The 52,613-nt window shown below is 34.4% G+C and carries 62 protein-coding genes and 2 pseudogenes (1 of these 64 only partly in view); 36 read left to right on the top strand and 28 right to left on the bottom strand.

From position 1 onward, the window contains the following. Window positions 1–74, bottom strand: the beginning of a protein-coding gene (locus GH741_RS17765; protein ID WP_153738108.1) for a sensor domain-containing protein. The gene continues 2,014 nt to the left of window position 1, outside the view; only the first 74 of its 2,088 coding nucleotides appear in the window; the start codon lies at window positions 72–74; its stop codon lies beyond the left edge, outside the window. A gap of 432 nt (window positions 75–506) precedes the next feature. Between GH741_RS17765 and GH741_RS17770 the strand changes: the two genes are divergently transcribed. Both GH741_RS17770 and GH741_RS17775 read left to right on the top strand, forming a co-directional pair. Further along, entirely contained in the window at window positions 507–1,502 is a 996-nt protein-coding gene (locus GH741_RS17770; RefSeq protein WP_153738109.1) for a DUF6612 family protein, read from the top strand. Between the two features lie 500 nt (window positions 1,503–2,002). Further along, complete coding sequence (locus GH741_RS17775; protein WP_153738110.1) at window positions 2,003–2,410, top strand: DUF6508 domain-containing protein; 408 nt, start codon at window positions 2,003–2,005, stop codon at window positions 2,408–2,410. Between the two features lie 297 nt (window positions 2,411–2,707). On the opposite strand, the gene GH741_RS17780 is transcribed toward GH741_RS17775, so the two are convergent. From GH741_RS17780 to GH741_RS17800, 5 genes are read right to left on the bottom strand one after another with little or no spacing between them, the layout of a single operon-like run. Next, window positions 2,708–3,109, bottom strand: a complete 402-nt coding sequence (locus tag GH741_RS17780; protein WP_153738111.1) for a hypothetical protein — start codon at window positions 3,107–3,109, stop codon at window positions 2,708–2,710. A gap of 5 nt (window positions 3,110–3,114) precedes the next feature. Further along, window positions 3,115–3,468 carry a hypothetical protein gene (locus GH741_RS17785; RefSeq protein WP_153738112.1) on the bottom strand — a complete coding sequence of 118 codons (354 nt, stop codon included), beginning with the start codon at window positions 3,466–3,468 and terminating at the stop codon, window positions 3,115–3,117. After that, complete coding sequence (locus tag GH741_RS17790; protein ID WP_153738113.1) at window positions 3,455–3,649, bottom strand: hypothetical protein; 195 nt, start codon at window positions 3,647–3,649, stop codon at window positions 3,455–3,457. The genes GH741_RS17785 and GH741_RS17790 overlap by 14 nt, the downstream gene beginning before the upstream one ends. 39 nt (window positions 3,650–3,688) lie before the next feature. Continuing rightward, a complete protein-coding gene (locus tag GH741_RS17795; protein WP_153738114.1) occupies window positions 3,689–3,928 on the bottom strand; it encodes a hypothetical protein in 240 nt (79 codons plus the stop codon). Window positions 3,929–3,955: 27 nt separating this feature from the next. Further along, window positions 3,956–4,183, bottom strand: a complete 228-nt coding sequence (locus GH741_RS17800; RefSeq protein WP_153738115.1) for a hypothetical protein — start codon at window positions 4,181–4,183, stop codon at window positions 3,956–3,958. Window positions 4,184–4,313: 130 nt separating this feature from the next. Here GH741_RS17800 and GH741_RS17805 point away from each other — a divergent pair, with 130 nt between their 5' ends. Then, window positions 4,314–4,562: a hypothetical protein gene (locus GH741_RS17805; protein ID WP_153738116.1), complete on the top strand. Its 249-nt coding sequence runs from the start codon at window positions 4,314–4,316 to the stop codon at window positions 4,560–4,562. A 10-nt stretch (window positions 4,563–4,572) separates the two neighbouring features. Next, the gene (locus GH741_RS17810; protein WP_153738117.1) at window positions 4,573–4,875 is read left to right on the top strand and encodes a hypothetical protein; all 303 of its coding nucleotides are present in this window, start codon (window positions 4,573–4,575) and stop codon (window positions 4,873–4,875) included. Between the two features lie 106 nt (window positions 4,876–4,981). Here GH741_RS17810 and GH741_RS17815 read toward each other — a convergent pair whose 3' ends face one another. Further along, window positions 4,982–5,437, bottom strand: a complete 456-nt coding sequence (locus GH741_RS17815) for a DUF2269 family protein (RefSeq protein ID WP_153738118.1) — start codon at window positions 5,435–5,437, stop codon at window positions 4,982–4,984. Window positions 5,438–5,791: 354 nt separating this feature from the next. Between GH741_RS17815 and GH741_RS17820 the strand changes: the two genes are divergently transcribed. Then, entirely contained in the window at window positions 5,792–6,070 is a 279-nt protein-coding gene (locus tag GH741_RS17820) for a hypothetical protein (RefSeq protein ID WP_153738119.1), read from the top strand. A gap of 66 nt (window positions 6,071–6,136) precedes the next feature. Here GH741_RS17820 and GH741_RS17825 read toward each other — a convergent pair whose 3' ends face one another. Further along, entirely contained in the window at window positions 6,137–6,610 is a 474-nt protein-coding gene (locus GH741_RS17825) for a DinB family protein (RefSeq protein WP_153738120.1), read from the bottom strand. A gap of 161 nt (window positions 6,611–6,771) precedes the next feature. Between GH741_RS17825 and GH741_RS22180 the strand changes: the two genes are divergently transcribed. From GH741_RS22180 to GH741_RS17835, 3 genes and pseudogenes are all read left to right on the top strand, one after another. Then, window positions 6,772–6,897 carry a hypothetical protein gene (locus GH741_RS22180; protein ID WP_276608245.1) on the top strand — a complete coding sequence of 42 codons (126 nt, stop codon included), beginning with the start codon at window positions 6,772–6,774 and terminating at the stop codon, window positions 6,895–6,897. Then, complete coding sequence (locus GH741_RS17830; RefSeq protein ID WP_153738121.1) at window positions 6,894–7,364, top strand: GNAT family N-acetyltransferase; 471 nt, start codon at window positions 6,894–6,896, stop codon at window positions 7,362–7,364. The genes GH741_RS22180 and GH741_RS17830 overlap by 4 nt, the downstream gene beginning before the upstream one ends. A gap of 108 nt (window positions 7,365–7,472) precedes the next feature. Next, window positions 7,473–7,918: pseudogene (locus GH741_RS17835) on the top strand (HAD family hydrolase). Between the two features lie 21 nt (window positions 7,919–7,939). Here GH741_RS17835 and GH741_RS17840 read toward each other — a convergent pair. Together GH741_RS17840 and GH741_RS17845 are read right to left on the bottom strand one after the other, a co-directional pair. After that, window positions 7,940–8,251 (bottom strand): DMT family transporter, encoded by a 312-nt coding sequence (locus GH741_RS17840; RefSeq protein ID WP_153738122.1) that lies wholly within the window; start codon window positions 8,249–8,251, stop codon window positions 7,940–7,942. After that, window positions 8,251–8,592 carry a DMT family transporter gene (locus tag GH741_RS17845; protein ID WP_153738123.1) on the bottom strand — a complete coding sequence of 114 codons (342 nt, stop codon included), beginning with the start codon at window positions 8,590–8,592 and terminating at the stop codon, window positions 8,251–8,253. Before GH741_RS17845 ends, GH741_RS17840 begins: the two co-directional genes overlap by 1 nt. A 345-nt stretch (window positions 8,593–8,937) precedes the next feature. Here GH741_RS17845 and GH741_RS17850 point away from each other — a divergent pair, with 345 nt between their 5' ends. The 3 genes from GH741_RS17850 to GH741_RS17860 all read left to right on the top strand — a co-directional run bounded on the left by GH741_RS17850 (window position 8,938) and on the right by GH741_RS17860 (window position 10,459). Continuing rightward, a complete protein-coding gene (locus tag GH741_RS17850; RefSeq protein WP_153738124.1) occupies window positions 8,938–9,351 on the top strand; it encodes an RrF2 family transcriptional regulator in 414 nt (137 codons plus the stop codon). Window positions 9,352–9,503: 152 nt separating this feature from the next. Beyond that, window positions 9,504–10,001: a cyclic nucleotide-binding domain-containing protein gene (locus tag GH741_RS17855; RefSeq protein ID WP_153738125.1), complete on the top strand. Its 498-nt coding sequence runs from the start codon at window positions 9,504–9,506 to the stop codon at window positions 9,999–10,001. 71 nt (window positions 10,002–10,072) lie between these two features. Further along, the gene (locus GH741_RS17860) at window positions 10,073–10,459 is read left to right on the top strand and encodes an IDEAL domain-containing protein (RefSeq protein ID WP_153738126.1); all 387 of its coding nucleotides are present in this window, start codon (window positions 10,073–10,075) and stop codon (window positions 10,457–10,459) included. Between the two features lie 627 nt (window positions 10,460–11,086). Here GH741_RS17860 and GH741_RS17865 read toward each other — a convergent pair. Next, window positions 11,087–11,386, bottom strand: a complete 300-nt coding sequence (locus GH741_RS17865) for a hypothetical protein (protein WP_153738127.1) — start codon at window positions 11,384–11,386, stop codon at window positions 11,087–11,089. A 184-nt stretch (window positions 11,387–11,570) separates the two neighbouring features. Between GH741_RS17865 and GH741_RS17870 the strand changes: the two genes are divergently transcribed. Further along, the gene (locus GH741_RS17870) at window positions 11,571–12,236 is read left to right on the top strand and encodes a ribonuclease H family protein (protein ID WP_153738128.1); all 666 of its coding nucleotides are present in this window, start codon (window positions 11,571–11,573) and stop codon (window positions 12,234–12,236) included. An 86-nt stretch (window positions 12,237–12,322) separates the two neighbouring features. On the opposite strand, the gene GH741_RS17875 is transcribed toward GH741_RS17870, so the two are convergent. After that, window positions 12,323–12,511 carry a hypothetical protein gene (locus tag GH741_RS17875; protein WP_153738129.1) on the bottom strand — a complete coding sequence of 63 codons (189 nt, stop codon included), beginning with the start codon at window positions 12,509–12,511 and terminating at the stop codon, window positions 12,323–12,325. 39 nt (window positions 12,512–12,550) lie between these two features. Further along, window positions 12,551–12,760: a hypothetical protein gene (locus GH741_RS17880; RefSeq protein ID WP_153738130.1), complete on the bottom strand. Its 210-nt coding sequence runs from the start codon at window positions 12,758–12,760 to the stop codon at window positions 12,551–12,553. Window positions 12,761–12,955: 195 nt separating this feature from the next. Here GH741_RS17880 and GH741_RS17885 point away from each other — a divergent pair, with 195 nt between their 5' ends. The 3 genes from GH741_RS17885 to GH741_RS17895 all read left to right on the top strand — a co-directional run bounded on the left by GH741_RS17885 (window position 12,956) and on the right by GH741_RS17895 (window position 14,947). Further along, the gene (locus tag GH741_RS17885) at window positions 12,956–13,690 is read left to right on the top strand and encodes a toast rack family protein (RefSeq protein WP_153738131.1); all 735 of its coding nucleotides are present in this window, start codon (window positions 12,956–12,958) and stop codon (window positions 13,688–13,690) included. Between the two features lie 170 nt (window positions 13,691–13,860). Then, window positions 13,861–14,475 carry a PH domain-containing protein gene (locus GH741_RS17890; protein ID WP_153738132.1) on the top strand — a complete coding sequence of 205 codons (615 nt, stop codon included), beginning with the start codon at window positions 13,861–13,863 and terminating at the stop codon, window positions 14,473–14,475. Window positions 14,476–14,680: 205 nt separating this feature from the next. Continuing rightward, window positions 14,681–14,947: a phosphocarrier protein HPr gene (locus tag GH741_RS17895; RefSeq protein WP_153738133.1), complete on the top strand. Its 267-nt coding sequence runs from the start codon at window positions 14,681–14,683 to the stop codon at window positions 14,945–14,947. Between the two features lie 82 nt (window positions 14,948–15,029). Here the strand turns inward: GH741_RS17895 and guaC are convergent, their stop codons facing one another. From guaC to GH741_RS17915, 4 genes are all read right to left on the bottom strand, one after another. Next, window positions 15,030–16,013: a GMP reductase gene (gene guaC, locus GH741_RS17900; protein ID WP_153738134.1), complete on the bottom strand. Its 984-nt coding sequence runs from the start codon at window positions 16,011–16,013 to the stop codon at window positions 15,030–15,032. A 311-nt stretch (window positions 16,014–16,324) separates the two neighbouring features. Beyond that, window positions 16,325–17,476, bottom strand: a complete 1,152-nt coding sequence (locus GH741_RS17905; protein WP_240795557.1) for an ABC transporter substrate-binding protein — start codon at window positions 17,474–17,476, stop codon at window positions 16,325–16,327. A 199-nt stretch (window positions 17,477–17,675) separates the two neighbouring features. After that, window positions 17,676–18,458, bottom strand: coding sequence for an ABC transporter ATP-binding protein (locus GH741_RS17910; protein ID WP_153738135.1), 783 nt, complete (start codon window positions 18,456–18,458; stop codon window positions 17,676–17,678). Between the two features lie 28 nt (window positions 18,459–18,486). After that, window positions 18,487–19,302, bottom strand: a complete 816-nt coding sequence (locus GH741_RS17915) for an ABC transporter permease (RefSeq protein ID WP_153738136.1) — start codon at window positions 19,300–19,302, stop codon at window positions 18,487–18,489. 203 nt (window positions 19,303–19,505) lie between these two features. On the opposite strand from GH741_RS17915, the gene GH741_RS17920 reads away from it, so the two are divergent. The 3 genes from GH741_RS17920 to GH741_RS17930 all read left to right on the top strand — a co-directional run bounded on the left by GH741_RS17920 (window position 19,506) and on the right by GH741_RS17930 (window position 21,682). Continuing rightward, window positions 19,506–19,871: a hypothetical protein gene (locus tag GH741_RS17920; protein WP_153738137.1), complete on the top strand. Its 366-nt coding sequence runs from the start codon at window positions 19,506–19,508 to the stop codon at window positions 19,869–19,871. 113 nt (window positions 19,872–19,984) lie between these two features. Then, a complete protein-coding gene (locus GH741_RS17925; RefSeq protein WP_153738138.1) occupies window positions 19,985–20,917 on the top strand; it encodes a D-2-hydroxyacid dehydrogenase in 933 nt (310 codons plus the stop codon). Window positions 20,918–21,499: 582 nt separating this feature from the next. Further along, a complete protein-coding gene (locus tag GH741_RS17930; protein ID WP_153738139.1) occupies window positions 21,500–21,682 on the top strand; it encodes a small acid-soluble spore protein H in 183 nt (60 codons plus the stop codon). A 156-nt stretch (window positions 21,683–21,838) separates the two neighbouring features. Here the strand turns inward: GH741_RS17930 and GH741_RS17935 are convergent, their stop codons facing one another. After that, the gene (locus tag GH741_RS17935; RefSeq protein ID WP_153738140.1) at window positions 21,839–22,099 is read right to left on the bottom strand and encodes a hypothetical protein; all 261 of its coding nucleotides are present in this window, start codon (window positions 22,097–22,099) and stop codon (window positions 21,839–21,841) included. Window positions 22,100–22,351: 252 nt separating this feature from the next. On the opposite strand from GH741_RS17935, the gene GH741_RS17940 reads away from it, so the two are divergent. After that, on the top strand, window positions 22,352–23,308 hold the full coding sequence (locus tag GH741_RS17940) for an MBL fold metallo-hydrolase (protein WP_153738141.1): 957 nt from the start codon (window positions 22,352–22,354) through the stop codon (window positions 23,306–23,308). A 68-nt stretch (window positions 23,309–23,376) separates the two neighbouring features. Here the strand turns inward: GH741_RS17940 and GH741_RS17945 are convergent, their stop codons facing one another. Beyond that, entirely contained in the window at window positions 23,377–23,559 is a 183-nt protein-coding gene (locus GH741_RS17945) for a helix-turn-helix domain-containing protein (RefSeq protein WP_153738142.1), read from the bottom strand. A 306-nt stretch (window positions 23,560–23,865) separates the two neighbouring features. Between GH741_RS17945 and GH741_RS17950 the strand changes: the two genes are divergently transcribed. From GH741_RS17950 to GH741_RS21680, 6 genes are all read left to right on the top strand, one after another. Further along, window positions 23,866–25,326: a SulP family inorganic anion transporter gene (locus tag GH741_RS17950; RefSeq protein WP_153738143.1), complete on the top strand. Its 1,461-nt coding sequence runs from the start codon at window positions 23,866–23,868 to the stop codon at window positions 25,324–25,326. A 43-nt stretch (window positions 25,327–25,369) separates the two neighbouring features. Beyond that, window positions 25,370–25,786 (top strand): universal stress protein, encoded by a 417-nt coding sequence (locus tag GH741_RS17955; protein WP_153738144.1) that lies wholly within the window; start codon window positions 25,370–25,372, stop codon window positions 25,784–25,786. Window positions 25,787–26,050: 264 nt separating this feature from the next. Continuing rightward, window positions 26,051–26,470 carry a universal stress protein gene (locus GH741_RS17960; protein WP_153738145.1) on the top strand — a complete coding sequence of 140 codons (420 nt, stop codon included), beginning with the start codon at window positions 26,051–26,053 and terminating at the stop codon, window positions 26,468–26,470. Window positions 26,471–26,988: 518 nt separating this feature from the next. Continuing rightward, window positions 26,989–28,149, top strand: a complete 1,161-nt coding sequence (locus tag GH741_RS17965; RefSeq protein ID WP_153738146.1) for an HD-GYP domain-containing protein — start codon at window positions 26,989–26,991, stop codon at window positions 28,147–28,149. Between the two features lie 181 nt (window positions 28,150–28,330). After that, on the top strand, window positions 28,331–29,506 hold the full coding sequence (locus GH741_RS17970; protein WP_153738147.1) for a peptidase: 1,176 nt from the start codon (window positions 28,331–28,333) through the stop codon (window positions 29,504–29,506). 144 nt (window positions 29,507–29,650) lie between these two features. Then, window positions 29,651–29,821 carry a hypothetical protein gene (locus GH741_RS21680; RefSeq protein ID WP_170287662.1) on the top strand — a complete coding sequence of 57 codons (171 nt, stop codon included), beginning with the start codon at window positions 29,651–29,653 and terminating at the stop codon, window positions 29,819–29,821. A 143-nt stretch (window positions 29,822–29,964) separates the two neighbouring features. Here GH741_RS21680 and GH741_RS17975 read toward each other — a convergent pair whose 3' ends face one another. The 3 genes from GH741_RS17975 to GH741_RS17985 form a co-directional block, all read right to left on the bottom strand. Next, window positions 29,965–31,581, bottom strand: a complete 1,617-nt coding sequence (locus GH741_RS17975) for a diguanylate cyclase domain-containing protein (RefSeq protein WP_153738148.1) — start codon at window positions 31,579–31,581, stop codon at window positions 29,965–29,967. A gap of 134 nt (window positions 31,582–31,715) precedes the next feature. Beyond that, window positions 31,716–32,123 carry a hypothetical protein gene (locus GH741_RS17980; RefSeq protein WP_153738149.1) on the bottom strand — a complete coding sequence of 136 codons (408 nt, stop codon included), beginning with the start codon at window positions 32,121–32,123 and terminating at the stop codon, window positions 31,716–31,718. A 223-nt stretch (window positions 32,124–32,346) separates the two neighbouring features. Next, the gene (locus GH741_RS17985; protein WP_153738150.1) at window positions 32,347–33,315 is read right to left on the bottom strand and encodes a sugar phosphate isomerase/epimerase family protein; all 969 of its coding nucleotides are present in this window, start codon (window positions 33,313–33,315) and stop codon (window positions 32,347–32,349) included. A gap of 205 nt (window positions 33,316–33,520) precedes the next feature. Here GH741_RS17985 and GH741_RS17990 point away from each other — a divergent pair, with 205 nt between their 5' ends. The 5 genes from GH741_RS17990 to GH741_RS18010 all read left to right on the top strand — a co-directional run bounded on the left by GH741_RS17990 (window position 33,521) and on the right by GH741_RS18010 (window position 39,158). Then, window positions 33,521–34,510 carry a LacI family DNA-binding transcriptional regulator gene (locus tag GH741_RS17990; RefSeq protein ID WP_153738151.1) on the top strand — a complete coding sequence of 330 codons (990 nt, stop codon included), beginning with the start codon at window positions 33,521–33,523 and terminating at the stop codon, window positions 34,508–34,510. 116 nt (window positions 34,511–34,626) lie between these two features. Further along, window positions 34,627–35,574: a substrate-binding domain-containing protein gene (locus GH741_RS17995; RefSeq protein ID WP_153738152.1), complete on the top strand. Its 948-nt coding sequence runs from the start codon at window positions 34,627–34,629 to the stop codon at window positions 35,572–35,574. Between the two features lie 80 nt (window positions 35,575–35,654). Further along, complete coding sequence (locus tag GH741_RS18000; RefSeq protein WP_153738153.1) at window positions 35,655–37,175, top strand: sugar ABC transporter ATP-binding protein; 1,521 nt, start codon at window positions 35,655–35,657, stop codon at window positions 37,173–37,175. Next, window positions 37,168–38,139, top strand: a complete 972-nt coding sequence (locus GH741_RS18005; protein WP_240795558.1) for an ABC transporter permease — start codon at window positions 37,168–37,170, stop codon at window positions 38,137–38,139. The genes GH741_RS18000 and GH741_RS18005 overlap by 8 nt, the downstream gene beginning before the upstream one ends. Window positions 38,140–38,150: 11 nt before the next feature. After that, a complete protein-coding gene (locus GH741_RS18010) occupies window positions 38,151–39,158 on the top strand; it encodes a Gfo/Idh/MocA family protein (protein WP_153738155.1) in 1,008 nt (335 codons plus the stop codon). A 46-nt stretch (window positions 39,159–39,204) separates the two neighbouring features. Here the strand turns inward: GH741_RS18010 and GH741_RS18015 are convergent, their stop codons facing one another. Both GH741_RS18015 and GH741_RS18020 read right to left on the bottom strand, forming a co-directional pair. Further along, window positions 39,205–39,378, bottom strand: coding sequence for an asparagine synthase (locus GH741_RS18015; RefSeq protein ID WP_153738156.1), 174 nt, complete (start codon window positions 39,376–39,378; stop codon window positions 39,205–39,207). A gap of 98 nt (window positions 39,379–39,476) precedes the next feature. After that, window positions 39,477–41,162 carry a YndJ family protein gene (locus GH741_RS18020; RefSeq protein WP_153738157.1) on the bottom strand — a complete coding sequence of 562 codons (1,686 nt, stop codon included), beginning with the start codon at window positions 41,160–41,162 and terminating at the stop codon, window positions 39,477–39,479. Between the two features lie 182 nt (window positions 41,163–41,344). On the opposite strand from GH741_RS18020, the gene GH741_RS18025 reads away from it, so the two are divergent. After that, on the top strand, window positions 41,345–42,562 hold the full coding sequence (locus tag GH741_RS18025; protein ID WP_240795559.1) for a SpoIID/LytB domain-containing protein: 1,218 nt from the start codon (window positions 41,345–41,347) through the stop codon (window positions 42,560–42,562). Between the two features lie 104 nt (window positions 42,563–42,666). Here GH741_RS18025 and GH741_RS18030 read toward each other — a convergent pair whose 3' ends face one another. Beyond that, a complete protein-coding gene (locus tag GH741_RS18030) occupies window positions 42,667–43,767 on the bottom strand; it encodes a GGDEF domain-containing protein (RefSeq protein ID WP_153738159.1) in 1,101 nt (366 codons plus the stop codon). A gap of 407 nt (window positions 43,768–44,174) precedes the next feature. Between GH741_RS18030 and GH741_RS18035 the strand changes: the two genes are divergently transcribed. From GH741_RS18035 to GH741_RS18055, 5 genes are all read left to right on the top strand, one after another. Beyond that, a complete protein-coding gene (locus tag GH741_RS18035; RefSeq protein WP_153738160.1) occupies window positions 44,175–45,383 on the top strand; it encodes an EAL domain-containing protein in 1,209 nt (402 codons plus the stop codon). A 296-nt stretch (window positions 45,384–45,679) separates the two neighbouring features. Then, window positions 45,680–47,032 (top strand): TrkH family potassium uptake protein, encoded by a 1,353-nt coding sequence (locus GH741_RS18040; protein WP_153738161.1) that lies wholly within the window; start codon window positions 45,680–45,682, stop codon window positions 47,030–47,032. 152 nt (window positions 47,033–47,184) lie between these two features. Further along, on the top strand, window positions 47,185–47,712 hold the full coding sequence (locus tag GH741_RS18045) for a phosphatase PAP2 family protein (protein ID WP_153738162.1): 528 nt from the start codon (window positions 47,185–47,187) through the stop codon (window positions 47,710–47,712). 53 nt (window positions 47,713–47,765) lie between these two features. Further along, window positions 47,766–48,920 (top strand): glycosyltransferase family 4 protein, encoded by a 1,155-nt coding sequence (locus GH741_RS18050; protein ID WP_153738163.1) that lies wholly within the window; start codon window positions 47,766–47,768, stop codon window positions 48,918–48,920. A 121-nt stretch (window positions 48,921–49,041) separates the two neighbouring features. After that, window positions 49,042–49,461, top strand: coding sequence for a NusG domain II-containing protein (locus GH741_RS18055; protein WP_153738164.1), 420 nt, complete (start codon window positions 49,042–49,044; stop codon window positions 49,459–49,461). A 59-nt stretch (window positions 49,462–49,520) separates the two neighbouring features. Here the strand turns inward: GH741_RS18055 and GH741_RS18060 are convergent, their stop codons facing one another. The 3 genes and pseudogenes from GH741_RS18060 to GH741_RS18070 all read right to left on the bottom strand — a co-directional run. Beyond that, entirely contained in the window at window positions 49,521–51,119 is a 1,599-nt protein-coding gene (locus GH741_RS18060) for an aspartate:alanine exchanger family transporter (protein ID WP_338079551.1), read from the bottom strand. Between the two features lie 231 nt (window positions 51,120–51,350). Further along, entirely contained in the window at window positions 51,351–51,644 is a 294-nt protein-coding gene (locus tag GH741_RS18065; RefSeq protein WP_153738165.1) for a hypothetical protein, read from the bottom strand. Between the two features lie 775 nt (window positions 51,645–52,419). Further along, a pseudogene (locus GH741_RS18070) lies at window positions 52,420–52,613 on the bottom strand (transposase); the annotation flags it as partial.

Genomic DNA, 52,613 nt, shown 5'->3' on the forward strand with positions numbered 1-52,613 from the left:
AACATTTTGTGAAAAGGTAGATTCTTATTTTCAAGAAATGAATCTAATTTCTTTTTCTTTTCTAAATCTGTCATGGGGACCACCTTTATATGTAGTATTAGAAAAAAATATAATGTAATTTTAACAAAAATGAGATGAAAAATCGCAGATTATGATTCTTGAATTTCCATTTGGACCATCAGCTATTATAAGAAAAGTCAATTGGATAAAATGAGAGGGGCAGGCTCATTACTTTATTGTATTTTTTCTGATTTGTTTTGAGTTACTATTCCCCTTGATAACCAGTTTGAAACCAGTATTAATAAGATCCATATTAATGAGGAGGCTATTTAAACTACTATAAAAGAAGTATTAAGTACGGATTAGGTTTAAATTAAGCCTTAAATCTTCATTTCCAGGCTCTTTAGATGAAGTATATACCTAGGGATACATTACCTCTTTAATATTGTGTGATACCTTTAATAGTAAGATAAATTAGTTTTCTAATACTAGAAGAGGGTGTCCACATGAAAAAACTAATAGTGTTTTTATTAATGATAAGTATATTCTTGTTAGCTGCTTGTAACGAAGACAGTACAAGTAATGACGATGCTGAGAATGACTCGCAAATGGACGTAAGTCAATCTGAAGAAGCGTCCTTGGAAAGTGATGACGACGAAGTAGAAGCCGCAGAAGAAGATACTACTGAGGATGAAAAAGAAAGTTCAGATGATGAAGGGGATCTAGTAGATGCCCTTGATGTCAAGAGCATCCTAAAAAAATCTGCAGAAGCAATGGCGGAGGTTACAAGTTTTAAAGGAATAAGCAAATTTATAGACGACAGTACGTTTAATGGCGTGGAAGAAAAAAGTGAATCAACTTTCACGATGGAAATTATCCTATCTGATCCAGCAGTAATGTACGCGAAAGCTTCTTCTGTTCTAAGTGAAACAGAAGAAGGTGACATGGAAATGTATATGAAAGATGGAACTTTGTATATTAACTCTGAAGAAAATTGGTTTTCGATGCCAACTGATTCAGGGTATGGAAGTTTGTACGAACAATATAATATGTATGAAGAAGAGCAGATTGAAGCATATGTAAACCAAAGTGATAGTTTCGAAGTTATCGATAACGGTGATCATTATCTATTATCCTTTGCTGGTAATAATGAAGAGTATAAAAACGTTGTGATGGGTTCAAGCTTTGGAGCAACAAGTGAATTATTTAAAGAACATTATGAAAACATGAAAATTAATAGCGGTACCTATGAGGTAAGCATTGATAAAGAGACATTTTATATGACAGAATATAAGTATGAATACGATTCAGAAACGACAGGTGAATTAGGTGCAATTACACAATACAGTAAAGGAACTTATAGTCTTTCCGACTTCAATTCAATTGGTGAAATAACTGTACCTGAAGAGGTCATTGAAAACGCACAATCAATGGGAGAATCATTTGTAGACATGCAAATCTTAAGAGGGAAATCGATTAACATTACCCGGGAAATATTTTAAAAACTAAATCTGTATAATTACCAGGGTTAAGAATCCTAGATTCACAAATGTCATTTAAAGTATAAACCCCTTACTTAACTCGGACTTTCAATACTAATAAAAAAAAATTAATAAAAGAACTTTCAGTGATATCATTTGTTTATTTAAGATGCTTAAACTAATTGTTCACAAAAAAACAAGCTTCCTTTATAAAGGGAATTGGCTATCTGTGTTGAATTAAACTATATACAATAACCTGTTTTAAGTTTATGGATCAACAGAATCTGTATAACAAAGAATTTGACAAAGTATAAGATGTTCATTTGTGATGAATGTAATAAGAGCATATTTGAGTCTATTAACGGGATGGTTGTGTTTATAGCACCTACTCTTATCGAGTTATCCCTTCCAATTGCAACTGGCGTATAGAGAATAAAGAAGTTGAAACCATCTGGTACGCATTGAGTAATGCAAATGAAGAAATGAATCGATAAGAAGTTGGTTTGAGAGGAAGATATCATATGATTACCTATCAAAAACTATTTGATTATATTGATTACTTTAAAACTATTTCTGAAGATGAAGTATGTCGCTGGGAGGGTGGAAAAAAGAGGGAGAATGATAACTTTTCTCTAGGCTATCCAGTTTATAATCAAAAATTTAAAAACTTTATAGATGACGTGTATGAAACAGAAATAATGGATGCAAATTATATAGAAACGTTGGAAAGATATCAATTAGCAATGTCGGATGAATTAAGAGGAGTTATTGATTCGGCGAACTTGCAGTTAACTAGAGCAATTCTAACTGTTTACGTACGTCAAGAACGATTCAGTGATGGTTTATGGGCTACCGCTGTGAAAGATAAAGTTTTTTACAAAATTCTATTAAGATTAAAAAAAATATCAGATGATCGACTGTCAGGTTAACGCACTAGAATCAGAAACAAAACACGAATGCTGCAAATGACTCTAGAGCCAACTAAATTTCAAGAGGATGTAAACGGGAACGTGCTGAAGATCATCATTTTAATTACATGTCCTGTCGGGATAACACTTGAAAAAAGACATTAGATCTTAATGTGAAGGGAAAACAAGAACTATAAATGTACAAATCGCAACAAGCTTTTAGATGTGTCCGACTTAATGAAGCTATAATTGGAGTCTAAAGCCCAAAACCTGTATGGTTTGGGGCTTTGGTCGAATCTATTTAGCTTAATCAGTAACTCAATTGCTATCATCTGTTGAATTATGATTATCATTATGCTCTAAATGATGTTCATCAATCAAGTCTAATACCCAGTCAGGTAAGTTATCCTTATCTTCTAAGATCATGTCCATTAAATATTTCAAATTCATATGTGATTTTAGATCGTGTATGTCATTATTATTCCCATCAATTGTTCCTAACCCTTGATTATGTTTCTTGTAACCTTTGAAGTTTGTTGGATAGTTATTACCAAAATTGATTGTACTTGCGTTTTCTAGTGTACCTACTTTGAACTCCTTAAAATGGAAAACAGGAGAAAATGGTGAAGAAGCTGTTTTTTTTTCTTCTTCCTCTGAGTTTGAATTTTCTGTATCACTTTTGTCGTTTAAATTGTAATCGTTATATGGAATTTCGCTCATGAAGATCACTTCCTAAGGAAAGAATAGTCCACTATCTTGTTGTTTAGTTTAACTTGAATATCACTAATTTTTGATTGTTTCGGATCTGATTGCTTGATTTTATCTTTTTTCTCACTATCACTCTTGCTAGTTAAATTGTTACCGAAATTTACACTTCCGCTATTCTCTTTAATATCGACCTTTTCAAAATTAAAGGTCACTGGTATATCTTTTAAATCCGATAAGTTAATGTCTGCATTTTCAATATTTATATTTATAACAATTCCGTCCGACTTTCTATTTAATTCTTCAATAAGGGACTTAAGTTGACTGAAGTCATAATTAGCTTGGAAGTTGATATCATTTTTATGTTCTGTCATTATTGATAATCATATTTTTTAAATTAGTTATTGAATTGTGGTCCCCATCAACTTCTCCCAAGCCCTCATTTTTAATAGATATACCTTTAAATCCATGCAAATTGTTTTGACCATGAAATATTCCGCTACAGCTTGAAACAGTCTCTACGTTTAATTTTTTTAAGTTCATAAGTGGTTCCATTTAAAATCCTCCAATCAGAGACGTTTTACTTACAAAAACTTAATTAATTGATTTACTTAGTATATGATCATAAATGTCATAATCATATACTACATTCAAGTTATTTGATTGTGGTGATTTACCTCTTTGATTAGTTCTGCATTTCCCTGAACCAGTATTATACTTTTCTTTGACATTCCAACCTTTCGATTCTGTTCTACCTATGAATACACCAGTATTCGAATCTAGACTAGTTACGTTAATATTATTAAATGAAATAAAATTTTCTTCATGTACCATTTTTTAATCATACTCCCTTAAAAAATGTTATTTATACGACGGGGAATCAGTTGTGTCTGGATCGATAACAACATTACTGTTATTAGATGTTTGATTGTGGTTACCAGAAATTGTCCCAAGGCCATGATTTTGTTTACTAAAAGTCCTCCAAAATGACTGACTATTTGTTCCAATAAAAATGCCGGCATTTGATTCAATTACGTTCACATTTATTTCATCAAAGGATATAGGTGGATTTGTGTTGATAAAGATCACTCCCAAGTATCTACTAGTATAAAGTGTATGCGTTAAACACCCATAGGGTTCGTGCCCTAGAACGATAAAGTGTACTTTACATATTATATTAGTGTTTACTTTATTTATGAGGGAAGGGTGGAATATTAATATGACGGCACCAATTGTATTCAATATGATAAATGTTAACGGTGTAGAGAGTCTTGGCGGTGTTTTTATTGGCGACACGGCTGCAAATGGATGGGAAGTACATGAAAAACTAAATCAAAGTCAGGGGATGAACTTTGCTGGATTTGGGGGAGCCATTCCTGTGACTGGGAATTTTAATTATATTTATGATCCAGATGTTGTAGAAAATCCTCACAGTGAAATTGAAAACCAACCTGCAAGTGTAGTGTAGGTGAGTTTTAATGACAAATCAAAAGAAACCAAATTGGCAGGAATTTGAAAACTTCTTTTCTAACTTTAATCCGTTTTCCGAGGCGAAAAAAATTCCGAGTGAAGATCTAACAAGCTACATGGAACAGTTTAATTCAACTTATTCAAATCTTTATCCGAAAATTGAGGAAAAAGAAGAACAATATCATTTAAGTTTAGACTTACCTAATACTATAGCTATTGATAATATTAGCTATTCAATTAGTGAGAAACAAAAGCCTTCTGGCAAGAAGCAAAAAACTTTAGAAATAGTTATACCAAAAAACAAAGAGTAAGGCGCTATTTATTAGCATCTTACTTTTTTGTTTTGAATTAATTTCCACGACATTTACTAAAAGGATATTACTTTTCTAGTATTTTAAAGGTTTATTTAACAAACTCTTAAAAAGGTTTTAAAATCATCAGGATAATAATTATGATAAAGATTAAATTCTCCAAGTGCTCAAACCCAAATAACACTTTGGATAAGTGGTTATATTCTTTGGGTATCTTCTCTCCACTAGTGGACATCAATAATTCTTTTATGGGGTTGAAGTAACGTTTTAATACGAGTGGTCCCATCGCAAGGGCGATTAAGAATAAGATAAGACTGGTAACATACCATCCCATCTGAAATAAATATGGTCTAAGCACTCCCATTAATAGCCCTGTTACTAGAAGTAAAGTCCCCCCTATCATGACAAAAATGTGTAATTTATGTCTAATTGCGTATGCATGCTTTAATTCAGATAGGTTTGTAGCAGTTTTCGGGATCATTGTTAAGATAAACCCAGGCCCCATTCCTAAAATTGCTGAAAAGATATGTATAAATACTAAATAATAATAAAACTGATCCATTGTTCTCCTCCACTGATTCTAAAGATAATACTATTTTATAATACAGGGTCAATATATGATGTGATATTTATCAATGAAATAGAAAATTTAAATATTTCTCAATCCCTCACAATGACAAATATTATATATAGGAAAACTATAAGCTAACCACTTTATACTTGTGGGGATATGTGTAAAATTATGAAGATACAAAAAAAGAAGGTCACCACAGATGTTTGAATACTCGCTATACCTCTAAATGGATTGGCTTTATTTAAAAGGAAAATGTTCAAATTCGTTGAATTAAATATACTGTGACTTAAATTTGTTGTTACAGAAATAGTCGAACATACTTATTAGGGGAGGATTAATAGTATGACAAGAGAAAAGTTACGTGGTGTAATTTATTTAGGAACTTTTATCGGTATAATTGGCTTAATAGCGCTATTTTCAAGTGTTTATTTCGGATCTTCTCTTGCAAGTACGTGGTTGAGTAATCAAGGTTCGGCTGATACCTCTACTTATCTAGTCATCCTGGAAAGCTATATAAATATTTTTTTAGTTGTTGGAGGGATACTAATGGGCTTTGGTTTATTCTTAGTAGTTTTTACATATTTTAAATTACATAATTGCAATAAGGAAGATTTGTCTTAATGTTTATGACAATTTGATAGAGGAAATACTAAACACCCATATTGATGAGTTACGTTTCATTGTTATTTAATATGAATCGACAGATTTAAATTTTCTTCTAATAAAATCAGCAGATACTGGATTTAGTTCTAATTCTCTTGCTCTCACAGAAAGTTGTCCAATATGGTGAATCTCATGAGCAATTATATGATGAATTAGTTCATCCTTAGTAAATTCCTCACCCCAAGGTACTGAAACAAGTTCGTTTTTTGTTTGATTCATGTAGGTTTGTAAAAAATCAGCTATATCAATACGAAAAGTATCTGAAAGATAGTTGACTTTCTCAAGGGTATTATATTTAGTAAACTCAATGTCTATATTTTCTTTACCTTGGATATGACGAATCCAACTATGCTCCACATCAACAATATGAAAAAGTGTATATAAGATGCTTCCAACTCCACCGATACGGTCTTTAACTAACTCTTCGGCTGTTAGTTGGTTACACCAATTAAACCACTCATCTCTGACTTGCCAATTATACTCAAAAAATTTCAGCATTATTCTCCCCCTAATAATAGTTAGTATCATATAAATATTAGCTTTTTACATTGTTAATTCCTTCTTATTAGGAATTAAGATTAGATTATAATTTAAAATTTCGGAATATCGTGATATCTAATCAAGAGCTTGACTTAATCCAAAAGGAAGGAGTGGCTGATATGTGGATTAAAATATATGAGGTTATCAATCAATTAATTGGTTTAGTAGGAGTTATTGAAATTACAGTTAACAAATTAAAAATTGTATTTCCAAACACTGTAAATGTATTGGGGATTATTCTATGAGAAATTTGATAAGACTGGAAAAAGTTTCACTAGAGAATAGGTCAAGATATATCGATTATCTACTGCTAGCTGATGATAGTTTGGTTGAGGTTAATAAGTACATAAAAGATGGTGACATGTATCTAATTCACTTTGAAGATAATGTAACTGGTATCATGCTATTTACTTTTCATCCTGACCTTGTCGTTGAATTAAAGAATATTGCATTAGTTAGTAAGTATAGGTGTATAGGAATGGGCAAAACAGTGATAACTGAATCATTTGAGATCTATAATAGAAAGGGTTTTAATAAAATGGTTGTCGGAACAGCTAATTCTAGCATTGGTAATTTGATTTTCTATCAAAAGGCAGGTTTTAGAATGACTGAAATAAAGAGGGGTTTTTTCGAAAAATATGCTAATCCTATTTTCGAAAACGGTATTAAAGCTGTAGATATGATAATGTTCGAGAAAGATTTAACTTCTTGATAAGGGCTTGAAGAACAATCGTAGGTACTACTGATAGATTTCAAAATTACTAAGCCAAACATGCTATGCCCCTTTTAAAAAAACATCAATAGCATGGGAGTGAAGGTAATGATTAAGGCTGTCCTATTTGATTTAGATGGTACACTTTTAGATCGAGATGCTTCAGTGAAAATTTTTATTAGAAAACAGTATGAGCGATTTATCAAATGGTTTAGTAGAGGAGCTGAAGGGAAACAACCTTATTCTTGGTATTATTACAAATGGAAAATGTGAAAGCTTTAGGTATTGATAGATATTTCAAAACAATTCTTATATCTGAATGGGAAGGAATGAAAAATCCCGAACCGGAACTTTTTAAAAAGGCTTTAATAGAACTTAACGTTTCTCCTATAGAAAGTATATTTGTCGGCGACCATCCTGAAAACGATGTTGAAGCTGCACAAAATATAGGTATGATAGGGGTTTGGAAAAAAGAATCTCAGTGGGATGATATTGGAGCAGATTTTATTATTGATGATTTGAAAGAAATTCTCTTAATAGTAGATATCCTCTAACTATTATAAAGTTAGAGGTTGTCACGAGATTAGCTTAAGGCCCACTGCTGATGACAGTATTATAGAAATAAATAAAATTCTTTTCCATTCTTTTGGCTCGCCGTATAGTACCATTCCCATTATGGTGGAACCTACTGTGCCAATACCTGTCCAAATTCCGTAAACGGTACCCATGGGTAAAGTTTGCATAGCATAGGATAAAAGCGAAAGACTTGATCCAAATGTAATTATTAGATATAACAAGGCATCACGCTTGCCCATTGCCAATCTCTTTATATTTAGAACCCCTAGGACTTCTAAAATTCCCGCTATAATAATTGCTAACCAAGCCATTATGTAACTCCTTTACTTTTTGAAGGCTCACTCGATACCTGCTTTAATCCAATAACTCCAATAAGAAGCGTACCAATCAAAATAACTTTTAATAAATGGAATGGTTCCCCATATACAGTAATTTCCACAATGACCGTGCCTGCAGTACCAAGACCTGCAAAAACAGCATAAACAGTGCCAATGGGAAGATGCTTTGCAGTAACTGGTAAAAGAATGAAGGTTGCAACAATTGCAATAATAGTCAATCCCCATTCTGTTATACCTTCTGAATGTTTGAGACCAGCCACCCAGTACACTTCAAAAAGAGCTGCTAATACAACATATAACCAATATTTGTTCATATTTTTACTCCTTGTTAAAGACTTCTTTAAAAATACAAAAACGGATGGATCATAAATTTCCCACTCTGTTCAATGTTTTTTATCTTCTCACTAAATTTATTTTTTGTCCATTCGTAGAATTTGAGTGATAAATATTTAGTGGATTACCTATTGCCTTGCTAATCGGTATCGGATTATCTAAGAGCAGGAGGTTTGATATTTTAAACTGTAACTATTATTATTTCAGTTAATCGTTCAGTTTAAAACTTATTTTGCTATGTACTCTTCATTCGGATTTTTTCTAACTGGACTTAGAATGATGCTTGATACACTTTAGCATCTAGAACAACATAGGAGGGGCAATTGATGAATAGTGATTTTACATTAGCCGTTCATAGTTTAACGTTGCTCGCCACGCTACCAGACCGGATGTCTTCAAGTGATGCAATTGCAGCGAGTGCTTCCGTCCATCCCGTTCGGATCCGTAAGGTGTTAAGTTTGCTTCGTAAACATGGATTTATTGAATCAAAGGAAGGAACTGGCGGTGGATTTATATTTTCATCGAACCCAAAAGTAGTTACTCTTAGGGAAATTTATCAGCTTACATCAGAGGGAACATTACAGCCTAAATGTCCACAGGTAAATGACAGTTGTGTGGTAGGATCAAATTTAGAAAATGTCCTTTATTCTATCTTTACAGATGGTGAAGAACACCTTGGTCAATTTTTAGGTCAATATAGTATTGAGGATGTTGTAAACTCGGTTAAGCAAAAACAATAAATACAAGCCCATTTTTTGACTTAGGGTTTGTTATAGATGTAGTATACAAAGTCAAAGATATATAGTTCACCTTAGGTAAAGCAGTATCAATTAAAGCTAACAAGGGGTAATTTAAATGTAATAAAATATATTACAGATAAGGTGGGATGTAGATGAAGTCAATCGCTCTTGATTTGAAACAAAAGGGTAGAAAAAATGACATAATGAACTTAGAAGAATATGGCATTGCGGTTCAAAAAAACCAGAGTGAAAGAATCTATACACCTGAGCAATCTACGAATGCCGCATTCTACTTAACAGAAGGATTTGTAAGACTTGTTAATCAACAGAATTGTATCACGAAAGTTATTGGATCACGTGAGTTTTTCGGGGATCGTTCGATATTCTCCTCGGAGAATATATATGCGGAAGCACTGACAAATATTAAATATGTACGTATAGATGAATCTAGCTACAAGCGCCTAATGGATGATAATGTAGAGCTTACAATGGATATTACTTCAAGCATATCTAAACATTACGCCTATTTGCAAAAGGAGCAAACTTTACTGTCCCGTTCTAAAGAACTTTTTGGACATATGAAAAGAGGACATTCACTATTGCCGCTACTGATCAATTGGAAAAAGGATTGCTCTATCTGTTTGAATTAGGACGATTTTTGTGATTTGAAAGTACATTGTACTAATTAATTCAGTTCTAAAAATTAGAGGAGGGGAAATTAATGGAAGTCAATAAGAAGTTAAATCTATCTGTTGGAGATTGGGTCAAGGGCGTTTCAAAAAATGGAGAACTGGTACATGGGTACTTGGAGAGTTTCCAACCAAACAATTCAAAAGTAGTTTTAAAAGTTGTAGTTAGTGATAACGAGCGAATCATTGGCAATACTGTACGTTTTGATGAACAGGATATTGAGAAAATTGATACTACTTTTAAAAATACGGAAAAACAGCTTGAAGACTTAATTGATTTGGCCCTATCCACTAGGGATCATAGCTGGTTCATGGAGTTATCAACGGAATTAAAGGCTTATAAGCAAGATGATAACACTTCTTCTAAAACGAAAAAACGTTCTAAAAACAATGGAAAACTAAGAAATAAATCATTTTAACAGATTATGTCAGGCACGTTTTGTCGGAATATTCCTACAAAACGTGCCTGATGTTATTTGGTTTAAATATCAACGATTATATAGATAGCTAGTTTTTTATTCTAAAACATCAGAATGCTGCTTTTTTGTATCCGAATTAATTGGTGAAGAGACACCAGCGTTTCTTATTTCTTCATCACTAATACCTTTTATTAACATAGGATTGAAATTGTACCAGATTTTTTCAACTCTAGTTGTAACAGTTCCTGCTTGCTGCTTTTAATGATAACTGTTGGCCTATAATTTGATTCACAAATGAATTGAAGTGGTTTTGATTTAAAGGATATAGATAGTTCCTACTCTTTATTAATTTTTCCAAAATTGGATCTGTTTTGGATAAGGATTTAAGTCTTACATCTTCTGAAGTAAACTAGAGTTTATCCATTTTTATCTACTCCTGAGGTTAAAGATTTTATCTTTTATCTATATAATTATTTAAAGGGAATAATATTATCACATACAACAAAACACGGATCTACAGGTAGTGTAATCCGTGTTGAATGGGTCCATTTCTAATAGTAAATATCAGCCTTTTATTTTGATGTGGTGTGAATAGTAGTGTTAATAAAAATGGTTTTTGGGGGCTAATTAACTAAAGATTCTGATAAGGCTTGTAATAGCAGCAATCGAACTGAGGCCAGTACCAATCACCCATTTTATCATCATTACTTGTGTGTTTTTAACATAGACTTCCATTTTTTCATGATAATAATCTAAGTCTGCTTTTGTAACGAGTTGTTTGTCTTTAATCAACTGTTCAACAATATCCTTAACTTCTTCACTTCCAGTTTTGGTGTTTAGAAATTCTTCAATTTCATCTGCTGTTGATTCAAGATCCTCTAGCTTATCCTCTATCATTTTTTGTTTCGCATATAAATCCTTAATCATTATCACCCCTTTCACAGTTTCTATCTCTAATAGGGACCCCCATTAATAACATATTCATAATTAATGAGGCACGGAAAGGCACTTGTCCACTTGTTATTAAAATAGACATAGGGGTAAACTATGAGTGTGTATGAATCGTTTACGCAATTATAAATATAAATAAACTTATTAAGGATGGTTTGTTATGAATATTAGAATTGAACTAACATATAAAACTCCAAAGGGAACAGAAACAATATTTAGCTCAGATATAATGCGTGCGGAAAAAGCGATACTAATTGCGGAAGATTTGGAAAAAAACGGACGAGCAAAAAACCTGATGTTTGTGGATGGTCATGAAACAACATGGTCGATGAAAGATTTAAAGAAATATATGAAGGGAATTGAAACTGAACCACATAATGCAACTGTGTATTTTGATGGTGGTTTTGATTTAGGAACAAAAAGATCTGGCTTAGGTTGTGTTATTTATTATGAACAGAATGGAAAGTCTTTTCGCCTTCGGAAAAATGCTTTAGTAGGAGAGTTGAACACAAATAATGAGGCTGAATACGCGGCATTTTATTTAGGGTTACAGGAACTTGAGCTCTTAGGTGTTCACCATCTACCTGTGACATTTATTGGGGATTCTCAGGTAGTTATTAACCAGTTACTTGGGGAATGGCCATGTGTAGAAGATGAGTTAAACAGATGGGCAGATCGAATTGAGGTAAAACTCGAGCAGTTAGGAATTACCCCAGAATACAACACCGTTTCAAGAAAGAAAAACCGGGAAGCCGACCAACTAGCAACACAGGCTCTAAAAGAAATTGAGATAACTAGTACAATGGAGCTAGGACACGAACAATAGCTGGATTGGTTGTCTTATAAAAAATGCAAGGTACTTTCCTAGAGAAAGTACCTTGCATAATTAAAATATTTTTTATTTTTCAAACTCTATTTTAGTGTTCGATTGAATTTTTCCATTTCGGGATCCTTCTTTAATGATTTCACATGAAAAGGATTAGCTGAATTGTTCTTTACATCCTTGATACCAATTTCTTTGCCAACTGGATCAGAAATTATTCCCTCTTGTTCCCCATCAAAGTGTGGGTCCTGTTCGACATTTTCGCTTCTTTTGGTCAACACATTCACCCCCTAAGGTTTAGGATGCTAAAAAAGGTCCTAACTTTCATCAAAAAATTCATTGAATAATCGTTGTTCCGTATCATCAGTAACGTTGTCAGTTGCATAGGGATTTTCGTCTTTATTTGTTTTCACATCTAAGTTGGTCTTTGCAACTATTCGTGGACTATTGGAAGGTTCCACAATTATTCGATCGTCTAAAGAATCGAAATCGGGCATGTCATTTTTTCTGTTTTCATTTTTCTCCATTTAAATTCCTCCACTTGATAATAAGATTTAGTTTGAGCTTTCTAACTAAAAAGTATTCCACTATTTCAACTGGTAATGAAAGGCTAAAGATATATACGTCTTAAGTCTTAGACATAATTACTCCTGGAGTACGTTTTGAAAGGTTAATTATTCCTCTATGATAGGAATATAAAGAAGTGATTTGGAGGAGTTAAAATGAAAAAGCAATTATTGTTAGGTTGTATCGTAGGATTTGGATTGTTAACAGTAGTGGGTTGTGGTTCTTTGAATCCAATTAACGCTGTTGTTGGTGACATAGAAAAAGACGAGATTGTTGTCAAAAAAGATCAAGCCACTGAACTTGAAATGGAATTAGATTTAGGTGCAGGTGAAATGCATGTTACAGGTGGTGCAAATGATTGGATCACAGGTGAAATTGAATACAATAGTAGTAAGTTAAAGCCAAAGGTTTCCTATGATTTGGATGGTAAAACGGGTAAAGCTTCTATTAAACAAAAGAAAAATGTAAATCTAAACGTAGAATTTGGAGAACACAAGAACAGATGGTATCTTCAGTTAACAGATGATATCCCAATGGATTTACAAGTAGATGTAGGTGCTTCAGATACAAAATTGGACTTAAGAGGTATTCAGTTAACAGAACTTAATTTAGATGCAGGAGTAGGGGACATTGAGGTTGATCTAAGTGGAGATTGGCAAGAAAGTTTCGACGCTACTATTCATACTGGTATAGGAGAAACAACCGTTATTCTTCCAAAAGATGTTGGCGTAAAGGTTGTGTCTGAAAAAGGCATAGGGACAGCTGATTTTACAGGATTCATTTCTCAAGGTGATAACGTCTATGTGAATGAAGCTTATGAAACAGCAGATGTTGTCATTATGGTCGAAGCAGAAATGGGTATTGGAGAAGCTAATTTCAAGTTGAAATGATATTGGTCTTAAAAATTTAGGCCAGACCACCACTCATTGGAGGTCTGACCTAAGTGCGTTCTTATATAGATGTAAATTAATTACATTTTAACTGTAAAAATAACCGAATATTCTAACATATATGATAAAATGAATAGGGTTATAACATTAAAATTTAAGGGGAGATGCACATGCTTAAGAAGTTTGCTTCCGATGCTTTAGGACTTTCCGATATTGGCAAAATTATTGAACCTGTCGACTTTGATAAAACAGATGCAGATGATTACGTAAGACATGAAGATAACGAAAAGATCTATTTTTTAATTAAGACAAAAGCAGATGAGTACTGTTTTACTAACTTAGCTTTTGTCCATGTGGATGGAGAAAATGCGATTTCTTCTAAGCGTACACTAAAGCGTTACCCGTATTCACAGCACAAGATTTCTAACGTTCTTTTAGAAACAGCAGGTAAAGTGGATTTAGATATTGAAATCAAATTTTCACTTGGAAACGAAGGCTTTAGTATCGATGTTGATAAGAAACAGATAGAAAAATTAAATGATCTTTATAAGGCGTTAGTCTTTATTTCTGAAATTACCCACGAAAATAATGTGATGCTAGAAATGGCTGGGCAAAGTCTGGATAAGGCTGTCACAGTTTTACAGAACTCTAGAACGAGTGAAACCCAACTGGCAGATCAATACAAACAATTAACAGAGTATGGATTTTCATGGTTGAAATCAGTTCGGGAGCAATACCATAAAAAGGATTTTGGAGATGTTTTTGAGAAATATATTAATAATTAACGAAATACTACCGAGTGGAATATTCCACTCGGTAGTATTTCGTTAAAGGCTTCCAATGACACTTAGAGAGCTCCTTTCGAACTTCTTGCTTCTAGTATTTGTTTTTGTACTCCACCCAAACTTGCTAAACAGATTACTTAGAGATTGTGGATGTTTTGGGTATAATGAAAAATGAAAACACCTATGAAGGAGCATTATTTATAATATGGTAGAAAAAACGTTTAAAGTTATTGATCCATTAGGCATTCATGCTAGACCTGCAACAGTCTTAATTCAACAAGCAAATAGGTTTAATTCCGAAATTAAATTAGAATATGGTAAAAAGGTAGCCAACTTAAAATCAATTATGGGTGTCATGTCCCTAGCAATAGAACATGGTGCTTCCTTTAAACTTAGCGTTAATGGTCATGATGAGGAAGAGGCATTAAACAATTTAGTAGACTTTTTACATACACAAGGATTAGCAGAATAATTAATGTGTGGACAAAAATAACAAAGTGCCTTCGTAGTTAACTACAAAGGCACTTTGTTATTTTTATTAACTTTATAATTTCCTAATATACCTTGTCCCCGTTAAAAATTGAATTCTTAACAATGACATAATCAACCGTGCGGATTGCTTCAAGCTTGTCTCCGCCAGCATAAGAAATGGCAGATTGAAGATCCTGTTCCATCTCTATCAGGGTTTCTTTTAAAGATCCTTTATGCTCGACAAACATTTTCTTACCTTCTACATTTTTCTTTTCACCTTTTTGATACTCTGAAGCCGAACCAAAATACTCTTTAAAAAGCTTTCCATCTTTCTCAAAGGTTTCCCCAGGAGATTCTTCATGACCAGCAAATAGTGACCCGATCATAACCATTGTTGCACCAAATCTTACTGATTTAGCTATATCCCCATGTGTGCGAATACCACCATCAGCAATAATTGGTTTACTTGCTGCTTTGGCACACCAACGTAGGGCTGCTAATTGCCAACCACCAGTACCAAAGCCAGTTTTTATTTTAGTGATACAAACCTTACCAGGTCCAATTCCAACTTTTGTCGCATCGGCACCAGCATGCTCTAATTCTCTTACTGCTTCTGGAGTACCAACATTACCTGCGATAAGAAAGCTTAGAGGTAAGTGTTTCTTAATGTGCTTGATCATTTCAATCACTGCATTGGAATGGCCATGAGCAATGTCAATCGTGATGTATTCAGGTGAAAGGTGTAACTCCGCCAATTGTTCTATGAATTTATACTCTTCTTCTTTCACTCCGACACTAATCGATGAGATTAATCCGCGTGATTTCATATCTTGAATAAATGTAATTCTTTTTTCAGGTTGAAAGCGATGCATTACATAAAAATAATTATTTTCAGCTAAATATAATGCGATTTTTTCATCTATAATCGTTTGCATATTTGCAGGAACAACAGGTAGTTTAAATGAATGTCCACCTAACCTTACAGTTGTATCACACTCTGAACGGCTGTTTACTACACATTTTGCAGGAATCAATTGAATATCTTCGTAATCAAATGCATTTTCCATTATATACACTCCTAAACACGAATAATAAAAGTTGGGTTAAATATAATTGTTCGTCCATTTGATAATTTACAGTATTTTTTGCAATATGTCAAAGGTTTTTGTGTTGTGGGGGGACTATGATTGTTCCAATTGTATGTAGTGACTGAAAAATAAAAGCCCTGAATTAGAATGTACTAAGGACATTCTAATTCAGGGCTTTTGAGTTCAAAAAACAAGTTGATAACAATCCCCTCGATTCAAACAAAGAGAAAAGTAAGTTATGGAGAGAGATGTTGTCAACAGAGATTGCTCAATCAGATTCCCTACTACTTTTATTCATATTCCCCAATAATTTCAACGACTTCTTCGACTAAGGAGGTATCTAAAACTTTATCAAAATCAAGTTCCTCAGTAATTGCTCCATTTTCTTTATAGAATTCATATTGATTTTTAATATCGTCGGTAAACATTTCACCGTTTGGATTTAATCCAGTTACACCAATACTTTTCCATACTTCTGGATCCTTTGTTGCAGTATGCATTGTCATGATATCTATGATCTCATCTTTATTGCCTGTTTCTTTGACAAATGCATCATTATAATCACGGACACCTTTTAGATAAGCTGCCATGAAGCGTTTAGCGACTTCTCTTTTTTCCCCTAGGAATTTTGGAGATCCAAGTACCATTGCAATCTGTGCATTTGGTGCAAAATCAGTTGCATCACCAAAGCGAACGTGAATATCATTTGAGATTCCTTGGGCAATCAATGGCTCAATTTGTAATGCAGCATCAATCTGGTTATTACCTAAAGCTGACATCATATTACCGAAATCTGACAATAATACAAACTCTACATCATCTCTTGTTAACCCAGCGTGCTCTAACATCAATTGATAAATATAGTCATCTACAGCATTTTTGGTAGAAACAGCAACCTTCTTACCTTTAAGATCTTCGTAGCTTGTAATTTCATCCTGTAAATCTTTTCTTAATACAAAGGTGAAATAAGAACTGCCCTCAACATTATGTCCTTTATCAGCGATAAATCGAACATCTATGCCCTGTGCAATTGCGTTGAAGAACGATGCGGAGGAAATACCACCTGCAACATCTACCTCTCCTGCAGCAACTGCGGGTAACATTTCATCACTGTTACCAAAAGTAGCAAATTCTATTTCGATGTTATAGTCCTCAAAATAGCCTTTTTCCTTTGCTATATAAAATCCAGCACCTGATGCTGATCCATCCTCAGCAATAACAACTTTGGCCGTTTCTTCCAAAGGTGCTAATGGATCCTCCTCTGAACTGGAACTGTCCTCCGTTTCGTCAGTTTCAGAACTTTGCTCCTCTGGTTCTTCAGTGGAGGTATCACCAGTATCAGGCTCTTCTTGTTCCGTGGTGGTGTTAGAGCTACAAGCAGTTAATGCTAATAGTAAAACAAGAAACGGAATGGTTAACCACTTCATTACATTATTTTTCATTTTTCAATCTCCCCTTCATAAATGTATATATCTATTTAAATAGATTCACGTATTAACTCGCTTTTCGAAGTAGTAGGATTCCCCCTTTCAGAAGTATTAGGTTAAAATTAGAACAAATTGGCAGGAGTACTAGCCAAATAACAATTCGTTTAACTTTCATTTTTGGGTATAAATCTTCCGCTGATTGTAGTTTCACTCTTTATTGTGTACGTGAACCTTGAACTTCTGTTTGGAGATGCTGCCATATATCAACAAACTCTTTGGCCATTTCTTCATTGGAACGAACATCCTCCATCGTTCGGGGGCGAGGCAAATTAATCTTTTTCTCTTTGATTATTTGCCCAGGTTGGGCACTCATCAATAGTATTCGATCACTTAAGAGCATAGCTTCATCGATGCTATGTGTAATAAATAACACTGTTTTTTTCGTTTCTTGCCATATATTTAATAGTTCCTCTTGGAGGATAAATTTGTTCTGTTCATCTAGAGCGGCAAATGGTTCATCCATCAACAATATTTCTGGGTCATTAGCAAAAGCTCTTGCGATACTTACCCGCTGTTTCATCCCCCCAGACAGTTCTTTGGGATAGAGATTGGCGAAGTTCTCCAAGCCAACCTTTTTCAAATAGTATGCCGTACGCTCTTTGATCACTCTAGTTGGCAAGTGTCTCATCCTTAAACCAAAAGCTACATTATCCTTCACTGTCATCCACGGAATCACACCCCGTTCTTGAAAGACCATTGATTGCAAAGGATTGTCTGCATTCTCCTGATTGATTTGGAAATTGCCGGTGCTAGGTGTTTCGAGTCCAGCAAGAATTCTCAGTAATGTCGTTTTTCCGCAGCCACTAGGACCGAGAAGACAGACGAATTCTCCCTCATCTATGGTTAAAGAAATGTTTTTGATCGCTTCTACGCTTTCGTTTCGTTTAAAAAATACTTTCGTTAATTGATTTAGTTCAATTTTTGCTTGACTGGTCAAACCTAAACACTCCCTTCCTTCAGACTCATTACTTCCAAGGTATTAACTTACTTTGTAGTCCACGGATTATCAGAGAAAAGAGATAACCAAAGAACGAAATCAACACGAGTCCTACATACATTTGTGGAAGTAAAAAGGCTTTATAGTTCATCCAAATAACATAACCAATACCTGAGTTAGCACCGATCATTTCAGCTGCAACGATGGTCAATAATGCAATCGCCTGCCCCATTTGAATACCCTCTAACATAACCGGAAGCGAGCCAGGTAAGGCAATTTTAAAAAAGAAATCCTTGGCATTGGCTCCGTAATTTTTAGCTACATCAATATAGATATTATCAATATTAATAACACCCGCAGCAGTATTAATTACTACTGGGAAAAAGACACTAATCGCAATGGTTACCATTTTTGAAAACTCACCAATCCCAAATATGATTAAAATAATTGGTAACATGGCAAGTGTTGGTATTGGCATAAACGCCATTACTAGTGGTGAAAAGAAATGGCGAATAGGAGAATACATTCCCATAAGTAGACCGACAATAATGGCTGGTATCACTCCTAATAAGAAGCCCGCAAAGATCCGAAGTAAACTGATTTCTATATGAGTAAATATTTCACCAGATAAACCCATTTGATATAGTGTTGCTAAAATTTTGGTTGGAGGTGGAAAAAAACGAGGATCAATTAGTGCTGTTCGTGATAACAACTCCCACAACATTAATACTAGAATTGGAGATGAAATAGTAAGTAATTGCTTAAATTTGGCTTTGCGCTGACGCTTTTTAAATTCCTCTTTTTCCACCTGGACTGCATATTCAGTCAACCGCTGTTTTTCCATGCTGTCACCACCTCTCACGTTGTTATACTATGCATTCGCCCAGAAAGTGTTCTTTAATAATTTTGCCTTTTTTGATGTTAATGAGTGCCCTATATCAGCTAGAGAATTCTAATAAGCTTAGAACTAGATGAAGGAGATAAGGTCTATTTGTCGAAGTTAACCGAGTAAAGAAAATAATCGAGATGTAGCAGGGGGGAGTTCTGTTGAGTAATAAACCTACTGAATTGGGTATCTTGTTAAGGGGAGAAAGGACCAATAATCGAAATGGTGAAATGGATAAAGCTAGCATTGAAAAAGTCATTCTTAATGAAATCCCTAAAGAAGAGGTCAGTACTTGGGAATTAATAAAAAATTTGCCGACTCCCCAGAAAAAACTGCTATGGTATTTAATAATTGAGTCTAATAAAGATGGAACGACAATTTACTCTCACGACAAAAACAACCTATTATTCCTCATGGATAAGGGTTTAATAAGATTGAACACTTTTTTTAAGTCTACAACTAAAGTTAGTGTATTTGTGCTTCGGGATACTCCATATCTGATGCGAGCCCTATCCAGGAAAAGGTAAAAATTTGTGTAGATTAATACTATAATGCTAGTCTTAAAATGGCTGCAATAATAGATAGTAAACTACTAGTGCATGATTTAGTTATTCAAGAATTAAATTAGGTGGGATACATGATGGATATAAAAAATATTTTAGTAACTGGAAAACTATACAATGAGTTTAAAAAAGCGATCAATATTGATTCGCACCGACAATCATTTCGTTTTATTGATGAAGAAATCGTTTCATCAGATGATTTGAAATGGGCGGATGCATATGTGAATTTTAAGCCAACAGCAAACTTTGAGTTTCACAATATTAAATGGGTTCATTCATTAGGAGCTGGAGTAGATAGTTTCCTCTATGAGAAGAAGTGGAAAGATGATGTATTACTAACCAGGACAATTTGTTCATTTGGCCAACGTATTAGTCAATACTGCTTAAGCTATTACCTCAAGGATCTACAGAAACATGATCTTTTTCAAAAACAACAAAAAGCTAATAAGTGGCAACCGATTACTCCACAACTAATTGATGGTCAAAAAACAGTAGTATACGGGACTGGAGAAATTGGTCAGGAGATTGCGAAATTATTCTCATCACTAGGCATGGAGGTCTTCGGCGTTTCATTAAGTGGAAGAAACAAACCTTATTTTAGTAAAGTTTATTCTACTACCACTGAATTTGACCTGTTTAGTGAGACAGATTTATTAATTAACACACTGCCATTAACAGAAAGCACGGATGGGCTGTTTGGAAAAAAAATCTTTGATCAATTAAATAATGCTGTTTTTATAAATGTTGGTAGAGGAGCTTCATTGATTGAATCTGATTTACTTAACTCCTTAGAGAAACAAAATATAAGATTGGCAGTTTTGGATGTCTTCAAAGAGGAACCCCTGCCCAAAGATAACCTGTTATGGCAACACAATAATGTAGTGATAACACCTCATATTTCAGCAGTTACAACAGTTGAAGAGGCTGTCAGTTGTTTTTTAGATACTCTTGATAGAATTGAAAAAAATAGTGAATTGAAAAATGATGTGGATCCTTTGAGAGGATATTAAACGGAAAAGGTGCTAGCCTTCCTATGAATGATTATCCATATTGGTCTAGCACCCGTTATTTCCTTTTCGTTTTGTAAACTTTGTTAAGTTCAACTTTGAGTTTTGCCGAGCATGTAACCTTAAGTAGGAGTTCCAGTAAGGGGATTCGCCATTAATAGATGGAATCGTTAATGGGCCAAATCCTTGAAGGTCGCTGGGCATGTACTTGAAATTTACAATCGTCAATTCACCAACTTATTGATTTTCTTATTTCTAAGGTTTATCTGCTTACATTAGCATTTATGGCAATACTCCTTCAGTATAGGGACTGAAATTTACATATATTAGAAAAAACATCCATTTATGGTTATTTTCAATAGAAAGGAATTAAAATCCTTTTATATTTTGAAGTCAACACACTCGTTATACCAACAATCTAAATAGCAAATAAATGGAATCAAGTTATATTAAAAAATTAGAACAATTTTTAAAAAAGGTTAAGATTGAGAAACATTATATTTATGAACATCTATAAAACATTATTTTTTTCTTGTATATTTGTTAATTTAAGGCAAAAAATATGGTCAAAAGGAGGTCTTGACCATGGATGCTAAAAGAGCACAAGAGATTGCTTCTTCACCAGCAATGGCTAATGTAACTTATAATGGTGGGAAAATGTATATTGAGCATGTCGATCAAGAAACTGGAAATGCAACTGTCCATCCACTTGATAATCCAGAAATGAAGCAAAGTATTTCAGTTAACAACCTGATGGAAGAACAATAATTTAACCATTAAGAAACACCGCCACAACAAGCGGTGTTTCTTAATGGCTAAATTATTTACATGAGCTAAAAGTTTTTACGATTTTTTAAAATGGAATTGGACTTCTAAATTTAAGTAAAAGTCGAATATGAAATTATTAGCTTTAAATTTTGTTTATTACCATTGTTCAAAATGAGCGTTGTTATTTTCTGCTTCTTGTTCTGCTATAGTTCGAATAGGATTTGCTCCTTGCCCACCAACTTGATTGGCTCCGACATCTTGAAAGGGTTGTTCACTTTGTGAATTGTCCAGTGCATTACTAATTGTTTGAGGTAATCGCTGAAAAGTCCCATTTTGCACACCTCTAGTAATGCCGTAAGCAGCTGCACCGGCTGCGCCTATAGTTAACACTGAATTCATTATTCCTCGTCTGTTCATTCTAAACATCATCCTTCCAATTTAGTTAGACCCTAATTTTATTTAGGATATCTGTAGTTTTTATAAAAAAATAATAAATATACAAAAGTCTTTTTTAATTGTTAGAAATCTTAATGCAAAATTATAGATATCAGAGGTTAGTCGGTGAAAATGGATATTTACTTCGAAATGGATGGATAAACATTTGGAATATTAATGTGCAACTAAACGTTTATTGATAAAATAAAACTAAAAGAATTGAGGTGAAACTTTATGCCAAAACCAACAGATTTAGGACGAAGTATTTCGTTAATTGAACTTTACGATTTGGGTATGGAAAAAAGAACTGGCTCTTATATCCTTCATGAAAATGAATTAGCGATCATAGAAACAAGTGCAAGTCCATCTATTCCTTACTTGTTAAAAGGTTTAGATGTCTTGAAAATTGACCTGAAAGAAATCAAGTACATAATCGTTACCCACATACACTTAGATCATGCTGGAGGAGTAGGACTCTTGCTTGAAAAGTGTCCAAACGCAAAAGTGATTGTCCATCCAAAAGGTAAACGTCATCTTGCTAATCCGACAAAGTTAATTCAAGGGGCAAGAGCTGTTTATGGTAATTCCTTTGACAAACTATTTGATCCCATTTTAGCAGTACCAGAAAATCGTTTAATTTCAAAAGAAGATGGAGAAACAATAACAATTGGAGAAAATCGCACCCTAACGTTCTTTGACACACCGGGTCATGCTAAACATCATTTTTCTATTTATGATTCCTATAGTAATGGTATTTTTACAGGCGATACAATCGGAGTGTTCTATCCACAAACAAAAGATTACGGATTTGAATTTGTTTTACCTTCTACTTCACCGAATCAGTTCAATCCCGATGCTATGTTAAAATCATTGGACCGAATTGAACAATTAGGGGTAGATATAATTTATTTTGGTCACTTCGGAAAGTCTGAGAATCCTGAATCTATTTATGAGCAAATCAGATATTGGTTACCTAAATTTGTTGATGCTGGTGAAAAAGTGATTGAAGAATACCCAGATGCTCAGGTAGAGAAAAAGATTGCAGTTATCACAGAACGTTTGCTCCTCGTGGTGTCTACCTTCTTGAGTGATAAAGGGATTGAAGCGAGTAATGAAGTGTACAAGCATATAAAATTAGATATGCAAATATGTTCAATGGGAATCGTGGATTATTTGGAAAAGCAAAAATAGGACTTATCATGGATAATCAAAAGCCCTAAAGAGAACGAGCTCTTTAGGGCTTTTGTGTGTTAATAAAGCTATATTTTTTCACCGTTTTTAAGTCGTTCGATAAACTCGTTTAAATCCTCTTTTTTTACTCTCCAGTGTCTTCCAATTTTGAAGGCTGGAATTTTAGCATCCTGTACCAATTTATATGTTGTCATTTCACTAAGTTGTAAATATTCAGCAACTTGCGAAACTGTCATTATCTCTTTTTCCATTAAGAACGCCCCCAAACTGATAACCTTAGCTAAATCATACCACAATCATATCACTTTAATAAAAAAACAAAAGATAAACTTACTCAATTATACTCAACTATACTCAAATATAACTTATTGTCCATTTTGTGAAATCAAGTACTTTTACGGAGAAAGATAGAGTATTTAAGAGAATGTGCTCAATGATTACGTTTTCTTGTAGTTTTGGTTGTTCAAATTAATATGGTATGATTCGTCTTGTTGAAAACGGAATTAACTTTTGTGAGAGACGAAAGTTACTATACTACAAACAGAAGAGGTGCAAAATTGAATTTACAAACAATAAAACAAGAATGGTTTGGCAACATTAGAGGAGATGTATTGGCAGGAATAGTCGTGGCATTGGCTTTAATTCCTGAAGCAATAGCTTTCTCTATTATAGCTGGTGTAGATCCTATGGTTGGTCTTTATGCTTCATTTTGTATCGCAATTATCATTGCATTTGTTGGCGGAAGACCTGGCATGATATCAGCAGCAACAGGAGCAATGGCTTTATTAATGATTACACTAATTGCTGATCATGGATTGCAGTATTTATTTGCTGCAACGATCCTAACTGGTATCATACAAATTTTATTTGGGGTTTTTAAACTAGCTAGTGTTATGAAGTTCGTTCCAAGATCTGTAATGGTAGGCTTCGTTAATGCGCTTGCTATTTTAATTTTTACATCACAGCTCCAGCATTTTGTCGGTGAAGGTTGGGTAATGTATGCCCTTGTAGGTTTAACTCTTGCTATTATTTATTTATTACCTAGAATTACAAAGGCGATTCCTTCCACATTAGTTGCCATCATTGTAGTAACAGCAATAGCTGTCTTTGGTAACATTGGAATTAGAACGGTTGGTGATTTAGGAAATCTGACTCAACAGCTACCAGTTTTTCTAATCCCATCAATTCCTTTCAATCTCGAAACATTAATAATTATTTTCCCTTATTCATTAGCATTAGCAATTGTTGGTTTGTTGGAATCTTTATTAACAGCTAATATTGTTGATGATATGACAGATACAGAGAGTAATAAAAATAGAGAAAGTCGTGGCCAAGGGATTGCAAACGTAGTTACAGGATTTTTTGGAGGGATGGCAGGCTGTGCAATGATTGGACAGTCAGTTATTAACGTGAAATCGGGCGGAAGAGGCAGACTGTCTTCGCTTGTTGCGGGTTTATTCCTTATGTTTTTGATTATCGTCTTAGGTGGTATAGTAGTTCAAATTCCTATGGCGGCCTTAGCTGGTGTGATGATCATGGTTGCAATAGGTACATTTGATTGGTCGTCGTTAACGAACCTCCATAGGCTACCTAGAACAGATGCAGTAGTTATGGTGGTTACAGTAGTTACTGTTGTAGTAACACACGACTTATCTAAGGGTGTTCTAGCAGGTGTACTACTTAGCGCGATTTTCTTCGCATCTAAGATATCTAAAGTGAAGGTTACTCAAATTGTTGCTTTGGAAGGATCTAAAAAAGTTTACAAGGTTAACGGTCAAATCTTCTTCGCATCTGTAAATGATCTTTTAGACAAGTTTGACTTCAGTGATTCAGTCAAAGAGGTTGAAATTGATTTATCCTACGCGCATTTATGGGATGACTCAGCAATTGGTGCACTAGATAAAATTGAAATGAAGTTTGAACAGAATAATATTCATGTAACGTATTCTGGATTGAATGAGGAAAGTAAGCACTTGAAAAAACAGATTGGTGGATTTTCAAAAGCTTCTGGCCACTAAATGAACTGGATCTTAAAGTAGAACATTATAAGAGGTGAAGCACTTGTTTAAAAAAATCCTATTAGCAACTGACGGATCGGAACATTCGCTCCGTTCAGCTGAACATGCAATAAAGCTTGCTATTCAATTTAATGGAACAGTGGATGTTGTTTATGTAGTAGATGCTAGAACATCAAAATCAGATGTTTTACACTACGTTGACAAATATGAGGTTAAAAGGGAAAGGCAAGAAAAGATAAAGCCAGTTCTCACTCTACTAGAAAGTTCAGAGATTGATTATAAAGTTCAAATCCTACATGGAGAACCAGGACCAAGTATAGTAGATTATGCAAATAAACATGACTTTAATTGTGTTGTTGTAGGGAGTAGAGGTTTAAACAACTTACAAACGATGGTGTTAGGCAGTGTTAGCCATAAATTGGCCAAGAGAGTGAAATGTCCGGTTTTAATTACTAAATAAAAAAAGGAACGATGGATTATTTTTTATCCATCGTTCTTTTTTGTATATAGTTTAGATTAAACTGTTAGATAAAACTTCTACTAGTTAATAGGGAGGACAATTTAGAGTTTTCGTAATTAATAAATTACATATATTTGTTAGATAAACTGGCAGGGTCCTTGTTCCAATGTGTAAAATTCTATTCTTTGTGGAAGAATTGTAGGATGATATATGTTTTTTAAATGGTCTTTATGAATAAGGATTTAATAATTGGGGGTTTATCATATGTATAAAAAAATTATACTAGCAACAGATGGTTCGGAACATTCTAAACGAGCAGCCGAAAACGCTATTCATATCGCCACATGTAGTCCTGAATCAACCATTGATGTTGTTTACGTCGCTGATACAGGTCACGCGAAATCAGATGCGCTCAGTAACTGGAACTCCGTTGATGTCAACGATTCACGCAAAAGAAGAATTAGGGAAGTTGAAGGTAGAGCAAAGGAAGCAGGAGTATCCTATCAAATTAAAATTTTACACGGAGATCCTGGGCCGTCGATAATAGAATATGCAAATAAAAACGCAGCGGATATTTTAATTATTGGTAGTAGGGGACTTAATGGTGTGCAAGAATTTGTTCTTGGAAGTGTAAGCCACAAGGTTGCAAAACGTGCTAACTGTCCGGTACTGATTGTAAAATAATATGAGTTTGAAAAGGCTAAATTCCTTAATTAGATGAGGAGTGTGGCCTTTTTTATTTCCTTACTTAAATTATAAAAAGTTTATTACTGCCCAATGATTTCTATGAAGTAGAGTAATACAATCTGCGAAAAATTACAGCCTTCCATATCTTAATCTTATAATGATGAGTGTAAATTTTGAGAGTTTGTTTTTCAAGAATTTAGTTTGGTTTTGGTATTTCGCTTTTGGTAACTTAAATAACAGGAAACTGATAGTATAACATCATATTTGACAATAATTCTTGAATTTACCATTTACTTTCTGACTGTTTCGACAATTTCCCTTGTTTTTTATAACGAATCTGTGTAGAATTATATTATAAATTATGTTAAAAGAGGAAAATACGGATTTTTATGTTAAAATATGCATATATGTGAGGATTATTACATAATTACTAAATGTTAAACAGTAATAAAACAGAGAAAACAAGTAATCTATTATTATTGTGTAATAAGAATACTAGAAAATAGGAGTTATATATGCAGAAAAGACTTAGAACATCTACCTTATTAAATGAAGAAAAAAGAACAACAATATGGTTTTTATGGTTATTTTATTCGGTTTATCTAATATATGATATTTTCTATAAATACATTTTACCTGAAACCCCTTGGCTTTCAGATCCTGGTCCTGTAAATAATAGTTTGGATTATATAATGTATATTGTAATATTGGCACTTTTACCAATATCTTTTTATTTAATTAAGAATAAAAATCCTTGGTTAATAAAATATATTTATTTTATATCTTTTACATTAATTAATATTTTAAATGAAATTTGGTTCTATTTAGGTAATGAAGTTCCTTATAGTAATGGCAATATAGTTGAAATTGTAATTGTATTATTTTCTCCAATATTTGTAAGTAAAAGGTTTTTTTACTTAGTGTCCCTCGGCACGATAGTAAAGTTTGTGATTGTAGGAATAGTTATTAAAGACTCATTAGTTGTGCTGCCATTACTTATAGTAGTTGTTTTAGCAATGATAGCTTATATTCTACTATTTCGTTTTATTAGTTATGTTATGGCAGTAAGAGACTCCTATGATAAACAGTTGGAAGGTATTGTAAAAGGGATTATTACTACTCTTGAGCTTAAGGATTCATACACTCGAGGTCATAGTGAACGTGTTGCTGAGTACTCGATGACTCTAGCAAAAGCCACTGGGAGCTTTAAAGATAGCCAGTTAAAGTCTTTTTATTACACCTGTTTATTACACGATATCGGAAAAATACAGATTCCCGACTCTATTTTGACGAAACCAGGAAAATTGACTTCCGAGGAATACGAAGTTATTAAAACTCATCCAATTGTAGGGGCAAAAGCAGTTCAAGAAGTCGAGGGGATATCAGAGAATATTGATGTTATTCGTAATCATCATGAACGTTGGGACGGCAAAGGTTATCCAGATGCTTTAAAAGGAGAAGAGACAGCTCTACTGCCAAGGGTTACTGCTATTGCAGATGCATTTGATGCAATGACTTCTTCTAGATCTTACCGAAAAGCATTGGATTTAGATGAGGCCTATAAACAAATTGTAGAAGGAAGCGGGAGTCAGTTCGACCCACACTTGGTAGATATATTCCAAAAAATATATCCAGAGTGGGTTGACTACCATAAACAATATCATAGCCAAGATTAACCTAAATCACTGAATGAAGGAGGTGAAATGCCATGAAAATTCGTAGACTCAATAAAATAAAAGTAACTTGCTGGTGGTGTATATTTTTTGGAGATCGTTAATAATCAATATAAGGATTAGATAGGATGCTAGAAATCTAGCATCCTATTTTTATATAAATTTTAATTCGGTGGTGTAAACTATGAATCTATCCATAAACTCTCAACTTAATTTATATCCTCTAACTATTCGTCAAGACAAAAAGCATTATATTGTCGAAGACTCTCTTTCTGGAGATTTTTTTGAAATGCCTAAAATTTGTATTGATGCTATCAATATGATCAATAACGGGGAGTCCCTGGTAAGTATACAACAGGAGTTAAAATTAAAAAATCCTGATGAGGATGTAGATCTAGTAGAGTTTGCTGAACAGCTACTAGATCTTGGATTGATAAAAGAAATTGATGGTGAAGCAATTCAAGTTACAAAAAAAAATCAGACGCCAACAGGTTTTAAGTGGATTTCACCTCAGGTAGGACGTCTGTTCTTTAATAGGGTGACGATTAAGCTCTATATTGCTATTATCTTTATTAATATTTTTCTTATTGTCTTGAATCCGAAACTCTTACCTGGATATCGGGATATATTTTTATTTGAAGCGATGACGCTTAACATTCTAACTTACATGGGAATTTCATTATTGTTTATTATTATTCATGAATTCGGACATATTTTAGCAGTTCGTGCTCATAATATGCCTGCAAAATTGGAAATAGGACACCGGTTACTGTTTATCGTTTTTGAAACGGATTTAACGACAGCGTGGAAACTTAAGCCAAAACAAAGGAATGTGCTTTATCTTGCTGGGATTTGTTTTGACCAATTAATATTATTTTCTGCACTAAGTCTTAAGTTACTGTACCCTGAAAATTCAATCCTTACTGGTTTCCTAGCAATCGTCATACTAGATCTATTTATTAAATTCATTTATCAATGCTGTTTCTATATGAAAACAGATTTATATTATGTTCTCGAAAATATGACAGGGTGTTATAACTTGATGGAGAACGGCAGAGATTATCTAAGTAACTGGATACCTTTTATGAAAAAGGACTCAACAACGGAGGCATTTGAGGGAGAAGGAAGTGTCATTCGTATTTACAGTCTGTTCTATATCTTAGGTTTACTGTTTACTTTTTGTTTGTTTGGATTTTATTTCGTACCACAGGCATTTTATGCTTATGCACAAACATTACCTGAATTACTGCATCCTGGTGGGAACCCATACTTTTGGGACGCAGTTGTTTTTCTTGGACAATCGATTCTAATGGTAGGTTTATTACTTTATTCTTGGATCAAAAATCGTATGGAAGCATAACTAAAAATTTTTTTTTAACAGCTCATCCCTTGTTGAAGCAGGGGATGGGCTGTATTTTTAATTCGCTTTGAAATGAATAAATAATTAGAATAATTAATTTGTTACTGGAGAATATAAGCTTAACTTAACGAGGGAGGTTTTCGAATGTATGTAGATATGACTATGGAAGAGGTAATGGAGGGAATTCGCAGATTAGAGAAGTTAGAAGATAATTTAAGCAAGAAAAAAGTAAAAAAGTCACATCCTCAATTAATGAAAAATGCCCTTTATTACTTTTCTGATTGGGAAAAAGCAAAGGATAAAAGTATATCCTAAATAATGAATCAATATGTGTCTTTTAACTCCTCTATATAGAGGAGATTTTTTTGTTCTGAAAAAGAAAAGTATCTTGGATTTTCGATTATGATTCCATTACCGAAAAAGACATTGGGAGTAGAAAATCCCAATGCCGTAAACTTCTATCTATAATAGGAAATTTGATTTTTTCCCTTCGCTTTTGAATTATATAACGCCATGTCTGCATACCGAATTACTTGATACAAGCTGTTATCATCGATTGGCCAAAATGCTACTCCTATGCTACATCCAATTTGTAAGGTATTTCCCTCTATGGTTATCGGTTGGTTAATTGACTCAATTATTCGCTGTCCAATCTTGTCAACTTCATTGGAGCTACTTTGTTTTGTTATATCTAGAATGATCACAAATTCATCTCCACCCATTCGACATAAGAATTCACTATTTCTTATATTAGCCTTTAGTCTAGAAGCTATTTCTTTTAGAAGTTTATCGCCATGATGATGACCGAACTGATCATTAACCTTTTTAAATTGATCCAAATCTAAAAATAAAAAGGCGTACTTATTATCATTTGAAGAATCAAGTTTTTTGAGAAATTCCTCTAAAGCAAACCTGTTAGGAAGCCCAGTTAAATTATCATGTTGTGCTTTTTGCTCCATTTTCCCTAGATCTGACTCTGTTTTTGTTAGTGCAAAAATTAATTCCCTTAGAGAAATGGCGAGAGTTTTTATGTCCCGTATCCCTTCTTTTACTGGGATTTCAACTTTTTCATTATTTCTTAATTTTTCTGCAGTTACGGCTAATTGTCTCAGAGGTCTTGAAATAATCGTAGCGATACACCAACCTAATAACCCAAATAGAATGGACGATATTAATCCAATTGTTATTACTTTGTTTCTTAAGTTGTTAACACTACTGAAAGCCACTTGTTCCGGCTGACGTACAAGAATTGTCCAATTTAGCCCAGGATAGTTTAAAAATCCATTTGCTAATGCATAACCTGTCAAGTATTGATTACCATCTGGCCATTCTTCCAATGACCAATAATTTTCTCCGGTCTGTGCTTGTGTAATCGCTCTTAATTGCAATTGTTGACCTATCATATCTTGAGGACCTAAAAGAACAGTGTTGTCTTTTTTACTGATGATAAACATATCTAGATTCTTTTCATTCTTTTGAAGTGGTTGAATAACAGCTTTTCTTACTTCAGATGCCCATGCCCAGCTTAAATGAGCAGCTAGGACACCGGCGAACTCATTGTCTTCATCAAAAACAGGAGAACTAATATCGACAAATTGCAAAAGCTCTCCATTGGGATTAGGGAGTAATTCTGCTAGTAGGACTGCCTCATGGACATCCCCAACAAATGTTTGTTGTTTAGCTTCTTTAAATACTGGTCGTTTAGAGATATCACTTCCAACTAGAATATTGTCTGTTGCTGCTTGTACATTACCAGAAGCATCGGTAAATCCAATCCAAGAGAACGATGGGAAATTTGACTTTAGTCCATCTAACAAATTTTGAATTTCCTCTTGGTTATTTGGTTGTTTAAGGGTTTGTAATTGTGTCAAAATTTTTATTTCACCATAACGAGTCCACATAAAGGAATCAAGTTGATCAGCCATCTGATAGGCTTTCTCTGTAAGTGAATCGCTAATTTGTTTTTCAACACTTTCACTAGACTCTTTGGTTACAACAAAACTGACTATAGCTGTGAAAATAATCACGAAAGCAGAAAAAATTAAAACAAAGTAAGTGCGCAGGCTTAATGACATAGTTTATCTCCTAGACATTTAGTTGTAAAAAGTATTCTTGTAGTTACAAGAATACCAGAAAGATGTCAGTTTTTGTAGAATACACAATAAATACCGGGCACCATTTAGAAAATATAATGGAATCCCGGTATTAATTACCCTTTATAGGTATTGGTGGCACTTATTTTATCATTGCTACTCCTGTTATCTTTTGATACAGGAATCTTGGTATTGGTTGTTTTACTATTAAGGTTTGAATCTAGTGTTTCATTTGTTTTTTTACTATTTTTTCCGTTATTTAGCTTTTCAATATTATTTAACATTTTCAAAGGTTTAACTTGGCTATAGACACCGCTTGCTGTTAAACCAATAATTAGAGCAGTAAGAACCTTGTTAAGAAGAAAGCTTGGTATAAATACTAATACGAACGCAATTCCTATCGCTAAGAGAGAACGATAACGTGTCTGGAGCTTAAATGCATTACCAAGAACAGTTACCAAGGCTGCCACAATAGCTGATATAGTAGCTAAATGGGCAGGATCTAATTGATTAACGTCAATCATTTGTCACGCTCCTTTGCCCTAGGGGCGTTATAATTCTACCAGTTAAAGTGTCACTAATATCAGAATATGATTTGGACAAAGGATGTGGAATATCTAGACAAGCCTCTTTAGCTAGAAAAATAAAAATTCCGCATTTGAAAACATCAATAGTAAAGCCCACCTAAAATGAAAGTGGGCTTTGAAATTTAAATTTATTTGTAATTAGTATGCTTACTAAAAAAAGTTAAGCCCACCACATATCGCCAACAGACTCTTTGACCATCACTGGTTTTAGGTTTTCAACAGCTTTAGTAAAACCCTCATCAGTCGACATTAAGCCGTCCTCATGTTCGATACTAACAACATAATCATAGTCATATAGACGTAAAGCACTAATCATATCTGCCCATACCTTTGTGTCATGGCCAAATCCTACTGTACGGAAATACCAGGCACGGTCTTTCATATTGGTATAAGGTGTCATATCAGTTAAACCATTCCGGTTCATATTTGGTTGATCAATGATTGTATCTTTGGCATGGAAATGATGAATTGCATTTTCACGACCCAAAATTTTTATCGACTCTACAGGGTCAATTCCTTGCCACCACATGTGGCTTGGATCCAAGTTTGCTCCTATCACAGGACCACATGCTTCTCTTAAACGAAGTAGGTTCGCAGGTGTGTGGACGGAGAATCCGCCGTGTAATTCAAGACCAATTTTCACATTATGCTTTTCAGCGAAAGCAGCTTTTTCTTTCCAATAAGGAATTATCTTTTCTTCCCACTGCCACTTTAGTATGTCTTGGAAGTCATTTGGCCAAGGTGCGACTGGCCAGTTTGGATATTTTGCATCTTCATGATCACCAGGGCAACCAGAAAATGTATTCACTACTGGAATACCAAGTTTACTTGCTAGCCGAACCGTTTTCTCATATAAAGCATCTGCTTCCTCAGATATTTGTTTTTGTGGATGAAGAGGATTTGAATGACAACTTAATGCACTAATAATCAAACCTCGGTTCGAAATTTTTTCCATAAATTCTTTCTGCTTGGTTTCATCTTCTAGTAACTCATCCACTTTGCAATGAGCATCTCCTGGATAACCACCTGTGCCTAGCTCAATAGCTTCAATTCCTTTTGAAACAACATGATCTAACATATCTTCTAAATTTTTATCTGAAAATAAAACAGTAAAAACACCTAACTTCATAACTATTCCTCCCTATGTAATGGAAACGCTTTATGTAATCCGTTACATTTTATTATAAACGTAAAAATAACCATAATCAAACAATAAAACGCTTTCATTATGATTTTTTTAAAATAAATTAGTAGTTGACAAACAAAACAGATAATTTTATAATCGTATTTGTAATCGATTACAAAAAATAAAAAGATTGAAAGTAGGAAGCATCATGGCAAATATTCAACATGTAGCTAAACAAGCTGGTGTTTCCGTTGCGACGGTTTCCAGAGTATTAAATAACATTACAACCGTATCACCAAAGACTAGACTTAAAGTTGAAAGCGCCATCAAGGATCTTAACTATGAACCTAGTATGCTTGGAAGAAATCTTAGAAATTCTGAAAGTCGACTTTTACTAGTACTCATCCCAAGTATATCCAATCCCTTTTATACTGAGATCATAAATGGAATTGAAAATACTGCGATTGCTAACAATTACAATATTCTTCTTTGTGAGACAGATTCGAATCCACAACGAGAAAATATTTACTTTAATATGATAAAAAATAAATTAGCTGATGGTGTTATTTCAATGGATCCGGCTGTAAATATGCAAAAACTAAACGAGTTAGCTGAGCAATATCCTATTATTCAATGTAGTGAGTATGAAGAAGGTGGTTCTATTCCATATGTAACCATTGATAACGAGTTAGCCGCCTATCGTGCCGTGAAGCATTTAATTAAATTGGGAAATAAAAGAATTGCGTTAATTAATTCTGATGAAAAGTTCTTATATGCTCGTCAACGTCGAAATGGGTATGAAAGAGCATTAAAAGAATTTGATCTCCCTATCAGGGAAGAATGGATATGCAACACCAATCAATTAGACTTTGAAAATGGGATTCAAGCAATGAGAAAACTGCTTCAGCAACCGGAGAAACCATCTGCTGTATTTGCTGTATCGGATACTCTGGCTATTGGAGCTTTGAAAGAAATTAATGCAAGTCAATTAAAAGTCCCAGATGACATTGCGTTAATAGGTTTTGATAAAATAAGTTTTTCCAACATGACCAATCCAACGCTTACTACTGTTTCTCAACCGATGTATAAAATGGGTTCTACAGCGGCTAATATGCTGATAGGCAGTATTAAGGGTAACAAGGTGGAAAGTATTATTTTAGATCATGAATTGGTTATTCGCGAGTCAACAATGGGTTAGTATCTATGAGACTAGCGAACCGGCATTAAATATGTTTTAATGCCGGTCAGTTAGCCTCGTATGAAACGTTCGAAGTGTAATGTGTCATTAAAATAACAAAGGGGAGAGGTTTTAGTATGAAACGTTTTTTGTCTTTACTTTTAGTTGTGTTAACTATTGGAATTGTAGGTTGTTCAAGTAGTTCAGGTGCCGATGATGAAGTAGTACTTGGTCTAGCTTTACCATCAGCTACTCATGGTTGGATGGGGGCACTAATCCAGAACGCAGAAGATCAAGCAAAAGCACTTGTTGAAGATGGTACGATCGACGCTTATGAATTTACAACAGCTGATAACCCGGCTGACCAAACAAGTAATGTGGAGGATTTAATTGCTCAAGGGGTAGATGCGATTGTTATGTTACCAATCGAGTCAGAAGCATTATCACCAGTTGCAGCAACGGTGAAAGATGCAGGCATACCACTAGTGATTGTCGATCGTGAACTTACTAATGATGCAGCAACTGTTATTGTAAAAGGCGATAACACAGGTATTGGTATTAATGCAGGTGAATACTTTGTCGAGCAATTAGGTGGAAGTGGAAAAGTTGTTGAAATCGCAGGACCATCAAGCTCTGTTACGAATCAACGTAGCGAGGGATTTCGCCAGTCAATTGAAGGTTCTGATATTGAAATTATAGCTTCTCAAAATGGTGAATTCTCTACAGAAACATCATTGCAAGTAATGGAAAATGTACTTACAGCACAATCTGAAATTGATGCCGTTTACACACAAGATGATGGAATGGCGTTAGGTGTAATTCAAGCAATTAAAGAAGCAAACCGTACAGACATTCAGTTTGTTACTGGAGCTGGAGGAGCTAAGGAAGTTTACGAAATTATTCAAGAGGACGGTTTAGTTAAAGCAACATTCCTATACTCTCCTTTAATGGTTAAAGATGCTGTAGTAATTGGTGCTGATCTTGCCAATGGTGAAGAGGCTGAAAGTGCTGAAGTTGTTATTCCAGCTACTCAAATAAGTGAGGATAATGTTGAAGAACATTATGATGCAGAGGCGAATTTTTAAGAGTTAAGCATTTGTGATTGGAAATACGATAAGTGCTTGGCATTTATCGTATTTCTGTTTTAAAAAGGGGGGAGAATCTAATGGAACAAAGCAGTATCTTAGAAATGATTGGAATAAAAAAGTCCTTTAATCAAGTAGAGGTTTTACATGGAGTGGACTTGACGTTACATAAAGGTGAAATACACGCATTACTTGGAGAAAATGGGGCGGGAAAATCGACCCTTATGAACATACTAGGTGGCGTACATCAGCCTGATGATGGACAAATCAAGCTAGATGGACAATCATCTAAAATGGAAAATCCGCGAATTTCACAGGAACATGGAGTTAGTTTTATCCACCAAGAACTTAATGTTGTAACAGACCTTACAATTTATGAAAATATGTTTCTTGGGTCCGAGCTTCGAAATAAATGGGGAATGCTCGATGTGAAAGAAATGAGTAGACAAACAAATGAAGTCTTATCCAAGCTGGGAGTTCATATTAGTCCCAAAACATACGTTAGAGAATTAGAAACTTCTTATAAACAGATGATTGAGATTGCAAAAGCACTTTTACGTGATTCTAAAATTATAATAATGGATGAACCAACAACTTCATTAACTGACAATGAAGTGAACCAACTATTTGAATTGATGCGTTCATTAAAAAAATCAGGTGTTTCTATTATATACATCTCTCACAAGTTAAAGGAGATAAAATCCGTTTGTGATAGATATACTGTTTTGCGAGATGGTGACCTTGTAGGTGATGGAAGAATGCAGGATACGAATTTGGAAGAAATTACACAGTTAATGGTTGGTAAATCTGTTTCAACAGACGCTTTTCATCATAGGAAGAGCACTAGTGAAGGAAACGTGTTAAAGGTAAAGAATCTGACGAGTAGTGAAGGTCTTTATAGAAATATTAATTTTTCAATAGCAAAAGGTGAAGTAGTTGGTTTTACAGGTCTTGCAGGAGACGGTAGAACTGAGTTATTCGAAAGCATCTTTGGATTCAGAAAAAAATATAGTGGAGCCATCGAAGTAAATGGTCACCCTGTCCATATAAATCATCCGAAGAAAGCAGTTCAAGCGGGTATTGGGTTTGTTCCAAAAAACCGGAAAGAAAATGCCATTATTAAGGATTTAAGTGTTATTCAAAATATGAGTCTATCATCAATGGGTAACTTTGAAAAAAATGGATTTATTCACTCTAAAAGTGAACGGGATAAGTTCCAACACTACAAGGACCAACTAAATATAAAAGTACATGATCCTAACGTAACAATTGATTCCTTAAGTGGGGGAAATCAACAAAAAGTAGTAATTGCAAAATGGTTGGAAGTAGATGCCGATATTATCATTTTTGATAACCCGACACAAGGGATTGATGTGGGAGCAAAAAATGAAATCTATCAACATATTATGAATTTAGCTGATCAAGGTAAATCAATCATAATATTATCTTCGGAGGCACCTGAAATATTAAGGGTCTGTGATCGTGTAAATATTATGTTCCATGGGGAAATAACCGGTCGATTTAATCGTGAAGAACTAAACGAAGAAATAATTATGGAATATGCAACCGGCTCAAAAAGGGAGGCAGAAAACGTTGACTAATTTACAGGTGAACGAAAAACAAACGAGCAGTAAAGGATTGAAAAATTTTAATTGGTTATGGAGTGAGTATAGTGTTATTTTTGCCTTCATTGTTATTTTCATAGTGGCGGCTATTATGAATGACCGGTTTCTCTACATCCAAAATCAAATGAACATTTTAATGCAAGTCTCTACCATAGGGATCATTGCACTTGGGATGACAGTTGTCATGCTATCAGGGGGAATTGATCTTTCCGTAGGTTCCGTCCTTGCAATGGTTGGTGTTTTTTCGGTACTCTCTTTAAATGCTTCTGGTAGTATTTTTGTAGCGTTATTAACTGCTTTAGCAGTAGGTGCATTTGCAGGATTTTTAAATGGATTGTTAGTTGCAAAAGGAAAAATTGCCTCCTTTATTGCCACGCTTGGTATGATGGCCGCTGCACGCTCAATTGCACTCTACACAGCAGATGGGGGCAGTATAGCAGGAGATGTCGAAGGATTTTCAAGCATTGCGAATGCAAATTTGGGAATTGTTCGTTTTCCGGTTATTGTTTTCTTAATTCTTACTGTAGCTGTGTACATTTTAATGACCAAAACTCGATTTGGTCGTTACGTCTATGCATTAGGTAGTAATGAGAAAGCCGCTCTACTATCGGCAATCCGGGTTGATCGGATTAAAATCGGGGTTTATACATTTAGTGGTTTAATGGTCGGGATAGCAGCATTAATTGAGACTTCACGTTTAAATTCAATTTCATCTTCAAGCTCTGGTAATTTATATGAGCTTGATGCGATCGCAGCAGTTATCATCGGTGGTACTCGAATGACAGGTGGTAAAGGAAAAGTTATCGGTACATTCTTTGGGGTGTTATTGTTAGGTGTTTTAAATAATATGATGAATTTACTAAATATTTCTCCTCACTTGCAAGGTTTGGTGAAAGGTTTAATCATTATTGTAGCAGTACTTTTCCAAAAAAGAGATTAGGAGGAATTTAAATGAAGCGCATCAATGTCGGTATCATCGGGTGTGGTTCGATTACCAAATTCCGTCACGCGCCAGAGTATAAAGCAAATCCATACGTAGATGAGATTGTCTTTTACGACCGGAATCCGGAAAGGGCAAAGGCTCTTGCCGAGGAATTTGGCGGTAGAACAGTTACAAGTGTTGAGGAATTATATAATGATCCAACGATTGTAGCTATTAGTGACTGTTCATCGAATGAATCACATCATATCAATTCAACGAATGCTTTATTAAATGGTAAGCATGTTCTATGTGAAAAACCATTATCTGTAAGCATTAAATATGCCGAGAAAATCCTTGAGGCACAACAAAAGTCAGGTAAAAATTTAATGGTTGATCATAACCAACGATTTACTAAAGCACATCAAAAAGCAAAGGAACTATTAGAAAAAAATGAATTAGGTGAAATTTTAACTTTCAAGACGTCATTTGGTCACCAAGGACCTGAAAGCTGGGGTGTAGATAAATCAAATGCTACTTGGTTTTTTAAAAAAGAACGCTCACACTCAGGTGTAGCAGGGGATCTTGGAATTCATAAAATTGATTTAATTCATTACTTATTGGATGATGAAATAGAGGATGTCCACGCTTTCCACGGTGCTCTAGATAAAGTTGATGAAAATGGTAACCCAATTGAAGTTTGTGACAATGTTGTTTGTGCAATGAAAACGAAAAAAGGACGTCTAGGTACTGCTTCGTTTTCATGGACATATTATGGTTCTGAAGATAATTCAACGACAATTTATTGTCAAAAAGGGATTATTAAGATCTATCATCACCCTGATGATCAACTAATTGTTGAAATGAAGGATGGGGAAGTTATCAAATACCAACTGGAGCAAATCCAGACAAATGATAATCAAACAAGTACAGGCGTAATTGATTCATTTATTGAATCAATTATTAATGATCAAGAGCCAATTGTAACAGGAAAAGAAGCACTTACTTCTTTAAAAGTAATTGAGAAAATACTTAGTTAAAATAAAATGCAAGAAAAAATGCGAGACCAATTGGTCCCGCATTTTTTTAGTTTCGGTGCTCTACAAGGTCAATTACACCTAGTACTACGTGTGCTAAACCGAATCCGAAAACAGTATTTGCAATCATTTTGTTACTACCACGTCGTTGCTTTAGAATATAACCTGTAGCAGTTACAGCAGTACCTAATGCAGTTGGGATTAAGCCTTCACGAGTATCCATAGTAATTTCCCTCCACATCGAAATTATTGGTGTTTAAACACCAATTTTATTGTTGCCTTGATATAAAATACTATCCCGTTCTCAAGATATCAAGATAACTACTTTTCCAAGTAAATATGATAGTCTAGCGTCAAGAACTTAATGCCAAAAAGCCACATATCATGCTTGGCCTCAATTTGACCTTTTGGTGTTTTTTGTTCTTTCCAAACAGTTATTGTTTCATTAATTGGCAGACGAAGTCCTTTTTGTTTTATAACAAGATAGACACCCTGATCTTGTCTGATATCTTTTTTAGTTGGCCACGAGGTAAGTGTTAAACAATTGTTTTCACCATGCTCTAAGTATAGAATACTTGTCATTTGTGAATAGGGTAGTGGAAAAGCAATATTCATGTAACGTATAGCGTTAGTGACATGGGTCGAATACAATGCCACATAAATTGCTTTTTTTGTTTGAATATAAGTTCGTACCCAAGCACGCACGTTTTTTCTTCCGTCTATCCTATCTTTAATCGGTAAAATTTCGCTTATAACTTGTTGTTCTTTAGTTTCGGCTTCTAGGGGGAAGTTCATTTGTTCTACCCGTTGACTGATCCACTTATATAGTTTTGCTATATATCGAAAAGATCGATTCCAATGAGGTGTTAGAAGTAGTTCGTAATTACTAGTATTTTCATAAAAGTCGGTTATATCAGGATGTAGTTTACTTGGGTTAAATTCCTCGGTTTGGTAGTCATCCATGTGATCTACTAATCCGGTGGGGTACTCACTTGGTTTATCATCTTCAATCTTGTTTATTTTTATAAAGTCCGACCCTATTTTCCCTTTTCCTTTAACTTTGCTATATGGAATTTTAACCAATCCTTGATCCATCATACTTGTATGCCACGCTAATAATCCTAGAAGTGAAAAAAAGATGGCATTACCCCATCCATGGAACAAAATCATTTGTGAAATCGGTATTGTTGGTTGTCCTATCCATTGTCCAAAACCGTATAAAAGTGCAAGTATCATCGTCATCCAAACGACACCACTTGATAGAATATGTAACCCTTTCGTCCATTTAGTTGCTTTTGGTATAACAAAAGTAAAAACAAGCCAGCTATATAGAAGAATAGCAAATCCAAAAACTAATACTGAAATCCACTCTAGTTTTGGAGAATAAGTCATTCCAAGGGCAATCAGTATTGGGGCGATAACTCCTAGAATCACCAATAGACCAGTGAAGAAGGATCTTTGGTACCTGTGAAAAAAACCAAATAATATCGGTACGACAAAACCAGCATAGTGAAAATGATTGACGGTTAATAGCATCATTTGCCCTTCGAATCCTAAAAGTGGAAGTGAGAATTGGTGAGTAATAAACCAAATGCCAGCTACACTAATATATATGAATCCAACTGCGATTGACATATGTGCTAATTGGAAGGGGGTTTCCCGCAATAGTAATAATCCCCAAATCGCGATAAGCCCCGTCACGATAGTCCACGGAATTGCAAGTAAACCAGCAACAATCCCTGGTGAAAGACTAAAAGAACCAGCAGCTGTTATAGCGCCAATTGGTAAGAGTACGATAAAAAAACTCAAAAGGATACTGCTGCGGTGAACATTATCTTCCCAATATTCCATCACAATGAATATAGCTAAAGGAACAATGACAAAAGTGGCCAGTAAAATGATTCGTTCTGTATTTAGGTAGTTTGAATTGAACCAAGTGAATAGCCACAAGAATAATCCAATCGGAACATAGGAATGAATGACTTGTATTAAGCGGTTTTGCATCATAAATTCTCCCCCCTATCGATGACTGTTACAAAAGTGTAAAATGCTATTTATCTATAATTAATTTTAACTTTCATTTACTATTTTTAACAGGAAAATACAAATATCAATGTATAAACGTAGCTTGCATAGGTATTATAACTAACATGAAATACTACTTAATCACTTTGTTCGCAATATTAGTCATGTCAATGTATCCAAACCTATATGAAGCGGAAGAAATGGTCCGTGTTCGATTGGTTAATCATGTCGGAGATACTTCAAAAATTGAATTTGATCTTAAAGGGAGCTACTTCACACTAGATCCAACACTAAAACTTGAAGAAGGTGTTTCATATACCTTAACTGCATCTAAGGATTCTTTTCTATTAAAAGGAGGAGATGAAAGTTTCGAGATAAATCACTCTCTAATTCTTATCCCGGAATCCTATGACTATCAACATGTTGTCACTATTGATGAACGTCCGTATTTAGGCGCGGTTGAAATGACCATCGAAGAAAAGGAGTTTATTCGTCCGATAAATCAATTACCACTTGAAGATTATTTGAAGGGTGTTGTTCCATTCGAAGTATTTCCCGAATGGGGTATTGAAACATTGAAGGCACAGGCAATGGCTGCAAGGACCTACGCTGCCTCACATCTCCATCAAGAAATGGATGATACAATAAGCTTTCAGGTTTACGGAGGTTATACCTGGAGTGACGCAACAACTGAAGCTGTTAATCAAACAAAAGATGAAGTTATTATGTATAAAAATAAACTGATCGATGCTTTTTATTCTGCAAGTAACGGTGGATTAACCGAAAGTAATGCTAACGTCTGGGGCGGAAAGGCGATGCCTTATTTCCCGATAAAAGAAGATCCTTATGATCCAACCCATCCGTGGGAATTCAAATTAAATCAAACGCAAATAAATTTAGATGATATCAATTGGGACGATCCTGATTGGTGGGATAGCTTAAAAGAAAAGGATCAAGCAATCACTTTATCGATGAAGAAGTCGCTACAAAAAAATGGTTACCCTGGTGAGATCAAAATTCTTTCCGTACCTAAATTTGCGGTGGTAAATCAACAACTAGCCTCTGAACGAAGTATCAAAGGTTCAATCACAATAGATTTTTTACAAAAATTACTGGATGGAACTGTTTTGTTTCAACAAATTAAGCTTAATGAAGTTAATATCAACCAAATTCGTCCAATGATTGGTGGAAATACGTTCAAAAGTTATTTTATAGAAGAACTAGAAAACAATAATCAAGTATATACGATGAAGGGACGAGGATATGGTCATGGAGTAGGAATGAGTCAATGGGGTGCTCATATAATGGGAGAAGAGGGGAAGTCTTACAAGGAGATTATAGAATTTTATTATCCAGGTACAAGTATATCTAAGCTAGAATAGACGGTTTCAAGTAGATACAAGATTAATGGAATCTGTATTAAAAAAACAAGAGTTCGGTAAAACCGATACCATTGAGCTCTTGTTTACTTTTTCTGAAATTTAGTCTAATTTTCTGATAATATATTATTTTTACCACTTGATTTTACCTCATATAGTAGTTGATCTGCATTCTTTAATACTTCATCAATGCTATTTTCACCATCGAATAAAGCAATACCTCCACTTACTGTGATCTTAAAACCTTGGTCAAAATGTAAATTATTTGTTTTTTGTAAAAGTTTGTTTGCAACTTGTTTTCCTTCATCCAAATTAGTATTACTTAATAAGACCATGAATTCATCTCCGCCATATCTGCCAACAACACCATTTTCTCCAACTACTTCTACGATATTATTTACTAGCTTTCTAAGAACGGAATCTCCCACTGCATGTCCATAGTTATCATTAACATACTTAAAGTTATCAACATCTAAAATAATAACGACTAATTGGGTTCTTTCTTTTTCTAATTTTTCCAAGGAGTTAATCATAAATCGTCTATTGTATTGACCTGTCAAATCATCAGTTACAGCTATCTTCTCTAATTCAATATTTTTTTGGTTTAATAAAATAGTGTATTTTTCGAGTGTCTCTTTTTCGTGTCGATAGGCATCGGAAAATAATTTTAGTAAGAGTGAAGCCAAGATAAGAGTAAACGGAATTTGCAGAAGCATATCTTTAAAATAGACTTCTGGATCATGAACAGCAAATACACTAGAATATTTTTTTTCTACATAGATAAGGGTGAAAAACAGGAAAATAATTGAAAAATTACAGAAAAGTCTAAATTTCCCTTGAAATAAAAAATTGATGGTTATGCAAATAAGAAATAAATAGGCAATCGAAAGGCTATTAGACCCTCCTGAAGTTATCCAAGCAATTGGTACAAATAAATAGATAATAATGATAAAGGTTACTTTGGTGATTTTGTTTATGTATTTTTCATGAAAACTGTACTTAATTACGATACCTGCTAATATTGCCGCTACAATCCACTTGTAATTCACATAAAAGTCAAATCCAACTAATGTATTACCAATGATGTTCACTATTGAGATAAAAATGATGGTTAATAATACAAAGATAAACACCTTTCTTCGTAGTTCAAATCTTTGGATGCTTGCTATTAATTTTTTAAATTTATCAGCTAGTGATTTAGTCTTCATACTAATCTCCACCAATTCTATTACTTTTTCTTATTTCTTAAAAATAGAAATTTTAGTTGGATATGGTTGTGTCAAGTGTTTAGGGGAGCGGTTAGAGTTAAAAAGAATTTACAGTTATATTATACTATAAATAGATAAACTATTCTATGTATTTAGGTAATAATACCTAATTGTATGGATTTGGAAAAATTAATAGTTGTAATTTCTTAAACTAGAGCAACGATAGACTAACATGAACAAATGTTAGGTTTCATTTTATCTGGTTACAATTCCGAAGGCTTAAAAACTTAAGGAATACCATTATGGTTTAAAAGGTTTTCTGAAAAACCTTTTAAACCAACAGACCTCAGTAAGCAACTTTTTGTGTTTATATGATACAATTAAATTCTCATGGAGGAGGTAGACTGATGGATCCGTTAGATATTGTTGGGAATTTACATAAAGTAAAGCCTGTTTTTCAACCAATTGTAAGTGCTATTAAACATAATGTGATTGGCTATGAATTATTAGGTCGTTTTCAAAATGGCAGTGATTTGCTCAGTCTAGGCCCTTTTTTTCATGATAACGATGTGCCTGATGAATTTAAGGTAGAAGTAGATCAACACTTACTTAAAATAGCAATTACAGAGATGCTTGAGTCAAATAAAGAAGGTTATTTATTTATCAATCGTAATGCCAAACAATTAATGGTTAACGATGGGGAAGACTTATTACAAACACTAATTATGTTTGAAGAAAAAGGATTTGCCATGAACAGAGTTGTGTTGGAAATTACAGAACATGATTTTGACGAAGATTTTGAGGTCCTCAATCACCTGCTTCTCTATTACAAAACTTACGGGATTCAGGTTGCTATTGACCATGTGGGGGCAAAAAGTTCTAACATTGATCGTATTCGCCAGATTGAACCCCATATTTTAAAAATTGACACAAGCATCATTCGTAATCAAAAATCAGATGGTTTTCAGGATATCATGTACTCCCTGACCATGTTAGCTCGTCGAATTGGTGCTGCGTTACTATTTGAGAATATTGAAGATGACTATCAGCTTTATTTTGCTTGGAAGCATGGTGGCCGTTACTATCAAGGATTTTACTTATCAAGACCAGGGGTTGAACTTGATGAATCGCTATTATTAAATGTAGATGAAAAGGTTACTAAATATATAACTCGCGAGAAATCTTTGATTGAAGAGCGCCTAACCTATATTTTATCCTGGGAGCATAGGTTGAAGGGACTACTATCTCAATGGCAAGGGCCTAAAAGGGTGGATTCGTTTATCGACGCTGTTACTAATCAGTTTGATGAAGAGAGCTTCCGTATGTATGTTTGCGACAGTGATGGTCAGCAAATCTCGTCAAATTTTAGGAAACAAGCAAATACGTGGGAGATTGAACCAGACAAAAAGGGTTCTAACTGGGCGTTTCGTCCCTATTTCTTAGAAAACATGGTACAGATGAGGACATGGAGTAGAGGGATCTTGTCTGAGATTTATTCGGATATAGAGACAAGAGAAATGATCCGCACGTTCAGCTATCCTTTATCTGATAACCATTTTATGTTTATTGATATAAGGTATTCGTTTATATACGAACATGAATCTTTGTTAATTTAGTCTTAACGTTTGTACACAACTTTTCAGTTGTGTACTTTTTAAATTACCCAAAAGTAAGTTTACTTTTAGTTAATCAAATGTGGTTGACAAGTAAACAGAATAGGAGTAAATTCTAGTTTATTAATATGAAATATTTAATAGATTGTCATTTAATCGTTTCATTTGTTTTTGATGTTTAAACCACTATAAGGTGACTCTTTAAGCTAACCGGTAGCAAAACTAGTTAATAGAAAGAAAAAAACTATTACAATCGCAACCGATGTGGTATGACTTTTAAAGAAAAAGGGATGTAATTAATGAGTAAAAATAATCTTTTTAATAAACGGAGCTGGAAACCTGCCCAAATAATTGTCTCTTTTTATGTCATTGCTGCAATTGTTTCTGTGAGTTTGCTAAGCTTGCCAATAGCGCTAAAACCAGGTGTGCATTGGTCCTTCGTCGACATAGTGTTTACTGCAGTGAGTGCTCTTAGTGTGACAGGTTTAACCGTTGTTTCTACAGTTGATACATTTAGTACAACCGGGGTGTTTTTTCTATTATTCATTCTTCAATTTGGTGGCATAGGAATCATGACACTTGGTACATTCGTTTGGCTATTAATGGGGAGAAAAATAGGCCTTAAGGAAAGACAGTTAATTATGACTGACCAGAATCGATCCTATTTATCGGGGTTAGTTTTATTAATGAAACAAATATTGTTAATTATTGTTTTAATAGAGTTAGTGGGTACACTTGTGCTTGGTACATATTTTCTAAACTATTATTCAACCTGGCAAGAAGCTTATTACCAAGGTTTATTTGCTGCTGTCAGTGCAACAACAAATGCCGGATTTGATATAACTGGTAGTTCACTTATTCCATTCGCGAATGATTATTTTGTTCAGTTCGTTACGATAATTTTGTTAACATTAGGGGCAATAGGATTTCCAGTACTAATTGAATTGAAGGACTTTTTAACAAATCGAACAAAAAACTCTAATCATTTTTCTTTATACACAAAATTAACTACTGTAACATTCTTCTCTTTAATGATTTTTGGTACAGTTGTTATTCTACTATTTGAAGCAAATCATTTTTTCGCAGGAAAGAGTTGGCATGAGTCGTTTTTTTATGCTTTTTTTCAGTCATCTACTACGAGGAATGGTGGGCTAGCTACTATGGATGTGAGTTTATTTTCTGAACCCACATTACTAGCTCTTTGCTTTCTGATGTTTATAGGGGCTTCGCCAAGTTCAGTTGGAGGTGGGATAAGGACTACTACTTTTGCAGTAATCCTATTATTGTTATTCTCATTCGCAAAAGGCCAAAAGAATGTTAAGGTATTCAAACGCGAAATACATGAGGATGACATTAGGAAATCAGTAGTTGTTAGTTTCCTAGCTTTTATGATTTGTTTTATAGCGATTACGATTCTGTTAGAGACTGAGCAGTTTAGTTTAATGCCAATCATGTTTGAAGTAAGCTCTGCTTTTGGTACGACCGGCCTGTCAATGGGAATTACTCCAGAGCTAAGTGAAATTGGTAAAATAGTCATAATTGCGTTGATGTTTATTGGTAGGATAGGAATTTTATCATTTATATTCCTATTTCAGCATGGGAACCAAGAGGTTAAGTATCACTACCCAACGGAACGAATTATTGTTGGATAATTATTTTAAGAAGAGGGAACGACTGTGTCCGGTAAATAAAATTTACCTGAAATAGTCGTTTTTTTTGATGTTTAATCTTTACATTGTATTAATATGCTCATTACAATTACCCGTTAAAATTAAATTAAAATCATATGGAGGAGAGGAAACTGATGATAACAAAATGGGTTAATTATCTATATCAGTTCGAATGTGACATATTTCGGTCATTTAACAGTCACTTTGAAAGTAAAACATTAAATTTGTTCTTTCGACGAATAACGCATTTAGGAGGAGCAAGAGTGACAGTTGGTTTAACTTTATTCTTTGTACTTATCTTTCCTATGCCGATGTGGATGTGGGGAATAGAGAGTGCTATATCTCTAGTATCAAGTCACCTCGCAGTAAATTATATTAAAAAGATTCGACCTAGAACTCGTCCTTACCTTTCCCTCAATCAAGTAAGAGTGATTGAAAATCCACTTAAAGATCATTCCTTTCCTTCTGGGCACACTACAGCTATTTTCTCGTTGATTACTCCCTTTGTTATTCATATGCCTATACTCGGTTTTATCTTCTATCCACTTGCGTTTTCCGTTGGGCTGTCTCGCGTTTACCTAGGATTACACTATCCATCCGATGTACTTGTAGGTTTACTTTTAGGAACTATTTTCGGTATGCTGACTGTCGTTCTGTTCTAGTAGAAAAGAATTAGATATAAGTGTTAGATTTGTGTAATGGAGGGGGAAAATAAATGAAGATTGCTATTTTCGTTGATACTTATACTCCGCAGGTCAATGGGGTTGCCGGAACATTTCAGAGGCTTACTGACTATTTAGAAGACAATAATATTGAGTATCGATTATTTGTACCCGAGATAGACGAAGACCTTTTTTCAAATCAAGTCTTTCGGTTTGCTAGTTTACCTTTCTACCTTTATCCAGAATGTCGATTAGCACTACCAAATGTATTTCATATAAAAAAAGAACTCGAGCAGTTTCAACCTGATTTAATTCACATTGCAACTCCGTTTAATATGGGATTAACTGGATTATTTTTGGCGAAAAAACTAGACATCCCTGTTGTTGGTTCTTACCATACTAACTTTGATCGTTATCTCCAATACTATGATTTGCAATTTTTATCTAAATGGCTATGGAGATACTTGAATTGGTTCCATCGCTCCTTTCACAAAACCTTCGTTCCCTCGAATGAAACGAAATCCATATTAGTAAATCAAGGTTTTTCAAACGTCCATATTTGGAGTCGTGGCGTTGATACCAAAAAGTTTCATCCTCATTTCTCATCCAATCGAATCAGAGAAAAATATCACATAACTGCTCCATTTATATTAAGCTTTGTTGGTCGTCTAGCTCCTGAAAAGGATATAGAAATACTTATGAGAACCGCTAAACGACTTCCGTTTGAGGTTAAAGATAAAGTTCATTGGTTACTTGTTGGAGATGGCCCACTATATCAAAATTTGCAAAAAGATAAAATCGATAATATGACATTCACAGGGTATCTAAAAGGAGAACAACTTGCCGAACTTTACGCTTCCTCTAACCTATTTGTCTTTCCATCTAGTACAGAAACATTTGGTAATGTTGTGTTGGAAGCTCATGCATGTGGTACAGCAGCCGTGGTGGCTAAAGCGGGTGGCGTACAGGAAATCATCCAACATAATCGTTCTGGTTTATTATGTGAACCAGGAAATGTAGATGATTTCGCAAACAATATTAGTAGCTTAATAAATGATGAAAGTCGTTTGAAGTTAATGGGTATAGAGGCAAGGAAAATTGCGTTGAGTAGGTCATGGGATTCCGTTTTTTTTAGTCTGTTCCTTCATTATCAGGAAGTTATCGACGAAGTCTGCAGCAATCCATATGGTAAAGTTGCCAATAATTAAAAACGACTATTTTCTGTCATAATTTATTCTAATCTAAACAGTCCGTGGATGATATACTAAAGATGATAAAGCTATTTTAAATGAGTGAAATTGCAGTTATCATTGGAGAGTGATTTATCTAATGCGAAACTATTTAAAAATAATGAAACCTTTTGATGTTGTGATTATTATTTTGCTTGTACTCATATCTTTTGTTCCACTATCCATCTTTTCAGTAATACAGGCTAAGCATGATGGAGATGACGTCGTGGCTGTCATTTCCCAAAATGGAACAGTTATTAAAGAAATTAATTTATCCGAACATACAGGAAACAATCAATTTTTAATAAAAGGAAAAGGTAATCAATATAACATTATGGAAGTTGATGGGGATCGAATCAGAATTAAAGAAGACAACAGCCCTGATCAGGTTGGCGTTAAGATGGGGTGGAAAAGTAAGCCGGGTGAAACCATTGTTTGTCTTCCGCATAAGCTTTTCGTGGAATTAAAATCAGAGAATATAGATCAATTTAATGATGATGTAATAATTATTTCGCATTAACTTCCTTAGATAAAAAGCAAACCAAGATGAGTTGTTCAAATTGGTTTGCTTTTTAATATTTAAAGAAAAAATATTAACAACTGTGATGCAATCGCTACGAAGATTAAAGCAAATGGGTATGCTGCTGCATATGCAATGGCAGGGTCTTCTGTATCAACAAGTTGGTTTACAGAACCTAGTCCAGGAGTGCTGGTCATCCCTCCACAAAGTGCACCTAAAGAATGAACAATACTCAATTTGAAAAGCTTTCTAGCGATAAAGAAGCCAACAACAATCGGAACAATTGTAATCAGTGTTCCACCGAATACCAGACGAAGCCCTTCCGATTGAACAACATCTACAAGACCTTGACCAGCGGTCGTCCCTGCGCCAGCTAAAAAAAGAACAAGTCCAAAATCACGGATTACTTGATTAGATGGCTGGAAATAACGTGCTTGGATTGGTCCTATTTTTCCAAAGTGACCAATAATTAACGCCACAAAAAGGGGACCTCCGGCTACTCCTAATGTTATTGTTCCTAATCCTGGTAAAGGAATTGGTACCATTCCAAATAAGATGCCGATTAGCAGGATAATACTAATCGAAAATATATCAACATTGGTTACTGCTAATGTTTTTCTTGTGAATAGTTTTTCGACTTCATTTAACCGGTCCTCACTACTAACGATTGTGAGAACGTCACCTCTTTCCAAGCGAATCTTAGCATTTTGATTATACTCAAATCCACTTCGCTCAATTCGAGTTACGGTGACCCCAAAATTCCTTCTCAACCGTAAATCATTTATATTTTTACCAATAATTTCATCTGAGTCGACAACAACTTTACGAAGTTTAATATGATCAGCATTAATGAGGTTTGTTGGGACCTCTTTACCAGCGAACTGACAAAAATTGTCTAAATCAGATCTCATTCCTACGGTAACGAGTTTGTCGCCTTTTAAAATAACTGTATCGCTTAAGGCAATAATATTACGGTTATTTCGAATGACTCGACTAATCACGACAGAATTATTTTTTTGGAATTTTAGTTCCTTTAATGTCTGTTTGTTAATTGATGGATTTGTCACTTCGATCGTAGTAACTTCTGGAGATTCCTCGTTTCTCGCAGGGTTATTTGTTTGTTTAAGATCTTTTATTAAGTCGACTTTTAACGCCCTTGGTAATAGCTGAACAAATAATACTACCGCTAGGACCCCAAAGGGATAAGCAATTCCGTATCCGACCGAAGCTAGCGGATCATTGGTAGCCTGGAGTGCAGCAGCTAGACCTGGCGTACTAGTCAACGCACCAGTCATCAGTCCTATACTTAATGCCTCTGACAAGTGGAAAAATTTTGAAACAATAACAGTTGTTATTGAAGCTACGAGAACAACAAGTAAAGCTGTTACCCCAAAGATAATTCCGCTGGATCTCATCATCCTAAAAAAACGTGGTCCTGCCTGTAGTCCTACAGCTACAATAAACAAGCTTAGACCAAAATTTTGTACAATTGGGGAGACCTGATAACCGAAATGTCCAAAAGTCATAGCAACAAGGAGCACCCCGGCAGACCCCAAGCTAAGTCCTTTTATTTTTGTTTGACCAAGCCAGGAGCCAAAAAACAATATTACAAATAGCAATAGCAACGGCTCTTCTAATAAATCAACTATTAATTCCACATTAATATCCTCCGCATATGAGTAACGTTAGAACAATTAAAAATCTAATCTTTATTATAACTGTTTCTAACATAAAAAGAATAAGTTACCAAATATTTCATTAACTTGCCATACTCAAAGCGCTTACAAAACTATATGGAATTTTATAGTTATCTAATTTTGACTTTAGAAATCTGACAAGCCCTAAACAAATTCAGAACTTATCAGATAACAACAATTTTATTTTACTTTTTATAATGTAAGACTTATTTCGCCATCTTCACTGATTTCCACAGTTGAATAACTTTCAAAAGTTTCCATGTTAGTGATGTCATGTTTGACTGGTTTTGCAAAGCTTTCCATATATTGATGATAAACCTCAGGATTCTTGATGATGTGATAAAAGTAAACTTTCTTTCCGTCGATGACATTACTGTTTGTTAGTGAAAACCTGTCCGAGAATTGATCTTTAAACCACACTCTTGCTTGGTCATGATTCTCAAAGTCTGGCATTTGGTCACTGATTGATGCTAAATCGAAATTCATGTTGGGAATCTCTCCTTTCATCCTACACAAAGTATGTCCTTTTCCTATGCAAAAATTCAATTCAATCAAAATACTAAAAGTATCAACTGTAAAAGAATGCCGGGATATCAATAAGAGGGATAACAGGGTTCTATAATATTAGCCCTTAATTAAAAAACAATAAGGATCTTATTATCTAAAGGATAATTTAAGTGGTACAGCGAAGATGTTGATGATTGGGGTATTAAATTTAGTTCGGGACTTGATTAACCACTTATCTAAAAGTGGGAATATGACAGAGGGCAGTTTTGATATTATTCGTGAGCAAACGATGCACCTTGTATTGGAACCTGAAGAAAAACGATAGCCAATCGAGAAATATTTTTTAAATTAATTGATATAAATATATCTATCCGTGAATATATTTATATTGATGCGATTCTATTTGAAGTAAAGGCTTCCGCGAGGCACGAAAAAATATCGTTTTACCATATTCGGTGCTAGTGCTAATTATTTAAACCTATGGGGGAAGGAGTACGTGGGTAGCTTAATGTGACGTCGTAGAATACGAATATACTTTCGTTGTTGATAGCTAAAAAGAAAGGCGAACAACTAAGTGTTTAATAGACATGCTTTCTTCAAAAAGTGTGAGGAGTGATTTATTTATGTCTGTTTCAAAAGGCAGTCAACATCTACTACAAAAGCTCGTTAACGACAACCAGGAAAAATTGAACAAAAATTAGCGCCGCATTCCCCTTCAAAATCTTCGATTTAGTGGGGGTTAGGCGCTAAGGTCTTACTTTCCTTGTTCTTCAATATACTTTTAAATACATCTATCGTTGCTCCACCTGTAGTTAATATCATATAACTTCTACTCCAAAAATAAGGCTTCCAATAATACTTAGAGAGTTCCTCTGGGAACTCTTTTCTTATGTATCTTGATGTAACTGTTTTATAGCTTTTAGTCGTGTTCGCCAGGTTTATTTGTGG

The sequence above is a fragment of the Aquibacillus halophilus genome, from assembly GCF_009649745.1.
Taxonomy (GTDB): Bacteria; Bacillota; Bacilli; order Bacillales; family Amphibacillaceae; genus Aquibacillus; species Aquibacillus halophilus.

Excerpts from the sequence above, each read along its gene's own strand:
- GH741_RS17770 (WP_153738109.1), top strand. The coding sequence starts at position 507 with ATGAAAAAACTAATAGTGTTTTTATTAATGATAAGTATATTCTTGTTA.
- GH741_RS17775 (WP_153738110.1), top strand. The coding sequence starts at position 2,003 with ATGATTACCTATCAAAAACTATTTGATTATATTGATTACTTTAAAACT.
- GH741_RS17780 (WP_153738111.1), bottom strand. The coding sequence starts at position 3,109 with ATGAGCGAAATTCCATATAACGATTACAATTTAAACGACAAAAGTGAT.
- GH741_RS17785 (WP_153738112.1), bottom strand. The coding sequence starts at position 3,468 with ATGACAGAACATAAAAATGATATCAACTTCCAAGCTAATTATGACTTC.
- GH741_RS17790 (WP_153738113.1), bottom strand. The coding sequence starts at position 3,649 with ATGGAACCACTTATGAACTTAAAAAAATTAAACGTAGAGACTGTTTCA.
- GH741_RS17795 (WP_153738114.1), bottom strand. The coding sequence starts at position 3,928 with ATGGTACATGAAGAAAATTTTATTTCATTTAATAATATTAACGTAACT.
- GH741_RS17805 (WP_153738116.1), top strand. The coding sequence starts at position 4,314 with ATGACGGCACCAATTGTATTCAATATGATAAATGTTAACGGTGTAGAG.
- GH741_RS17810 (WP_153738117.1), top strand. The coding sequence starts at position 4,573 with ATGACAAATCAAAAGAAACCAAATTGGCAGGAATTTGAAAACTTCTTT.
- GH741_RS17815 (WP_153738118.1), bottom strand. The coding sequence starts at position 5,437 with ATGGATCAGTTTTATTATTATTTAGTATTTATACATATCTTTTCAGCA.
- GH741_RS17820 (WP_153738119.1), top strand. The coding sequence starts at position 5,792 with ATGACAAGAGAAAAGTTACGTGGTGTAATTTATTTAGGAACTTTTATC.
- GH741_RS17825 (WP_153738120.1), bottom strand. The coding sequence starts at position 6,610 with ATGCTGAAATTTTTTGAGTATAATTGGCAAGTCAGAGATGAGTGGTTT.
- GH741_RS22180 (WP_276608245.1), top strand. The coding sequence starts at position 6,772 with ATGTGGATTAAAATATATGAGGTTATCAATCAATTAATTGGTTTAGTA.
- GH741_RS17830 (WP_153738121.1), top strand. The coding sequence starts at position 6,894 with ATGAGAAATTTGATAAGACTGGAAAAAGTTTCACTAGAGAATAGGTCA.
- GH741_RS17840 (WP_153738122.1), bottom strand. The coding sequence starts at position 8,251 with ATGGCTTGGTTAGCAATTATTATAGCGGGAATTTTAGAAGTCCTAGGG.
- GH741_RS17845 (WP_153738123.1), bottom strand. The coding sequence starts at position 8,592 with ATGAACAAATATTGGTTATATGTTGTATTAGCAGCTCTTTTTGAAGTG.
- GH741_RS17850 (WP_153738124.1), top strand. The coding sequence starts at position 8,938 with ATGAATAGTGATTTTACATTAGCCGTTCATAGTTTAACGTTGCTCGCC.
- GH741_RS17855 (WP_153738125.1), top strand. The coding sequence starts at position 9,504 with ATGAAGTCAATCGCTCTTGATTTGAAACAAAAGGGTAGAAAAAATGAC.
- GH741_RS17860 (WP_153738126.1), top strand. The coding sequence starts at position 10,073 with ATGGAAGTCAATAAGAAGTTAAATCTATCTGTTGGAGATTGGGTCAAG.
- GH741_RS17865 (WP_153738127.1), bottom strand. The coding sequence starts at position 11,386 with ATGATTAAGGATTTATATGCGAAACAAAAAATGATAGAGGATAAGCTA.
- GH741_RS17870 (WP_153738128.1), top strand. The coding sequence starts at position 11,571 with ATGAATATTAGAATTGAACTAACATATAAAACTCCAAAGGGAACAGAA.
- GH741_RS17880 (WP_153738130.1), bottom strand. The coding sequence starts at position 12,760 with ATGGAGAAAAATGAAAACAGAAAAAATGACATGCCCGATTTCGATTCT.
- GH741_RS17885 (WP_153738131.1), top strand. The coding sequence starts at position 12,956 with ATGAAAAAGCAATTATTGTTAGGTTGTATCGTAGGATTTGGATTGTTA.
- GH741_RS17890 (WP_153738132.1), top strand. The coding sequence starts at position 13,861 with ATGCTTAAGAAGTTTGCTTCCGATGCTTTAGGACTTTCCGATATTGGC.
- GH741_RS17895 (WP_153738133.1), top strand. The coding sequence starts at position 14,681 with ATGGTAGAAAAAACGTTTAAAGTTATTGATCCATTAGGCATTCATGCT.
- guaC (WP_153738134.1), bottom strand. The coding sequence starts at position 16,013 with ATGGAAAATGCATTTGATTACGAAGATATTCAATTGATTCCTGCAAAA.
- GH741_RS17905 (WP_240795557.1), bottom strand. The coding sequence starts at position 17,476 with ATGAAAAATAATGTAATGAAGTGGTTAACCATTCCGTTTCTTGTTTTA.
- GH741_RS17915 (WP_153738136.1), bottom strand. The coding sequence starts at position 19,302 with ATGGAAAAACAGCGGTTGACTGAATATGCAGTCCAGGTGGAAAAAGAG.
- GH741_RS17925 (WP_153738138.1), top strand. The coding sequence starts at position 19,985 with ATGGATATAAAAAATATTTTAGTAACTGGAAAACTATACAATGAGTTT.
- GH741_RS17930 (WP_153738139.1), top strand. The coding sequence starts at position 21,500 with ATGGATGCTAAAAGAGCACAAGAGATTGCTTCTTCACCAGCAATGGCT.
- GH741_RS17935 (WP_153738140.1), bottom strand. The coding sequence starts at position 22,099 with ATGAACAGACGAGGAATAATGAATTCAGTGTTAACTATAGGCGCAGCC.
- GH741_RS17940 (WP_153738141.1), top strand. The coding sequence starts at position 22,352 with ATGCCAAAACCAACAGATTTAGGACGAAGTATTTCGTTAATTGAACTT.
- GH741_RS17945 (WP_153738142.1), bottom strand. The coding sequence starts at position 23,559 with ATGGAAAAAGAGATAATGACAGTTTCGCAAGTTGCTGAATATTTACAA.
- GH741_RS17960 (WP_153738145.1), top strand. The coding sequence starts at position 26,051 with ATGTATAAAAAAATTATACTAGCAACAGATGGTTCGGAACATTCTAAA.
- GH741_RS17965 (WP_153738146.1), top strand. The coding sequence starts at position 26,989 with ATGCAGAAAAGACTTAGAACATCTACCTTATTAAATGAAGAAAAAAGA.
- GH741_RS17970 (WP_153738147.1), top strand. The coding sequence starts at position 28,331 with ATGAATCTATCCATAAACTCTCAACTTAATTTATATCCTCTAACTATT.
- GH741_RS21680 (WP_170287662.1), top strand. The coding sequence starts at position 29,651 with ATGTATGTAGATATGACTATGGAAGAGGTAATGGAGGGAATTCGCAGA.
- GH741_RS17975 (WP_153738148.1), bottom strand. The coding sequence starts at position 31,581 with ATGTCATTAAGCCTGCGCACTTACTTTGTTTTAATTTTTTCTGCTTTC.
- GH741_RS17980 (WP_153738149.1), bottom strand. The coding sequence starts at position 32,123 with ATGATTGACGTTAATCAATTAGATCCTGCCCATTTAGCTACTATATCA.
- GH741_RS17985 (WP_153738150.1), bottom strand. The coding sequence starts at position 33,315 with ATGAAGTTAGGTGTTTTTACTGTTTTATTTTCAGATAAAAATTTAGAA.
- GH741_RS17990 (WP_153738151.1), top strand. The coding sequence starts at position 33,521 with ATGGCAAATATTCAACATGTAGCTAAACAAGCTGGTGTTTCCGTTGCG.
- GH741_RS17995 (WP_153738152.1), top strand. The coding sequence starts at position 34,627 with ATGAAACGTTTTTTGTCTTTACTTTTAGTTGTGTTAACTATTGGAATT.
- GH741_RS18000 (WP_153738153.1), top strand. The coding sequence starts at position 35,655 with ATGGAACAAAGCAGTATCTTAGAAATGATTGGAATAAAAAAGTCCTTT.
- GH741_RS18010 (WP_153738155.1), top strand. The coding sequence starts at position 38,151 with ATGAAGCGCATCAATGTCGGTATCATCGGGTGTGGTTCGATTACCAAA.
- GH741_RS18015 (WP_153738156.1), bottom strand. The coding sequence starts at position 39,378 with ATGGATACTCGTGAAGGCTTAATCCCAACTGCATTAGGTACTGCTGTA.
- GH741_RS18020 (WP_153738157.1), bottom strand. The coding sequence starts at position 41,162 with ATGATGCAAAACCGCTTAATACAAGTCATTCATTCCTATGTTCCGATT.
- GH741_RS18025 (WP_240795559.1), top strand. The coding sequence starts at position 41,345 with ATGTCAATGTATCCAAACCTATATGAAGCGGAAGAAATGGTCCGTGTT.
- GH741_RS18030 (WP_153738159.1), bottom strand. The coding sequence starts at position 43,767 with ATGAAGACTAAATCACTAGCTGATAAATTTAAAAAATTAATAGCAAGC.
- GH741_RS18035 (WP_153738160.1), top strand. The coding sequence starts at position 44,175 with ATGGATCCGTTAGATATTGTTGGGAATTTACATAAAGTAAAGCCTGTT.
- GH741_RS18040 (WP_153738161.1), top strand. The coding sequence starts at position 45,680 with ATGAGTAAAAATAATCTTTTTAATAAACGGAGCTGGAAACCTGCCCAA.
- GH741_RS18045 (WP_153738162.1), top strand. The coding sequence starts at position 47,185 with ATGATAACAAAATGGGTTAATTATCTATATCAGTTCGAATGTGACATA.
- GH741_RS18050 (WP_153738163.1), top strand. The coding sequence starts at position 47,766 with ATGAAGATTGCTATTTTCGTTGATACTTATACTCCGCAGGTCAATGGG.
- GH741_RS18055 (WP_153738164.1), top strand. The coding sequence starts at position 49,042 with ATGCGAAACTATTTAAAAATAATGAAACCTTTTGATGTTGTGATTATT.
- GH741_RS18065 (WP_153738165.1), bottom strand. The coding sequence starts at position 51,644 with ATGAATTTCGATTTAGCATCAATCAGTGACCAAATGCCAGACTTTGAG.